Origin of the sequence: Clavibacter zhangzhiyongii (assembly GCF_014775655.1) — a bacterium.
GTDB lineage: Bacteria > Actinomycetota > Actinomycetes > Actinomycetales > Microbacteriaceae > Clavibacter > Clavibacter zhangzhiyongii.
Genome location: NZ_CP061274.1, coordinates 1,519,056 through 1,575,430 on the forward strand (window position 1 = coordinate 1,519,056; position 56,375 = coordinate 1,575,430).

General features: G+C 74.2%; 53 protein-coding genes (2 of these 53 cut by a window edge). 35 read left to right on the forward strand and 18 right to left on the reverse strand.

All coding sequences use genetic code 11. The annotated features are described in order from the left end of the window. Positions 1–335, reverse strand: partial view of an NAD(P)H-quinone oxidoreductase gene (locus H9X71_RS07250; protein WP_191148982.1) — the beginning only. Its footprint begins 643 nt before the window's first position; only the first 335 of its 978 coding nucleotides appear in the window; its start codon is at positions 333–335; the stop codon falls past the left edge of the window. A 197-nt stretch (positions 336–532) separates the two neighbouring features. Between H9X71_RS07250 and H9X71_RS07255 the strand changes: the two genes are divergently transcribed. Further along, complete coding sequence (locus H9X71_RS07255) at positions 533–1,099, forward strand: YceI family protein (protein WP_191148983.1); 567 nt, start codon at positions 533–535, stop codon at positions 1,097–1,099. Between the two features lie 118 nt (positions 1,100–1,217). Here the strand turns inward: H9X71_RS07255 and H9X71_RS07260 are convergent, their stop codons facing one another. The 3 genes from H9X71_RS07260 to H9X71_RS07270 are packed head-to-tail and all read right to left on the reverse strand — an operon-like array spanning position 1,218 to position 6,669. Next, on the reverse strand, positions 1,218–2,150 hold the full coding sequence (locus tag H9X71_RS07260; protein ID WP_191148984.1) for an alpha/beta fold hydrolase: 933 nt from the start codon (positions 2,148–2,150) through the stop codon (positions 1,218–1,220). Beyond that, positions 2,147–3,193: an FUSC family protein gene (locus H9X71_RS07265; protein ID WP_191148985.1), complete on the reverse strand. Its 1,047-nt coding sequence runs from the start codon at positions 3,191–3,193 to the stop codon at positions 2,147–2,149. The genes H9X71_RS07260 and H9X71_RS07265 overlap by 4 nt, the downstream gene beginning before the upstream one ends. A 53-nt stretch (positions 3,194–3,246) precedes the next feature. Continuing rightward, positions 3,247–6,669 carry a DNA polymerase III subunit alpha gene (locus H9X71_RS07270; protein ID WP_191148986.1) on the reverse strand — a complete coding sequence of 1,141 codons (3,423 nt, stop codon included), beginning with the start codon at positions 6,667–6,669 and terminating at the stop codon, positions 3,247–3,249. Positions 6,670–6,781: 112 nt separating this feature from the next. Here H9X71_RS07270 and H9X71_RS07275 point away from each other — a divergent pair, with 112 nt between their 5' ends. The 3 genes from H9X71_RS07275 (at position 6,782) to H9X71_RS07285 (ending at position 10,379) form a co-directional block, all read left to right on the forward strand. Continuing rightward, the gene (locus tag H9X71_RS07275) at positions 6,782–8,149 is read left to right on the forward strand and encodes a glucose-6-phosphate dehydrogenase (RefSeq protein WP_191148987.1); all 1,368 of its coding nucleotides are present in this window, start codon (positions 6,782–6,784) and stop codon (positions 8,147–8,149) included. A gap of 93 nt (positions 8,150–8,242) precedes the next feature. Further along, a complete protein-coding gene (locus tag H9X71_RS07280) occupies positions 8,243–8,992 on the forward strand; it encodes a dienelactone hydrolase family protein (RefSeq protein WP_191148988.1) in 750 nt (249 codons plus the stop codon). 106 nt (positions 8,993–9,098) lie between these two features. Continuing rightward, a complete protein-coding gene (locus H9X71_RS07285; RefSeq protein WP_191148989.1) occupies positions 9,099–10,379 on the forward strand; it encodes an LCP family protein in 1,281 nt (426 codons plus the stop codon). A 30-nt stretch (positions 10,380–10,409) separates the two neighbouring features. Here the strand turns inward: H9X71_RS07285 and pnuC are convergent, their stop codons facing one another. Both pnuC and H9X71_RS07295 read right to left on the reverse strand, forming a co-directional pair. Then, positions 10,410–11,108 (reverse strand): nicotinamide riboside transporter PnuC, encoded by a 699-nt coding sequence (gene pnuC, locus H9X71_RS07290; protein ID WP_191148990.1) that lies wholly within the window; start codon positions 11,106–11,108, stop codon positions 10,410–10,412. 138 nt (positions 11,109–11,246) lie between these two features. Then, the gene (locus H9X71_RS07295; protein WP_191148991.1) at positions 11,247–11,570 is read right to left on the reverse strand and encodes a DUF6504 family protein; all 324 of its coding nucleotides are present in this window, start codon (positions 11,568–11,570) and stop codon (positions 11,247–11,249) included. Positions 11,571–11,823: 253 nt separating this feature from the next. On the opposite strand from H9X71_RS07295, the gene H9X71_RS07300 reads away from it, so the two are divergent. Beyond that, a complete protein-coding gene (locus H9X71_RS07300; protein ID WP_191148992.1) occupies positions 11,824–12,690 on the forward strand; it encodes an aldo/keto reductase in 867 nt (288 codons plus the stop codon). Between the two features lie 106 nt (positions 12,691–12,796). Here H9X71_RS07300 and H9X71_RS07305 read toward each other — a convergent pair whose 3' ends face one another. Both H9X71_RS07305 and H9X71_RS07310 read right to left on the reverse strand, forming a co-directional pair. Beyond that, complete coding sequence (locus H9X71_RS07305; protein ID WP_244961879.1) at positions 12,797–13,894, reverse strand: App1 family protein phosphatidate phosphatase; 1,098 nt, start codon at positions 13,892–13,894, stop codon at positions 12,797–12,799. A 37-nt stretch (positions 13,895–13,931) separates the two neighbouring features. Beyond that, a complete protein-coding gene (locus tag H9X71_RS07310) occupies positions 13,932–14,663 on the reverse strand; it encodes an SOS response-associated peptidase (RefSeq protein ID WP_191148993.1) in 732 nt (243 codons plus the stop codon). A 192-nt stretch (positions 14,664–14,855) separates the two neighbouring features. Between H9X71_RS07310 and H9X71_RS07315 the strand changes: the two genes are divergently transcribed. The 8 genes from H9X71_RS07315 to H9X71_RS07350 all read left to right on the forward strand — a co-directional run bounded on the left by H9X71_RS07315 (position 14,856) and on the right by H9X71_RS07350 (position 21,819). Continuing rightward, positions 14,856–15,758, forward strand: a complete 903-nt coding sequence (locus H9X71_RS07315) for an ABC transporter ATP-binding protein (RefSeq protein ID WP_191148994.1) — start codon at positions 14,856–14,858, stop codon at positions 15,756–15,758. Next, a complete protein-coding gene (locus H9X71_RS07320; protein ID WP_191148995.1) occupies positions 15,755–16,453 on the forward strand; it encodes an ABC transporter permease in 699 nt (232 codons plus the stop codon). The genes H9X71_RS07315 and H9X71_RS07320 overlap by 4 nt, the downstream gene beginning before the upstream one ends. Next, positions 16,450–17,175, forward strand: a complete 726-nt coding sequence (locus H9X71_RS07325) for an ABC transporter permease (protein WP_191148996.1) — start codon at positions 16,450–16,452, stop codon at positions 17,173–17,175. Before H9X71_RS07320 ends, H9X71_RS07325 begins: the two co-directional genes overlap by 4 nt. Before the next feature lie 14 nt (positions 17,176–17,189). Continuing rightward, positions 17,190–18,116: an ABC transporter substrate-binding protein gene (locus tag H9X71_RS07330; RefSeq protein ID WP_191148997.1), complete on the forward strand. Its 927-nt coding sequence runs from the start codon at positions 17,190–17,192 to the stop codon at positions 18,114–18,116. 145 nt (positions 18,117–18,261) lie between these two features. After that, a complete protein-coding gene (locus H9X71_RS07335; RefSeq protein ID WP_236007250.1) occupies positions 18,262–18,711 on the forward strand; it encodes a DUF3618 domain-containing protein in 450 nt (149 codons plus the stop codon). Next, a complete protein-coding gene (locus H9X71_RS07340; protein ID WP_191149117.1) occupies positions 18,708–19,928 on the forward strand; it encodes a type III polyketide synthase in 1,221 nt (406 codons plus the stop codon). The genes H9X71_RS07335 and H9X71_RS07340 overlap by 4 nt, the downstream gene beginning before the upstream one ends. After that, on the forward strand, positions 19,928–20,632 hold the full coding sequence (locus tag H9X71_RS07345; RefSeq protein ID WP_191148999.1) for a class I SAM-dependent methyltransferase: 705 nt from the start codon (positions 19,928–19,930) through the stop codon (positions 20,630–20,632). The genes H9X71_RS07340 and H9X71_RS07345 overlap by 1 nt, the downstream gene beginning before the upstream one ends. Continuing rightward, on the forward strand, positions 20,629–21,819 hold the full coding sequence (locus tag H9X71_RS07350) for an FAD-dependent oxidoreductase (protein WP_191149000.1): 1,191 nt from the start codon (positions 20,629–20,631) through the stop codon (positions 21,817–21,819). Before H9X71_RS07345 ends, H9X71_RS07350 begins: the two co-directional genes overlap by 4 nt. On the opposite strand, the gene H9X71_RS07355 is transcribed toward H9X71_RS07350, so the two are convergent. Both H9X71_RS07355 and H9X71_RS07360 read right to left on the reverse strand, forming a co-directional pair. After that, complete coding sequence (locus H9X71_RS07355; RefSeq protein WP_191149001.1) at positions 21,812–22,666, reverse strand: UbiA family prenyltransferase; 855 nt, start codon at positions 22,664–22,666, stop codon at positions 21,812–21,814. The genes H9X71_RS07350 and H9X71_RS07355 overlap by 8 nt on opposite strands. Beyond that, positions 22,663–23,133: a GNAT family N-acetyltransferase gene (locus H9X71_RS07360; RefSeq protein WP_191149002.1), complete on the reverse strand. Its 471-nt coding sequence runs from the start codon at positions 23,131–23,133 to the stop codon at positions 22,663–22,665. Before H9X71_RS07360 ends, H9X71_RS07355 begins: the two co-directional genes overlap by 4 nt. 56 nt (positions 23,134–23,189) lie before the next feature. Between H9X71_RS07360 and H9X71_RS07365 the strand changes: the two genes are divergently transcribed. Next, positions 23,190–23,711 (forward strand): GNAT family N-acetyltransferase, encoded by a 522-nt coding sequence (locus tag H9X71_RS07365; RefSeq protein WP_191149003.1) that lies wholly within the window; start codon positions 23,190–23,192, stop codon positions 23,709–23,711. 306 nt (positions 23,712–24,017) lie between these two features. Here H9X71_RS07365 and H9X71_RS07370 read toward each other — a convergent pair whose 3' ends face one another. Beyond that, positions 24,018–24,440, reverse strand: a complete 423-nt coding sequence (locus tag H9X71_RS07370; protein WP_191149004.1) for a hypothetical protein — start codon at positions 24,438–24,440, stop codon at positions 24,018–24,020. A gap of 379 nt (positions 24,441–24,819) precedes the next feature. On the opposite strand from H9X71_RS07370, the gene H9X71_RS07375 reads away from it, so the two are divergent. Genes H9X71_RS07375 through cydC form a run of 4 tightly spaced genes read left to right on the forward strand, consistent with a single transcriptional unit; the run spans position 24,820 to position 30,707 of the window. After that, complete coding sequence (locus H9X71_RS07375; protein ID WP_191149005.1) at positions 24,820–26,232, forward strand: cytochrome ubiquinol oxidase subunit I; 1,413 nt, start codon at positions 24,820–24,822, stop codon at positions 26,230–26,232. After that, positions 26,232–27,236 carry a cytochrome d ubiquinol oxidase subunit II gene (cydB, locus tag H9X71_RS07380; protein ID WP_191149006.1) on the forward strand — a complete coding sequence of 335 codons (1,005 nt, stop codon included), beginning with the start codon at positions 26,232–26,234 and terminating at the stop codon, positions 27,234–27,236. The genes H9X71_RS07375 and cydB overlap by 1 nt, the downstream gene beginning before the upstream one ends. Positions 27,237–27,240: 4 nt before the next feature. Next, on the forward strand, positions 27,241–29,022 hold the full coding sequence (gene cydD, locus H9X71_RS07385; RefSeq protein WP_191149007.1) for a thiol reductant ABC exporter subunit CydD: 1,782 nt from the start codon (positions 27,241–27,243) through the stop codon (positions 29,020–29,022). Beyond that, complete coding sequence (gene cydC, locus H9X71_RS07390) at positions 29,019–30,707, forward strand: thiol reductant ABC exporter subunit CydC (RefSeq protein WP_191149008.1); 1,689 nt, start codon at positions 29,019–29,021, stop codon at positions 30,705–30,707. Before cydD ends, cydC begins: the two co-directional genes overlap by 4 nt. Before the next feature lie 37 nt (positions 30,708–30,744). Here the strand turns inward: cydC and H9X71_RS07395 are convergent, their stop codons facing one another. Beyond that, positions 30,745–31,563, reverse strand: a complete 819-nt coding sequence (locus H9X71_RS07395; RefSeq protein WP_191146511.1) for an aminotransferase class IV — start codon at positions 31,561–31,563, stop codon at positions 30,745–30,747. Positions 31,564–31,616: 53 nt separating this feature from the next. Between H9X71_RS07395 and H9X71_RS07400 the strand changes: the two genes are divergently transcribed. The 5 genes from H9X71_RS07400 (at position 31,617) to holA (ending at position 39,750) form a co-directional block, all read left to right on the forward strand. After that, on the forward strand, positions 31,617–33,068 hold the full coding sequence (locus H9X71_RS07400; protein WP_191146512.1) for an anthranilate synthase component I family protein: 1,452 nt from the start codon (positions 31,617–31,619) through the stop codon (positions 33,066–33,068). A 98-nt stretch (positions 33,069–33,166) separates the two neighbouring features. Next, the gene (gene leuS, locus H9X71_RS07405) at positions 33,167–35,725 is read left to right on the forward strand and encodes a leucine--tRNA ligase (protein WP_191146513.1); all 2,559 of its coding nucleotides are present in this window, start codon (positions 33,167–33,169) and stop codon (positions 35,723–35,725) included. Positions 35,726–35,870: 145 nt separating this feature from the next. After that, positions 35,871–36,854, forward strand: a complete 984-nt coding sequence (locus tag H9X71_RS07410; protein WP_244961503.1) for a ComEA family DNA-binding protein — start codon at positions 35,871–35,873, stop codon at positions 36,852–36,854. Between the two features lie 341 nt (positions 36,855–37,195). Beyond that, positions 37,196–38,656, forward strand: coding sequence for a ComEC/Rec2 family competence protein (locus H9X71_RS07415; RefSeq protein WP_244961505.1), 1,461 nt, complete (start codon positions 37,196–37,198; stop codon positions 38,654–38,656). A gap of 65 nt (positions 38,657–38,721) precedes the next feature. Then, entirely contained in the window at positions 38,722–39,750 is a 1,029-nt protein-coding gene (gene holA / locus H9X71_RS07420) for a DNA polymerase III subunit delta (protein WP_191146515.1), read from the forward strand. A gap of 97 nt (positions 39,751–39,847) precedes the next feature. Here holA and rpsT read toward each other — a convergent pair whose 3' ends face one another. Further along, on the reverse strand, positions 39,848–40,111 hold the full coding sequence (gene rpsT / locus H9X71_RS07425) for a 30S ribosomal protein S20 (protein WP_191146516.1): 264 nt from the start codon (positions 40,109–40,111) through the stop codon (positions 39,848–39,850). 135 nt (positions 40,112–40,246) lie between these two features. Then, complete coding sequence (locus tag H9X71_RS07430; RefSeq protein WP_191146517.1) at positions 40,247–40,765, reverse strand: NUDIX hydrolase; 519 nt, start codon at positions 40,763–40,765, stop codon at positions 40,247–40,249. Between the two features lie 63 nt (positions 40,766–40,828). Between H9X71_RS07430 and H9X71_RS07435 the strand changes: the two genes are divergently transcribed. The 3 genes from H9X71_RS07435 (at position 40,829) to lepA (ending at position 45,029) form a co-directional block, all read left to right on the forward strand. After that, positions 40,829–42,091: an amidohydrolase gene (locus tag H9X71_RS07435; RefSeq protein WP_191146518.1), complete on the forward strand. Its 1,263-nt coding sequence runs from the start codon at positions 40,829–40,831 to the stop codon at positions 42,089–42,091. Then, complete coding sequence (locus H9X71_RS07440) at positions 42,088–43,065, forward strand: epimerase (RefSeq protein ID WP_191146519.1); 978 nt, start codon at positions 42,088–42,090, stop codon at positions 43,063–43,065. The genes H9X71_RS07435 and H9X71_RS07440 overlap by 4 nt, the downstream gene beginning before the upstream one ends. Before the next feature lie 116 nt (positions 43,066–43,181). Further along, a complete protein-coding gene (gene lepA / locus H9X71_RS07445) occupies positions 43,182–45,029 on the forward strand; it encodes a translation elongation factor 4 (protein ID WP_191146520.1) in 1,848 nt (615 codons plus the stop codon). 65 nt (positions 45,030–45,094) lie between these two features. Here lepA and H9X71_RS07450 read toward each other — a convergent pair whose 3' ends face one another. Beyond that, positions 45,095–46,738, reverse strand: a complete 1,644-nt coding sequence (locus tag H9X71_RS07450; protein WP_191146521.1) for a hypothetical protein — start codon at positions 46,736–46,738, stop codon at positions 45,095–45,097. 264 nt (positions 46,739–47,002) lie between these two features. Here H9X71_RS07450 and H9X71_RS07455 point away from each other — a divergent pair, with 264 nt between their 5' ends. Then, positions 47,003–47,656 (forward strand): DUF1990 domain-containing protein, encoded by a 654-nt coding sequence (locus H9X71_RS07455; RefSeq protein ID WP_191146522.1) that lies wholly within the window; start codon positions 47,003–47,005, stop codon positions 47,654–47,656. 34 nt (positions 47,657–47,690) lie between these two features. Here H9X71_RS07455 and H9X71_RS07460 read toward each other — a convergent pair whose 3' ends face one another. After that, the gene (locus H9X71_RS07460; protein WP_191146523.1) at positions 47,691–48,392 is read right to left on the reverse strand and encodes an HAD family hydrolase; all 702 of its coding nucleotides are present in this window, start codon (positions 48,390–48,392) and stop codon (positions 47,691–47,693) included. 98 nt (positions 48,393–48,490) lie between these two features. Here H9X71_RS07460 and hemW point away from each other — a divergent pair, with 98 nt between their 5' ends. After that, complete coding sequence (gene hemW, locus H9X71_RS07465) at positions 48,491–49,714, forward strand: radical SAM family heme chaperone HemW (RefSeq protein WP_191146524.1); 1,224 nt, start codon at positions 48,491–48,493, stop codon at positions 49,712–49,714. 17 nt (positions 49,715–49,731) lie between these two features. Here the strand turns inward: hemW and H9X71_RS07470 are convergent, their stop codons facing one another. Both H9X71_RS07470 and H9X71_RS07475 read right to left on the reverse strand, forming a co-directional pair. Then, entirely contained in the window at positions 49,732–50,145 is a 414-nt protein-coding gene (locus H9X71_RS07470) for a VOC family protein (protein ID WP_191146525.1), read from the reverse strand. Between the two features lie 10 nt (positions 50,146–50,155). Continuing rightward, a complete protein-coding gene (locus H9X71_RS07475) occupies positions 50,156–50,551 on the reverse strand; it encodes a DUF4870 domain-containing protein (protein WP_191146526.1) in 396 nt (131 codons plus the stop codon). Positions 50,552–50,734: 183 nt separating this feature from the next. Here H9X71_RS07475 and hrcA point away from each other — a divergent pair, with 183 nt between their 5' ends. The 7 genes in view from hrcA to H9X71_RS07510 are tightly spaced (at most 60 nt apart) and all read left to right on the forward strand, a layout consistent with a single transcriptional unit that may run on beyond the window. Further along, entirely contained in the window at positions 50,735–51,757 is a 1,023-nt protein-coding gene (hrcA, locus tag H9X71_RS07480) for a heat-inducible transcriptional repressor HrcA (protein WP_191146527.1), read from the forward strand. A gap of 60 nt (positions 51,758–51,817) precedes the next feature. Then, positions 51,818–52,933 (forward strand): molecular chaperone DnaJ, encoded by a 1,116-nt coding sequence (gene dnaJ / locus H9X71_RS07485; protein WP_191146528.1) that lies wholly within the window; start codon positions 51,818–51,820, stop codon positions 52,931–52,933. A 2-nt stretch (positions 52,934–52,935) separates the two neighbouring features. Next, the gene (locus tag H9X71_RS07490; RefSeq protein ID WP_191146529.1) at positions 52,936–53,688 is read left to right on the forward strand and encodes a 16S rRNA (uracil(1498)-N(3))-methyltransferase; all 753 of its coding nucleotides are present in this window, start codon (positions 52,936–52,938) and stop codon (positions 53,686–53,688) included. Positions 53,689–53,716: 28 nt separating this feature from the next. Next, positions 53,717–54,076 (forward strand): histidine triad nucleotide-binding protein, encoded by a 360-nt coding sequence (locus H9X71_RS07495; RefSeq protein ID WP_191146530.1) that lies wholly within the window; start codon positions 53,717–53,719, stop codon positions 54,074–54,076. Then, positions 54,063–55,106: a PhoH family protein gene (locus tag H9X71_RS07500; RefSeq protein ID WP_191146531.1), complete on the forward strand. Its 1,044-nt coding sequence runs from the start codon at positions 54,063–54,065 to the stop codon at positions 55,104–55,106. The genes H9X71_RS07495 and H9X71_RS07500 overlap by 14 nt, the downstream gene beginning before the upstream one ends. Next, on the forward strand, positions 55,103–55,564 hold the full coding sequence (gene ybeY, locus H9X71_RS07505; protein WP_043669058.1) for an rRNA maturation RNase YbeY: 462 nt from the start codon (positions 55,103–55,105) through the stop codon (positions 55,562–55,564). The genes H9X71_RS07500 and ybeY overlap by 4 nt, the downstream gene beginning before the upstream one ends. A gap of 10 nt (positions 55,565–55,574) precedes the next feature. Beyond that, positions 55,575–56,375 carry the 5' portion of a hemolysin family protein gene (locus H9X71_RS07510; protein WP_191146532.1) on the forward strand. 522 nt of this gene lie beyond the right edge of the window, so 801 of the gene's 1,323 nt are visible here — the first part of the coding sequence; it begins with the start codon at positions 55,575–55,577; its stop codon lies beyond the right edge, outside the window.

Sequence of the window (56,375 nt, forward strand, 5' to 3'; positions counted from 1 at the left end):
AGCCCGTCGGGGACGGGGAGCACGTGCCGCTCGTCGACCGCGACGAGCTCGGCGTAGCCGCCGCCCGCGAGCAGGGCGCACACGCGGTCGCCGACGCTCCAGCGCGTGGCGCCCTCGCCGACCGCCGCGATCGTCCCGGAGACCTCGAGGCCGAGGTGCGTCGGCGCCCCGGCGGGCGGCGGGTACGCGCCCTCGCGCTGGCTGAGGTCGGCGCGGTTGACGCCCGCGGCGGCGACGCGGACGAGCACCTCGCCGGGCCCGACGACCGGATCCGGCAGCTCGGCGAGGGAGAGGACGTCGGGGCCGCCGGGGGCGGGGAAGGTGATCGCGCGCATCCCGCCACGGTACGCCCGCCCCCGCTGGGGATCGCATCGGAGGACCGCGGCGGGGAGCGACGGGGACCTCGGGGAGACCCGCCGCGGAAAGTACATGAACTCGCAACTGAAATCGGGAATGTCCGTGAGATCCATGCGCTTGCATACCTTCGAGGCCGTCGGCCCGCACCCCATGACCCCGCACGAGAGGCACGCACATGAGCGACACCACCACCGTCCCCGGCTACATCGCCGGCACCTGGACCATCGACAAGACCCACAGCTCGGTCGGGTTCAGCATCCGCCACATCATGATCAGCAAGGTCAAGGGCACGTTCAAGGACTTCGACGCCGAGATCGTCACGGGCGCCACCCCCGAGCAGAGCTCCGTCAAGGCCCACGCGACCATCGTCTCGATCGACACCAACGAGCCGAACCGCGACCAGCACCTCCGCACCAACGACTTCTTCGACGCCGAGAACCACCCCACCATCGACTTCGTCTCCACCGCCGTGCGCGTGGAGAAGGACGGCGACGCGAAGATCGACGGCGAGTTCACGATGCGCGGCGTCACCAAGCCCGTCACCTTCGACGTCGAGTTCGGCGGCTTCGGCCAGGACCCCTACGGCCAGACCAAGTTCGGCGCGACGGCCACCACGGTCGTCAACCGCGAGGACTTCGGCCTCACCTACAACGCGGCCCTCGAGACCGGCGGCGTGCTGCTCGGCGACAAGGTCACCATCACGCTCGACATCCAGGCGGTCCTCGCGACCCCCGCGGCCTAGCGCCCACCGGTCGGGCTCCGGCCCGGCCCCTCCGCCTCCGCGCGGATCCGACGCCCCCGTTCCCGCCCAGGGACCGAGGGCGTCGTCGTGCCCGGGCGGGCCCGCGTCAGGCCGGGCGTCAGGGCAGGCGGCCGAGCGCCCGCAGCGTCTCCGCCGGGCGCTCGACGTGCGCGAAGTGGCCGGCGTCGCGGATCACCGCGGACCGGAGCGTCGGCACCGTGCGCGCGAGCAGGTCGAGGTCGTCGCGGGAGACGAACACGTCGTGGTCGCCGCGCACGGCGACGACGGGGCAGGCGATGCGCGCCCAGAGCCCGTCGGCGTCGTAGCCGCGCGTGACCTCCGCCGCGAGCGAGAACGCGCGCGGCCGGGCCTCCGTCGCGATCGCGTCGACGATCGATCGGCGGACCCGCCAGCCGTGCGCGAAGAGCGGCAGGGCGACGGCGCGCAGCAGCCGGATCCGGCCGACGCCGCGGATGAGCGCCGTGCCCGGGCGACCGAGGCGCCGCAGGGTGCGCATCACGCCGAGCATCATCGTGAACCCCGGGATGAGGCGGAACTCCTCCACCGGATGCGCCACGCTCCGGATGACCGAGTAGGTGGTGGGGGAGACGAGCTCCACGGAGACGGCGCGAGCCGGATCGCCTGCCGCGATGTGCAGCGCGATGAAGCCGCCCATCGAGTGCCCGACGAGCCGCCAGCGCGCGTAGCCGAGGCCGTCGACGACCGCGCGCACCGCGTCGGCGATGGCGCCGACCGTGGCCTCGGCGTCCGTCGCGTCGAGCGGGGAGCCGCCCCAGCCGGGCAGGTCGATCGCGACGACGTCCGTGAACGGGACGCCCGCCTCGCGCGCGGTGCGGATCAGCGGCGTCCAGGTCGTCCACGAGCCGGCGGCGCCGTGCAGCAGGACGGTCGCCGTGTCGGATCCCCGGCGCCCGACGTGGTGGTGCCGCACCGGGCCGAGGGGCGTGGCCGTGGTCCCCGGCACGAGGCCCGAGGCGCGTGGATCCGGCTCGAGCTCGAGCGGGCTGTAGCCCGGGAGCGGACGCGTCACTCGGCCCCGCCGATGATCTCCGAGCGGATGCGGCGGATGTCCTCCAGCAGCGAGCCGATGAGGATCCAGTGCTCCTCGTTCGGCTGCAGCACCACGAGCGGCGCGGTGAGCGCCGGCTCCTCGTGCGGGACGCTCCCGCCGGCCCGGTCGTCGCCCGGGAGCGCGTGCTCCGCGAGGAGCCGCACGTCGTGGGCGGCGCGCGTCAGCTCGGTCGCGATGCCGCGGACGACCGGCTCCTCGGCGAGCGACGGGTCGTAGCGGTCGTGCACCGCGCGCGTCATGCCGACCACGCGGTTGACGAGGACCGTGAGCGTGGCGAGCAGCTCCCGGTCCGCCTCGAGCAGGGCCCGGTGCCGCCGCCGGAGCGGGTTGAGGGTGAGGCTCTCGAGGCCCTTGTCGACCTCGGCGACGGCCTTCGTGTGCCGCGGCCGGAGCGCGCGGGCCAGGGTCAGCATGCGGTCGAGCTCCTCGCGGTCGACGGGCTCGGACAGGGCGCCCGCCAGCCGGTCGAGCGCGGCCGCGCATTCGCCCGCGAGGCCGACCACGGCGCGACGGCTCGCCTCGTGCAGCACAGGCGGCGCGATCGCGAGGTTCACGACCACGCCGATGGCCGCGCCGAGGATCGTCTCCACGATGCGGTCGAACGCGTAGACGGGCGAGAGCTGGCCGATGGCGAGGACGAGCATCGCGCTGATGGGGATCTGCGTGCTCGACCCGGGCGTCAGCCGGAACACCCACCCCACGAGCACCGCGACGACGACCGCGGTCAGCACCACCCAGCTCGAGGTGCCGAGCGCGAGGCCGAGGACGAGCGCGAGCAGCACCCCGGTGATCACGCCGAGGCTGCGCTCGACGGCCTTGCCGAAGGTCTGGTTGATGCTCGGCTGCACGACGAGCAGCGCCGCGATGGTCGCGAAGATGGGCAGCTGCGCCGGCAGCAGGGCGATGCAGGTGAACCAGGCGATGATCGCCGCGACGGAGGTCTTGACCACCTGCACGAACGGGATGCGCGTGGTGGTGCGGACGGTCGTGGTGATGCGCACGTGCGGCCTCCGGCGGATCTCGGGTGCCCCCATCATCCCGCGGGCCGGCCCGCTCAGGCGACCTGGGCCGCGTCGTCCATCCCGTCGCCGCCTCCGGCGCCCTGCCGCCTCGCGTCCTGCCAGCGCGCCCACATCTCCTTGAGGTCCCACGCGTCCTCCGCCTGGATGGAGACGCCCCGCTCGCCCGTGCGCCGCGTGCGCCCGCGGATGATGAGCAGTCGCGTGCCGAAGAGCATGGGCCCGGCCTTCTGCTGCGCCTCGTCGAAGAAGGTGGAGTCGGAGCAGCCCGAGCCGTCGTCGAGGCTGATGAAGACGACGCGCTTGCCGCTGCGCATGGGCGGCGTCTGGGTGGCGATCCGGATCCCCGCGACCACCACCTCCGAGCCGCTGCGCACCTCGAGCAGCTGGCTCGCCGGGATGACCCCGAGCTCGTCGAGCATGGGCCGGTAGCTCTCGAGCACGTGCTCGGTGACCTCCATCTGCAGGATGTCGAGCTCGGCGCTCACCCGCTCGCGCCCGTCGGGGTCGGGCGAGCCGCGCGGGATGAGGTCGCGGTCGTCGACGAACAGCGGCAGCTGGCCGGCGGGATCCGCGGGCCGGGCCGCGCGCGCCGTGAGCCGCCGCACGAACGCCATCACGTCGCCGCGCGACGCCGGCCCGCGGGCCGCGAGGTCGTCGGCCGAGGTCGCGAGGGAGTCGAGCGCCCCCACGGCCGCGAGCCGCTCGAGCAGCGCGCGCGACGGCTGCGCCTTCGCGTAGAAGTCGGTGATGGAGTCGAACGGCTGGCCCGCCTCGATGCGCTGGAGCTCCGCCTCGCTCATGCCGTGCACGTCCTGGAGCGACAGCCGGATCCCCAGCTCGCCGATCCGCGTGCGCCCCGTGGTCGCCTCGCCCTCCACGCGCTCCACCCGGTAGACGCCCGTGGACCGGTTGACGTCGAGCGGCAGCACGGGCACGCCCATGCGCCGGGCCTCGGTGAGCAGCAGGCGCTTGGGGTACATGCCGGGGTCGTGCGTGAGGATCCCCGCGAGGAACTCCGCCGGGTAGTGCGTCTTCAGCCACGCGCTCTGCCAGGTGGGCAGCGCGAAGGCCGCGCCGTGGGCCTTGCAGAACCCGAACGAGCCGAAGCCCTTCAGCGCCTTCCAGATGCGCTCGACGTCGGCGTCGGAGAAGGGGCGCCGCCCGGAGCGCGGGTCGACGTGCGCGGCCGTGCGCTCCCGGAACGCGCCCTCGACGACGGTGTCCTGCCGCTCCATGTTGCGGCGCAGCTCGTCGGCCTCGGCGAGGGAGACCTGCATGCAGTCGGCGAAGATCCGGATGACCTGCTCGTGGTAGATGACGACGCCGAAGGTGGGCGCGAGGAACGGCGCGAACCGCGGGTGCAGGTAGTCGGGCCGGGTGATGCCGTGCTTGGTGTCGAGGAAGGGCGCGACCATGTTGCCCTTCATGGGGCCCGGCCGGAACAGCGAGATGTCGGCGATGAGGTCCTCGTACACGTCGGGCTGCATCTTGCCGATGAGCTCGCGCTGCCCGGGCGACTCGATCTGGAACATCCCGAGCGTGTGGGTGGTGCGGATGGCGGCGAAGGTCTCCTCGTCGTCGTGCGGGATCTCGTCGAGCTCGATCCGCCCGTCGCGGTGCACGTAGCGCGCGTCCACCGGGATGCCGCCCGCCACCGCCGAGCGCGGGCCGTGGATCCGGTGGATCTCGTCCAGCGCGTACGCCATGGTGCTCTGCATCCGGACACCCAGGATGTCGAGCTTCAGCAGCCCCATGTCGTCGATGTCGTCCTTGTCGAACTGGCTCATGGGCAGGCCCATGCCGCTCGGCTGCACGGGGCTCGTGCTCAGCAGGTCGGAGTCGCCGAGGATCACGCCGCACGGGTGCATGGAGATGTGCCGGGGGAGCCGGTCGAGCCGCTCGGTGAGGTCGACCAGCAGGTCGATGCTCGGGTCGTCGCGCACGAGGTCGGCGATGGGCTTGAGCTCGGGCTTCGTCTCGAGCACGGCGCGGAACTCGCGCGCGTTGAAGCGCCAGATGTTCTTCGCGATGAAGTCGATCTGCTGCTCGTCGAGGTCGAGCGCGAGCCCCGCGTCGCGCGCGGCGCCGCGGGCCCGGTAGGTGTTCTGCATCGACAGCAGCGTGACCCGGTTGCTCCCGTACTTCTCGAACACCCGGTGGTAGACCTCGTGCCGCCGGGCGGACTCCACGTCGATGTCGATGTCGGGCAGCGTCGAGCGCACCTTGCCGAGGAAGCGCTCGAACAGGAGGTCGTGCTCGAGCGGGTCGACGTTGGAGATGCGCAGCAGGTAGTTGACGAGGCTGCCGGCGCCGGATCCGCGCGCCTGGTTGCGCACGCCCATGTCGCGCATGAGCGAGCACACGTCGGCGACGGTGAGGAAGTAGGTGGCGAAGCCGAAGCCCGTGATGGTCTGCAGCTCCGTGCGCATGCGGGCGAGCACGCGCTGCCGCATCGCCTCGTCGACGTGCCCGAAGCGCTCGGTGACGCCCGCCTCGGCCATGCGCCAGAGCGCCTCGTCCGGGTCGCCCGTGACCCCGATGACCTGCTTCTCCGGCAGCTTCGGCTTCCGCCAGGCCAGGTCGGCGTCGGGATCCAGCCGGCAGCGGTCGGCGAGCTCCTCCGTGGCGCGCAGCAGGGCCTCGCCGGCGCGGCGGTCGAGGGAGGAGGTGCCGGCGATCTCCCGCGCGATCGCCTGCATCTCGGCCGGGGTCTTCAGCCACGCCTGCCCGTTGGGCTGCGGCCGGAACGAGCCGAGCGGCCGCAGCGTGCCCGCGGAGTCGAGCACGTCGCCCGTGAGCGCGTCGTCGGGCTCCAGGTACCGGACCGCGTTGGTGAGCACGGCGGGCACGCGGTGGGCCTCGGCGAGCTCCATCATGCGCGCGGCGTGGCGCAGACTCGCGGCCTCGCCCGGCTCCGTGTAGTGGCACACGACCTCGACGGCGATCGCGCCGGGCAGGAGCCTCGCCCACTCGGCCAGGTGCCGGGAGGCGAGCGCGTGCTCGCCCGCGGCCACCGCGCGGCCCACGTCGGAGTCGGGGCCGAGCAGCACCGTGCCGACCGGGCCGTCCTCGCCGAGGAGGAAGGCGGGCGGCCGGGTGCGCGCGATGCCGGCCTGCGCGCTCCGCGCGGTGCTCCTGGCCGTGCCGCGCCCGTGGCTCGCGCTGATGAGCCGGCTGAGGGCCGCCCAGCCCTGGCCGTGCGTTCCGCCGTGCGCGAGCACCGTGACCCGCCCCGGCTGCTCGCCCGTGAGGCCGAGCTCCGCGCCGACGACGGGGGAGACGCCCCGGGCGATCGCGCGGCGGATGTGGCGGACGGCGCCGTAGAGCCCGTCGCGGTCGGTGATGGCCGCGGCCGACGCGCCCCGCTCGGCGACCTCGTCGACGAGCGCCTCGGGCGCCGACGTGCCGAAGTGGGCGGAGAAGGCGGACGCCACGTGCAGGTGGGTGAAGCTCACGCGCGCCTCCCGCGGTGTCCCGCGCGTCCTCCCGGACGCGTCGTTCGAACGGATGTTCGACTCGCCCAGTGTAGGTCGGCGTCCGCGCGGTCGCGACCCGTAGTCTCGGAGGATGACCAGCGAACCCTCCACCCTCGTCATCCTCGGCGCCAGCGGCGACCTCACGGAACGCCTCCTCCTGCCGGGTCTCGGCAGCCTCGTGGCGAGCGATCGGGGGCGACGCATCCAGCTCATCGGCACCGGCCGGAGCGAGCGCGGCGCGGACGAGTGGCGCAAGACCGTGAAGACGGCCTTCGACTCGGTGGACGCGAAGGGGCGTCGCGCCGCGGGCATCGTCTCGTCCACGAAGTACATCCAGGCGGATCCCACCGACCTCGACGACCTGAAGCGCATCCTCGACGCGTGCGAGGGCGCGCCCGCGCTCTACTTCGCTCTGCCGCCGGCCATCTCCATCGAGGTGTGCGAGCAGCTGGAGAAGGTCGACCTGCCGGAGGGCACCACGCTCGCGCTCGAGAAGCCGTTCGGGTCGAACAGCCGCACCGCCGCGCAGCTCAACCGCCAGCTGCTGAAGCTCGTGCCGGAGGAGCGCATCCACCGCACCGATCACTTCCTCGGCCTCTCCACCGTGCTCAACCTCGTGTCGCTGCGCTTCGCCAACCGCTTCTTCGAGTCGGTGTGGAGCGCGAAGGACATCGAGAAGGTCGAGATCCTCTACGACGAGCAGCTCGCGCTCGAGGGCCGCGCGGCCTACTACGACAAGTCGGGCGCGCTGGTCGACATGATCCAGAGCCACCTGCTGCAGGTGCTCGCCGTCTTCGCGATGGAGCCGCCCGCGAGCATCGACCCGGACGACCTGCGCTCGAACATCGCGTCGGTCCTCCGCGCCACCGAGGTGTGGGACAACGACCCCATCGCGAACAGCCGCCGCGCGCGCTACACCGCGGGCTCCGTCGAGGGCACGCGCATCCCCGCGTACGCGAAGGAGGAGGGGGTGGATCCGGGCAACCAGACCGAGACCCTCGCCGAGGTCACCTTCGGCATCGCCAACGCGCGCTGGGCGGGCGTGCCGTTCCGTCTCCGCTCGGGCAAGGCGCTCAAGGAGGCGTCGAAGCGCATCGTCGTCACCTTCAAGCCCGTGGCGCACCTGCCGCGCGGGCTGCACGGCTCCGCCCGGCCCGACCGGCTCGTCATCGACCTGAAGCCCGACGGCATCTCGCTCGAGGTCACCATGGACGGCACGGGCGAGCCCTTCACCCTCACCCAGTCCACGTTCCGCGCCGAGTTCGCCCAGCCCGAGCTCACCCCGTACGGCGAGGTGCTCGACGGCATCCTCGCGGGCGATCCGCGCCTCTCCGTCCGCGGCGACGTGGCCGAGCGGTGCTGGCGCATCGTCGCCCCCGTCATGCGCGCCTGGAAGGGCGACCGCGTGCCGATGGCGGAGTACCGCGCCGGATCCGTCGGGCCGACCGCCTGGCGCTGACCCGGAGCCCGTCGCCGCCGCGCACGGGTGACGGCTGGCTGGGGGTCGTCCCCGGCCGCGGGCGGCGACCCCGTCGCGTCCTAGCGTGAGGGCATGGCCGTGACGCTCACCGAGATCCCCCTGCCCGCGGCCGGTCCCGGCGCGTCACCCGGCCTGCACGGCGTCCTCGCGGTGCCCGACGGCGAGGGCCCGTGGCCCGCGGTCGTGGTCGTGCACGAGGCCTTCGGCGTCACCGACGTCATGCGCCGCCAGGTGGTGCGCCTCGCCGAGGCCGGCTTCCTCGCGCTGATGCCCGACCTGTTCTCCGCGGGCGGCGCACGCCGGTGCCTGGCGTCCACGTTCCGCACGCTGGCCGCGGGGGAGGGCCGCGCGTTCGTCGACGTCGAGTCCGCGCGCCGTCTGCTCGTCGGTCGCGACGACTGCACCGGCCGCGTCGGCGTCATCGGCTTCTGCATGGGCGGCGGCTTCGCCCTCGCGGCGGCCTCCCGCGGCTTCGACGCGTCGAGCGTCAACTACGGGATGCTCCCCGAGGACCTCGACGGCGTGCTCGACGGCGCCTGCCCGATCGTCGCGAGCTACGGCGGCAGGGACCGCCAGCTCGCCGGATCCGCCGCGCGGCTCGAGGCGGCGCTCACGACGCACGGCATCGCGCACGACGTCCGCGAGCACCCGGACGCCGGCCACTCCTTCCTCAACGACGCCGAGACCGGCCCGCGGCTCCTCCGCCCCGTGCTGCGCGCGGCCGGCATGGGTCCCGAGCCGGCGTCGGCGGCGGATGCGTGGCGCCGCATCGACGCGTTCCTCGACGCCCACCTGCGCGACGCGGACCGTCCGGCGCTGTAGCGCACCCGGCAGCGCGCCGGGAGGACTCTCCACCGCCCTCGGCTACCCTGTGGAGGATCCGGGTGCCCGCGCCCGGCACTCCCCGCCCGGCGACGAGAGATCCACCATGCAGCACGCCCCCCAGAGGACCCGCGCCGATCGGGCCCGCGTCCGCGGCATCGCCCGCCACGGCCGGCTCCGCGCCCCGAGCGCCGGCCGCACCGTGATGAAGGCCGTCGCCATGGTCGCCGCGGTCTCCTTCGCCGCTGCCGCGTCGATCCTCACCATCGCGTTCTGGGACCTCTCCCGCACCGTGTCCGCGAACCAGGTCGACATCTCCGGCGGCCAGGCCCTCCCGCCGTCGCTCGGCGGCATCGACGGCGGCGCGAACATCCTCATCGTGGGCAGCGACAGCCGCGAGGGGCAGGGCGACGGGTACGGCGCCGCGAAGGACGTGGGCACCGCGACGCTCAACGACGTGACGATGCTCCTGCACATCAGCGAGGACAGCACCCGCGCGACGGTCGTCTCCTTCCCGCGCGACATGCTCGTGCCGATCCCCGACTGCGAGGGCCCCGACGGCACGAAGTACCCGGCGAGCGAGCGCGCGCAGCTCAACGAGTCGCTCTCCCGCGGCGGCTTCGAGTGCACGGTGCGCATGGTCGAGGGCCTCACCGGCCTCGACATCCCGTACGGCGGCGTCGTCCAGTTCAACGGCGTCGTCGAGATGTCGAACGCGGTCGGCGGCGTCGAGGTCTGCGTGGCCAACGGCATCTACGACAAGAAGACCGACCTGGCGCTGGATCCCGGCCTCCACACCCTGCAGGGCAAGGACGCGGTGCAGTTCCTCCGCACGCGCTACGGCGTGGGCGACGGCAGCGACATCTCGCGCATCGGCAACCAGCAGGTCTTCCTGAGCGCGCTCGTGCGCACGATCAAGAGCACGGACACGCTGACGAACCCGGCGAAGCTGTACGGCATCGCGCGGGCCGTGGTCGACAACATGCAGCTGTCCACGTCGCTCGCCGACCTCGACACGCTCGTCTCGGTGGCGCTCACGTTCAAGGACATCCCGCTCGACGACGTCGTGTTCCTGCAGTACCCGGGCACGGTGCTCGCCAACGGACGCGTGCAGCCGGACGCGCCGGCGGCCGCCCAGCTCGTGAGCCTGCTGGCCTCCGACGCGGACTTCTCGTTCGGCCAGCCCGCGGCGACGGACGAGGCGGGCAGCGTCCCCGGCAGCGTGCCGGGCGAGGGCACCCCGACGCCGCCCCCGGCGGAGTCGGCGGCGCCGGCGGACGGATCCACCCCCGCACCGACCCCGACGCCGACCTCCGAGGTGCTCGACCAGAGCATCACCGGGCAGACGGCGGCGCAGAGCACCTGCTCCAACGGCCAGGGCCGCTAGGCGCGCGCTCCGGCCGGGCGGCGGTCGCGGCTAGCGGTCGGCGGGCGCCTCGACCACGCGCGGATCCGGGAAGGCCGTCTCGACGGCCGGGCTCGCGGTGCCGCGGGCGCGCATCCAGACGAAGAAGCCCGTGAGCGTGAAGGCGCCGTAGAAGACGTACATGAAGGCGGAGGCGTAGTAGCCGGCGCTGACGAGCAGCGGCACGCCCACGAGGTCGACCGCCACCCAGATGAGCCAGAACTCGACCCAGCCCTTGGCCATGCCGTAGGTCGCGAGGAGCGAGCCGACGAAGATCCAGGCGTCGGCCCACACGGGCTCGTAGGAGCCGAGCGCGCGGAAGACGGGCGTGAGGAGCGCGGTGCCGCCGACGAGCGCGACCACGAGCAGCGCGCGCTGGCGGCCGGAGGCCCACCGCGGGACGACGGGCGCGCCGCCGTGCCGGGCCTGCTGCCAGCGGTGCCAGCCGTAGACGGACACGGCGATGAACATGACCTGGCGCCCGGCCTGGCCGAGGAGGTTCACGGGGTTCGGCGTGCCGAAGACGGCGCCGAGGAAGACGGTGAAGAGCAGCACGTTGCCGACGATGCCGACGGGCCACGCCCAGACCTTCCGGCGCATGCCGCCGAGGGCGCTGGCGAGGCCGAAGAGGTTGCCGACGATCTCGCGCCAGAGGATGGTCTGGTCGCCGATGCGGAGCTGCGCGTCGAACAGCCACTCGAGTGCCGCCATGCGGGGATCCCTCCGTGCGCCGCGATCCGGGTGATCGCGAGCGGGACGCCGTGCGCGGCGCCGATCTGGTGCAAGGCGCGGGTGCCCCCGGCTATTCCCCGGCGCGGCGGGGGCGACGGGCGTGCCGGGCCGGCCGGCTCAGGCGAACAGGCGCACGTCGAGCTCCTCGTCCGACGCCGTGACGAGCGACCACCGACCGCGGGCGTCGACGCTGAGGTCGAACGAGCCGTCGACCCGGCGCGCGCCGGTGGTGAGCGGCACGGCCTCCACGCGCCACATCCGCAGCTCGAGCAGGTGCCCGCTCGCGCCGCGGGGCGCGCGGCCCGTGCGCTGCCACCAGTCGACCCGCGCGATCCACCGCTCGGGCGAGCTGACCACGCCGTAGACCACGCCCCGCCAGGTGAACCGCAGCGGGGAGCCGTCGTCCGAGAGCTCGACCTCCACGTCCTCGTCGATCCGCATGTGCCGCTCCTCTCGCCCGTCGCGCCGGCCGCGCTCCCGCGTTCGAACGGATGTTCGAACGTCTGATCCGAGTGTAGGAACGGGCGCCGACATCCACGAGGGGAGCGGGCGGATCCACCTCACCCTCGACCGGAGCCTGAGGGTCCGGTCCGCATCGGGCGCATCGGGCATGGATCGACGGACCCGCGCGTTGGCACCAGGGTCCCGAGGGCGGCAGACGCCCCCTCGTCATCGACACCCGAGGAGGGTCCACATGACCGACACCACCACCGCGGCCGGCGCATCCGGCACGTTCACCATCGGCGGCGACCTGCCCGTCGTCCGGCTCGGCTACGGCACCATGCAGCTGACCGGCGAGGGCGTCTGGGGCGCCCCCGAGGATCCGGCCGAGGCCGTCCGCGTCATCCGCCGCGCCGCCGAGCTCGGCGTCACGTTCTTCGACACCGCCGACTCCTACGGCCCGTTCGTGGCCGAGGAGCTCCTCAAGGAGGCGCTCCACCCGTACGCCGACGACGTCGTCATCGCCACCAAGGGCGGGCTCACGCGCCCCGGCCCCGGCGACTGGCAGCCCGTCGGCCGCCCCGAGTACCTGCGCCAGCAGGCCGAGCTGAGCCTGCGCCACCTCGGCCTCGAGCGCATCGACCTCTACCAGCTGCACCGCATCGACCCGGCCGTCCCGCTCGAGGACCAGATCGGCGTGCTGAAGGACCTGCAGTCCGAGGGCAAGATCCGCCACATCGGCCTGTCCGAGGTCTCCGTCGACGACGTGAAGGCGGCGCGCGACATCGCGGAGATCGTCTCCGTGCAGAACCTCTTCAACCTCGCCAAGCGCGACGCCGAGCCGCTGCTCGAGTACGCCGAGGCCGAGGGCCTCGCGTTCATCCCGTGGTTCCCGCTCGCGACCGGCGAGCTCGCGAAGGACGGCGGCCCGCTCGACGCCCTCGCGAAGCAGCACGACGCGCGCGCCTCGCAGCTCGCGCTGGCGTGGCTCCTGCGCCGCTCGCCCGTCATGCTGCCGATCCCCGGCACCAAGTCGGTCGGGCACGTCGAGGACAACATCGCGGCCGCGGCCATCGAGCTCACCGACGACGAGTTCCAGGCGCTCACCGACGCCGTCTGATCCACCCGCGCGCACGAGGGCCCCGCAGGAGATCTCCTGCGGGGCCCTCGTGCGTCGTGGCGACGCCGCCGTCGTGGCGACGCCGCCGTCGTGGCGACGCGGCCCGTCAGGTGCCGATGCGCGTGCCGGAGTCGTCGGCGAGCCCGAGGTCGTCGAGCTGGGCGAGGAGGCTCGCGCCGTCGGGCGCGTAGACCCACGGGATCGAGCTGTCGAGGGCCCGCTTCTCGGCCTTCGCGCGGCCACCGGCGAGCACGGCCTCACCCGCGGAGAGCTGCCGGATGAGGACGACCTCGACGTTGTCGGGATGCCGCTCCGCGAACTCGCCGTAGAGCAGCTCGTCGTGCTGGCCGTCGTCGCCCGCGAGGATCCACCGCACCTGCGGGAACTCCTCCGCGAGCCGCTTCAGGTTGAGGCGCTTGTGCTCCATGCCGCTGCGGAACCACCGGTCGACCGTGGGACCCCAGTCGGTGAGGAGGATCGGGCCCGGCGGGTACAGGTTGCGCGACAGGAACCGCGTCAGCGTCGGCGCGACGTTCCACGCGCCCGTGGAGAGGTAGAGGACGGGCGAGCCCGCGTGCCGCAGGCGTAGGCGCTCGTAGAGGACCGCCATGCCGGGCGTCGGCGTCCGCGCGTGCTCGTCGAGCACGAAGGTGTTCCACGCCGCGAGGAAGGGGCGGGGGAGCGCGGTGACCATGACGGTGTCGTCGATGTCGCTGAGGATCCCGGTGCGCACGTCGTCGCCCACGATGAAGACGGGCGCCTCGACCGTCTCCGAGCCCTGGGCGCGGAGGCGGATCGTGTGCCAGCCGCTCGGCAGGCTCGCCTCGACGACCGTGTCGACGACGCCGCCGCGGTCGGCGCGCACGTGGTGCTCGGTGCCGTCGATCTCGACCACGACGTCCACGTCGGTGAGGGGCACGCTGGTGAAGCTGCGCCAGCCGCGGACGACCTTGTCGCCGGCCAGCGCGCGCTTGCTCTTCGGGTCGGTGAGGAGGACGCGGCACAGCACGCGCACCCAGCGGACGGATCCGTATCCCGCGTAGGGGATGACCGTCGGCTTCAGCCCGCGCTTGCGCGCGCGGCCCTCCCGGATCTCGTGGATCCGGTCCTCGATGCGCGCGGCCCGATGCAGCACGGGCGCGGCGGCGGGCGACTCGAGGAGCGTGCGGGTCGCGTTCTTCTTCTTCTTCGAGGAGGGGGCCACGCGCTCAGTCAACCAGACCCGGGCGCCCGGCCGGTCGTCACACGGGCCGCGCGAGCTCCGCGGTGTCGGGCGCGCCCTGGTCGACGCCGGGGCCGACCTCGTCCATGGCGAGCTGCTCGACGACGTCCTCCGCCTGCGCGGCGACCGCGCGGAGCAGGTCGGGCGAGCCCTCGGCGGTGGGGTCGAGCCACTCCTCGACGACGTCCGGGGAGAGCACGACCGGCATGCGCTCCGCGAGCGCCTCGACCGTGCCGGCCGCCGGCCGGGTGAGCACCGCGCAGCTGAGCACCCAGCGGGCGGGGTCGTCGGCGGCGCGCGCCGGATCCCGCCACCACTCGTAGAGGGCGGCGAGCAGCACGACGCCGTCGCCCGCGCCGACGAGGTAGGGCGTGCGCAGGCCGTCGTCGGTCTCGTGGTGCTCGTAGTAGCCCGACACCGGCACGGCCGCGCGCCGCGACACGAGCGCCTGCAGGAGCTCCGGCCGGGAGGCGAGCTGCTCGGCCGGGACCTCGGCGAGCGGCGGGCCCTGATCCGGCCCCGGCGACCCCGCCGGGACGAGGCCCCAGCGCGCGGACTCGAGCCGGCGCACGGGCACCTGGTCCTCCGTGTCGCCCTCCGCGCGGCGGGGGAGCGTGTCGACCAGCACCGCGACGCGCTGGCCCGGCGCGATGCGCCAGGACGGCGCGGGGACCGCCTCGCCGCGGTGGTCGACGTCGAGCAGGGCGACCAGGTCGTCGGCGGCGTGGGACCGGGCGAGGATGCGCGTCATGCCCTCCATCCTGGCCGAGACGCCCGACCGGGACGGACGCCAGGATGCGATCCGGGGGCTATCCGCGGAAGCATCCATTTGTTACGAAGTGGCGTCAGCGGACGGCCGGGTGCGGGGGATCGGCGCCCCCCGTGGTTCGCTGGTGTGCCTGGCAAGTGTCGATTCGTAGCGACTACGAGGAATGAGCCACCCATGATCGAGTTCCACCACGTCCGCAAGCAGTACCCGGACGGCACCCTCGCGATCGAGGACTTCAGCCTCGTCGTCCCGTCGAGGACGACGACCGTCCTCGTCGGATCCTCCGGCTGCGGCAAGACCACCCTCATGCGCATGATCAACCGGATGGTGGACCCCACGTCCGGCCGCATCGAGATCGACGGCCAGGACATCGCCGGCCAGGACGCCGTGAAGCTCCGCCGCAGCATCGGCTACGTGATGCAGAACTCCGGCCTCCTGCCGCACCGCAAGGTGGTCGACAACATCGCCACCGTGCCGCGCCTCACCGGCGTCGACAAGCGGACGGCGCGCGAGGACGCCCTCCGCCTCATGGACACCGTGGGCCTCGACCGCTCCATGGCCGACCGCTACCCGTCGCAGCTCTCCGGCGGCCAGCAGCAGCGCGTGGGCGTGGCCCGCGGCCTCGCCGTCGACCCGAACATCCTGCTGATGGACGAGCCCTTCGGCGCCGTCGACCCGCTCGTGCGCGACGACCTCCAGCAGGAGCTCATCCGCCTGCGCACCCAGCTCGACAAGACCGTCGTCTTCGTGACCCACGACATCGACGAGGCGTTCCTGCTCGGCGACCAGGTCGTGATCCTCGAGAAGGGCGGCCGCATCGCCCAGCAGGGCACGCCGCAGGAGATCCTCTCGAACCCGGCGAACGACTTCGTCCGCGACTTCGTGGGCGCCGACAAGGGCAAGCGCGCGCTGCACCTCGAGGAGACCGGCACGGGCCGCGTCCTCGTCGACCGCGACGGCCGGCTCGTCGGCGTGCTCGACGACGAGGGCCGGGCGCGCACGACCGCATCCGCATCAGACGAGGCGGGGGCCGCGCACGCCCCCGGTGCTCCGGCGCAGGGTGCGGGACCCGCGTGAACTGGGTCCTCGCGAACATCGACACGGTCCTCGAGCTGGCCGTCGCGCACGTCGCCCTCTCCGCGATCCCCGTCATCCTCGGCCTCGTGATCTCGCTGCCCCTCGGGTGGCTGGCCAACCGTTACCGCCGGGCCCGCGGCTCGCTGCTCGCCGTCGGCGGCGCGCTGTACACGATCCCGTCGATCGCCCTGCTGCTCTCCATCCCGGCGATCATCGGCACGACGATCATCGACCCCCTCAACGTCGTCGTCGCCCTCAGCGTGTACGCCGTCGCGCTCATGATCCGGATCACCGCGGACGCCCTGGCCTCGGTCCCCGAGGACGTCAAGCAGTCCGCGACCGCCATGGGCTACGCCGGCTGGGCGCGCTTCTGGCGCGTCGAGCTGCCGCTGGCCGGGCCCGTCCTGCTCGCCGGGCTCCGGGTCGTCTCGGTCAGCACGGTCAGCATGGTGACCGTCGGGTCGCTCTCCGGCATCCAGAGCCTCGGCACGATGATCCTCAGCGGATACCGGCGCCAGTTCTACACGGAGATCCTCACCGGCATCGTCGGCATCCTCGTGATCTCGCTCGTGTTCGACCTCCTGCTGGTCCTCGCGGGCCGGCTCCTCATGCCGTGGGCCCGCACGCCGTCCCTCCGCGCACGGTCGCGCTCCGCGCGCCGCGCCGCCCTCGTCACGGAGGCGAGCGCCTCGTGAACCTCTTCGCCGAGGCCTTCGGCCTCCTCTTCGACGGCTCCCGCTGGGGCGGCGGCACCGGGTACGGGACGCGCCTCCTCGAGCACCTGACCTACACCGGTCTCGCGATGGGGCTCGCCGCGCTCGTCGCCGTGCCCGCCGGGCTCTACATCGGCCACACGGGTCGCGGACGCAACGTCGCCGTCGCCTTCTCGGGCGGGCTCCGCGCCCTGCCCACGCTGGGTGTGCTGGTGCTCCTCGGCCTGCTGTTCGGCATCGGGCTCACGGGTCCGATCCTCACGTTCTCCGTCCTCGGCATCCCCCCGCTGCTCGCCGGTGTCTACGCCGGCATCCAGGCCGTCGACCGCCCCGCGATCGACGCCGCCCGCGCGGTGGGCATGACGGAGTGGCAGATCCTCGGTCGGGTCGAGATCCCGCTGGCGCTCCCGCTCATCATCAGCGGGTTCCGCGCAGCGACCCTGCAGGTCGTGAGTACCGTCACGCTGGGCGCCTTCCTGGGGCTCGGCGGCCTCGGGCGGGACATCTTCACCGGCCTCACCACACGCGACTTCCCCCTGCTCCTGGCGTCGTCGATCCTCGTCACCGCGCTCGCGCTGGTCGTGGACGCCGTCTTCGCGATCGCGCAGCGCCTCGTGATCCCGCGCGGCGTCGTCGCCGCGGCGGGACGCACCCCCGACTCCGCCCGGGCCTCGTCGAGGCCGGGCGTCAGCACCACATCCTGAAAGGAACACAGCACATGTCCCACAGCATCACCCGCCGGCTCCTCGTCGGCACCGTCGCGCTGGGCACCGCGATGGCCCTCGCCGGCTGCTCGTCCGGCGACCCCCTCGACACCTCGGGCGGATCCGGTTCGGCCGCCCCCTCCGACACCATCTCCGTCGGCTCCGCCGCGTTCGGCGAGAACGTCATCCTCGCCGAGGTGTACGCGCAGGCCCTCGAGGCCAACGACGTGAAGGTCACCCGCAACCTGCAGATCGGCGAGCGCGAGGTCTACCTCAAGGCGCTCGAGGAGGGGTCCATCGACCTCATCCCCGAGTACACGGGCAACCTGCTCGCCGCGTACGACGCCGACTCGACCGCGACCTCCAGCGACGACGTGTACTCCGCGCTGGGCTCGGCCCTGCCCGACGGCTTCGAGGTGCTCGACGAGTCGCCCGCCGAGGACAAGGACTCCTACAACGTCACCAAGGAGTACTCGGAGTCCGAGGGCGTCACGAGCCTCGCCGACCTCGAGGGCAAGACCGTCCGCGTCGGCGGCGGCGCCGTCCTGGGCGAGCGCGAGTACGGGATCCCCGGCCTCACCGACGTGTACGGCGTCGACGCGAGCCTCGTCACCATCGAGGACCAAGGCGGCCCCAACACCGTCAAGGCGCTCCTCGACGGCCAGGTCGACATCGCGAACATCTACACGACGACCCCGTCGATCCTCGACAACGGCTTCGTCACGCTCGAGGACCCCGAGAACCTCATCAAGGCGCAGAACGTCGTGCCGCTCGTGAAGACGGCGAAGATGAACGCCGACATCACGGCCGTGCTCGACACGGTGTCGGCCGCGCTGACCACCGAGGACCTCACCGAGATGAACCGCCGCAACCAGGGCGACGAGAAGGCGGAGCCCGCCGACATCGCCGCCGACTGGCTGAAGGAGAAGGCCCTCTTCTAGGAGGGGACGTCCGGGCGGCGACGCCCGGGACACCGCGAGGGGCCGACGCGCGAGCGCCGGCCCCTCGCCCCGTCGGCGCCCGTGCGGGGCACGACGGAGCAGAATGGACCCACCGCATGCCCCACCCGATGACAGGAGCCCGCGCATGGCGAAGAAGAAGTCCCCGACCGGCGAGGTGAGCGTCCTCGGCGCCGTGACGACGGTCGCCCGCGAGGTGCGCAAGCACAAGATGGTCGCCGAGTCCGCGCCGCGCGGCCAGGGCGCCAACGTCCCGCCCGCGCCCAAGCGCAGCCCCGAGGAGCTGAAGCGCGACATCCGCGCCGGCCGCGACGAGCTCGCGCGCACCGTCCGCGAGCTCGAGACCGCGCTCGACGTGCCCGCCCGCGCGTCCGAGCTGAAGGCCGGGGCCTCGACCCGGGCCCGCCGCATCCGCGACGACGTCGTCGCCCGCGTCCGCAGCACCACGGACGACGTCACGACCCGCACCCGCGCCTTCACGCGTGAGGAGCCCGGCCTCGCCGCGTCGATCGGCGCGGGCGCCGTGGCCGTCGTCCTCGCGGTCGGCGCCGCCGTCGTCTCCGGCGGCCGACGCTGATCCCCTCGATCCGCTCCATCGCCACGGCGCTGCCGCCGACGGTCCTCGCGCAGGAGGGCGTGCGCGACCTCTTCGGGAGCCAGCCCGAGCTCGGCCGCCTCGGGACGCGGCTCGTGTCCGCGGCCTTCGGGGCGTCGGGCATCCGCACGCGGCACACGGTCATCCGGGAGCTGGGCACCGCGCCCGGCATGGCCGGCGCCGACGCGCCCGCCGACCCCGCGGACGGCGAGCCCGTCTTCTACGACCGCACGACCGGCCGGATCCTCACGCCCGGCACCGGCGCGCGCAACGACACGTACATCCGGGAGGCGCCCGCCCTCCTGCTCGGCGCCGCGCGCCAGGCCGTGGAGGAGGCCGCCGGGATCGAGGCCGCCGACGTCACCCACGTCGTCACCGTCTCCTGCACCGGCTTCTACGCGCCCGGACCCGACTACGCCGTCGTGCGCGGCCTCAGGCTCGGCGCGGCGACGCAGCGCTTCCACCTCGGCTTCATGGGCTGCTACGGCGCGTTCCCCGCCCTCCGGATGGCGGCGCAGTTCTGCGCCGCCGACCCGGACGCCGTCGTCCTCGTCGTGTGCGTGGAGCTCTGCTCGCTGCACCTGCACTCGTCCGACGACGCCGACACGATCGTCGCGTCCTCCGTCTTCGGCGACGGCGCCGCGGCCGCGATCGTGACCGCACGGCCCGCGCCCGCGGGATCCACCGTGCTCGACCTCGACGCGTTCGAGACCGTCCTCACGCCCGTCGGCGAGGACGACATGGCGTGGACCATCGGCGACCAGGGCTTCGACATGGTGCTCTCGAGCTACGTGCCGAAGATCATCGACGAGCACATCACCGGCGCGCTCGAGCCGCTGTGGGCGCAGGTGCCGGCGCTCCAGGGCGTCGCGCCGGCGGACGTCGAGGACTGGGCGATCCACCCGGGCGGCCGCAGCATCCTCGACCGCGTGGAGGACCGGCTCGCGCTGGCCCCCGCGCAGCTGCAGGCCTCGCGGTCGACGCTCGCGGAGGTGGGCAACATGTCGAGCGCGACCGTGCTGTTCGTGCTCCGGCGGATCCTGCACCGCACGCCGCCCGCGGACGTGCCGGGCGTCGAGCACGGCGACCTGGCCGCTCCCGTCGCGGCCTCCGGCGCCGGCGCCGGCCGTGTGTGCGCCATGGCGTTCGGCCCCGGCCTCACCGTCGAGACGGCGCTGATGACCCGCCGCACCGCCTGATGGACCTGTCCCGCCGCGACGCGGAGCTGACCGAGCTCATGGACGACCCGGACTGCGATCCGGTCGCGCTCGAGCGGACGTACGCGCGGTTCGCGCTCGTCAACCGCGTCGTGGCGGGGTGGCGCGGGGTGTACCGGTCGAGGATCCGCCCGCTCCTGTCGGCCTCGCGGGAGACGTCGCTCGCCGACCTCGGGTCCGGCGGCGGCGACGTGCCGCTCGCGCTGGCCCGGTGGGCGCGCCGCGACGGGCTGCGGCTGCGCGTCGTGGGGCTCGACCCGGACCCCCGTGCCGCCGCATTCACGCGGAGCCTGCCGGCGGATCCCGACGTCGAGTTCCTCCGCGCGTCGAGCGCCGACCTCGTGGCCGACGGCCGCCGCTTCGACCTCGTGACGAGCAACCACGTGCTGCACCACCTCGACGAGGCCGCGATCGACGGGCTGCTCGCCGACTCCGCCGCGCTCGCGCCGCGGGCGATCCACAGCGACATCGCCCGGGGCCGCTTCGCCTACGCCGCCTACGGTCCGCTGTCCCGACTCGTGGCCGACGGGTCGTTCGTGCACGTCGACGGGCTCCGCTCGATCCGCCGCAGCTGGACGCCGGTCGAGCTGGCCCTCCGCGTCCCGGCCGGGTGGCGCGTCGAGGGGGCCGTGCCCTTCCGCGTGCTCGTGGTGCGCGACCCGGCAGCGCGCGGCGCCGTCCGATGAGCCGCCTCGACGCGCTGGTCGTGGGCGGCGGGCCCGTGGGGATCCACCTGGCGGCGCTCCTCGCGCAGGCCGGCCTCGACGTGCGCGTCTGGGAGGCGCGGGCGGAGCCGGCGCTGCTGTCCCGCGCGATCGGGATCCACGCGCCCGCGCTCGACGCGTTCGACCGGCTCGGCGTCGCCGACGAGATGGTCGCCGAGGCCGTGCTCGTGCGGCACGGCATCGCGATGTCCGGGGGCCGGCCCATCGGCCGCGTGGCGTTCGCCGGCGTCTCGGCCACGCATCCGTACGTGGCCGCGCTGCCGCAGTGGCGCACCGAGGCGATCCTCGTGCGCCGACTCGCCGCGCTCGCGCCGGACGCGCTCCGTCGCGGGGTCGCGCTCACCGGGCTGGACGTCGATCCCGTCGCGGCGGCCGACGGCGGCGTCCGCGCCACCGGGACGGACGCCGACGGCCGGCCCGTCGAGGTCCGCGCCCGCCTCGTGATCGGCGCGGACGGCACGCGCGGCGCGGTCCGGGAGCTCCTCGGCATCGCCGTCGACGAGCGCCCGCTGCCCGACCGCTTCCTCATGGGCGACGCGCCCGACACCACCGACGGCGGGGACGACGCCGTCATCACGCTGCACCCGGACGGCGTCGTCGAGTCCTTCCCGCTGCCGGGCGGCATGCGCCGCTGGGTCGTCGGGGTGCGCGCGGGGGAGCGGGGCGGGGATCCCGCGGAGACCGTCGCCGCGACCGTGCGGGCGCGCACCGGGCACGTCGTGGACCCCCGGGACCTCGGACCCGTGAGCGGCTTCGGCGTCCGACGCCGGCTCGCGAGGCGGATGTCGGCGGGGCGCGCGCTGATCATCGGCGACGCGGCCCATGAGATCAGCCCCATCGGCGGGCAGGGCATGAACCTCGGCTGGCTCGACGCGGACGCCCTCGCGCCGATCCTCGTCGACGCGGTCCGGGGTCGCGACGGCGTGCCGGATCCCGCGCGCATCGCCCGCTGGGAGCGCGACCGCCTGGCGAGCGCGCGGCGCGCGGCCGTGCAGTCGGAGATCAACACGGCGCTCGGGCGGCCGGTCCGCGGGCTGACGCGCGTCGTCCGGGACGCGGGGCTCCGCGCGGTCCTCGCGTCGCCGGCCGCGGCGGGCCTCGCGTCGGTCTACGCCATGGGACGGGACGCGGGCGCGCGCGTCAGGTGAGACGCGTCGCGTTCAGCGCGACCTGCGCGACCAGCAGCAGCGACGCCGCCATGATCAGCTGGAACAGCAGCCGACCCGGCGGGCGGGTCACGACGAGCACGGCGCCCCATGCGGCGATCGCGAGGGTCACCGCGAGGCCGCCGACGGCGAGGGGCGTCATCCCCGCACCGGGATCGGCGAGCACCGGCCCGACGGTCGCGGCCACCGCCCCGAGCGCGAGCGCCCCGAACGCGACGAGGCCCGAGGGCACGCGGCCGAGCCGGTGCGGGAGGCCGCGGACGCCCGTCCGCGCGTCGTCGTCGAGGTCGGGCAGCACGTTGGTGAAGTGGATGGAGACGCCGAGCACCGCGCCGGTCACCCACGCCCAGGGCGCCGCGGGCAGGGGATCCGCGGCGCCGAGCGCGACGACGGTCGGCAGGATCCCGAACGCGACCACGAACGGCACGACGCTCACCGCGGTGCGCTTGAGCCCGGCGTTGTAGGCCCAGCCGGATCCCACCAGCACGACGTGCGCGAGGAGGAACGGGGGCCCGAGCGCCGCCGACGCCACGAGGCACGCGGCCGCCGTGCTGAGCGCCCCCGCCCGCACCTGCGCGACCGTGACCTCGCCGCGCGCGACGGGCTTGTCGCCGCGGCCGACGCTGCGGTCGCGGCCCGCGTCGATCCAGTCGTTCGAGAGCCCGATGGAGAGCTGGCCGAGGAGCACCGCGAGGGCCACCGCGACGACGCGACCGGGACCGTACCCGAGCGCGACGGCGAGCCCGGCCGCCAGCACGGTGACGGTGGCGGTCGGCCCCGGGTGCGACGAGAGCGCGAGCAGGCGGACCAGCCGGAGCGGGCGGCTCACGCGAGCGTCAGCCCGTAGCAGTGGGAGCCCGCGGATCCGGCGTAGGCGCCGAAGCACTCGATCGCGGCCCAGCCCTCCCGGGCGTAGAACCGCATGGCGTCGGGCTGCTCGTGGCCGGTCTCGAGCACGAGGTCGACGACGCCGAGGTCGCGGGCGGCGTCCTCGAGGGCGCGGAGGACGGCCGTGGCGACGCCCGTGCCGCGCGCGGCGGGCACCACGTACATGCGCTTGAGCTCGGCCCACGGCGCCGCGCCCGGGCGCGCGGGGAGCAGGCGGACGCCGCCGCAGCCGAGGGGCGAGCCGTCGTCGCCGCGCGCGACGAGGAAGACGGCGACGTCGGCCGCCGTGGGCTTCGTGCCGGGCTCGGTGTCGCCGCCGTAGCGGAGGTCGAGCTCCGCCCGCTGGGCGGCGCGGAGGAGGACGGCGGCCTCGTCGTCCCAGGCGACCCGGTCGATGGTGCAGTGCATGGGTCGATCCTCCCGCACCGCGAGGACGACGCCGACCGCTCCGATAGCCTGCGGGCATGAGGATCCGCCCCGCCGAGCCCCGCGACGTCGACGACCTGCTGGACATCCGCAACGACGCGATCCTGCACTCCACCGCCCTCTGGACCGACGAGCCCGTCGACCGCGCCGAGCGCGAGGCCTGGTACGCGGAGACGACGGCCGCGGGGGATCCGATCCTCATCGCCGACGTCGACGGACGCGTCGCGGGCTACGGCACCTACGGCCCGTGGCGGCGCATGTCCGGCTACCGCTACTCCGTGGAGGACTCGGTCTACGTGCGCGAGGGGTTCCAGGGCCGGGGGATCGGCCGGGCCCTGGTGGAGGAGCTGATCGCCCACGCGCGCGCCGCGGGCAAGCGCGCGATGTTCGCCGACATCGAGGCGGGCAACGCCGGGTCGATCCGGCTGCACGAGCGGCTCGGCTTCCGGCGGGTGGGGCTGCTGCCGGGCATCGGGACGAAGTTCGGGCGGTCGCTCGACCTGGCGATCCTGCACCTCGCCCTCCAGGACGAGCCGGGCGGGGACGCTCCCCGCGACTGAGCCGTCGAGGGCGGAGGCGCGCGTCGGGCGGCGCGCGTCGGACGGCGGACGGTCGAAAGGCCCGGCACGGGGCGCGGGAACGCCACGGGTGCCGGGCCTCTCCGATGACCTCGCTCCTTCGGGGGACGCGGGAGATCACCGTGGTCCGGGAGCGGTCCGATCCGGGGGGGATGGACGGACCTGCTCGTCGGGTTGCGAGCGCCAGACCCAAGGGGGGGTAAGGGCCGTGCGCTCGATACGACTCTAGCCGGTCCCCCTTTATGCGGACACGAGGCGGTGCCCCCAGAACGAGGGACGCTCCGGGGATCAGTCCTGCGACTCGTCCAGCTCGCGGGCGCCGACGGCGACGACCGCGTCGCGGAGCGCGTGGAAGTGGTGCACCTCGAGGCCGTTGCGGAGGAGGTACGGCTCCACGCCGCCGCGGCCCGCGAGCGAGTGCAGCGCCTGGATGACGGGCGCGGGATCCCCGGCCGCGGCGTGCTGTGCGGCGTCTCGGACGTCGAGGCCGCCCGCGACGAGCGCGAGCGCCGCGACGAGCACGTCCTCCGCGGTCGCCGTGCGGGCGTCGTAGCGCGCGGCCGTGCCGGCCTCGACGCGCTCGGCGGCCTCGGCGACGCGCCCGGCGAGGAGGGCGCCGTCGGCCACGAGGATGCCGACGTAGACGGAGGCGGACGCGGTGGATCCGAGCGCGAGGCCGGGTGCCCGGGAGGCGGGGGCGGAGGAGGTCATGGCGGCCCTTCGGTCGGGTCGTGCGGTCCGGGTGGGGATGGGTCGTCGTCCGGGGCCCGGAGACGGGTGGGGCTCGCGCGGAGGCGGGCGCACCGGGTCGACGCCGATCCGGATGCGTGGTCCGAGCGTCGCCCGGGCGGGTGAACGACGGGTGGCCGCCGCACCGCCGGGCGGCGAACGCGACCCGACCGGGATCCCCGCGGACGCTCGCGTCAGGCGTCTACAAGTCGTAGAATGAAGGGGTCGCGATGGAGCCTCAGACCCGCACGATCCACCCTCCACAGGAAGCGCATCCGGTCGCCATGACACCGCATCCCGCCCCCGCCCCCGCCCCCGCCCCTGCCGACCGCCCGCGCTCCCGCCGTACCGGTCGCCCCGAGTGAACGACCTCCTCGACCCGCTCCTGCTCTCCCGCTGGCAGTTCGGCCTGACGACCGTCTACCACTTCCTCTTCGTGCCGCTCACGATCGGCATGGCCTTCGTCTGCGCGCTGTACCAGACGGCCTGGGTGCGCACCGGGAAGCAGCACTACCTGCGGCTCACCCGGTTCTTCGGGAGGATCTTCCTCATCAACTTCGCGATGGGCACCGTCACGGGCATCGTCCAGGAGTTCCAGTTCGGCATGAACTGGTCGGAGTACTCGCGTTTCGTGGGCGACGTCTTCGGTGCCCCGCTCGCGCTCGAGGGGCTCCTCGCGTTCTTCCTCGAGGCGTCCTTCATCGGCGTGTGGATCTTCGGCTGGGACAAGCTCCCGAAGGGGCTGCACCTCGCGTCGATCTGGGTGGTCTCGGTCGCGTCGATCCTGTCGGCTTACTTCATCCTCGCGGCCAACGCCTTCATGCAGAACCCCGTCGGCTTCCGCATCGATGAGGAGCGCGGGCGCGCCGAGCTCACCGACATATGGGCGCTGCTCACCAACAAGGTCGCCCTCGCGGCGTTCCCGCACACGATCTCCGCGAGCTTCATGTGCGCGGCCGCGGTCATCATCTCGGTCGCCGCCTGGCACCTCTCGCGCAACCAGCACCTCGACACGATGATGCCGGCCATGCGCTTCGGCATGTGGTTCATGGTCGTCTCGGGCGCGCTCACCATCCTCTCGGGCGACCAGCTCGGGCTCGCGATGGTGCAGACGCAGCCGATGAAGATGGCGGCCGCGGAGGCGCACTACGACACCTCCTCCGGCGCCGCCGCGTCGTTCTCGGTCTTCACGTGGGGTACGCCCGACGGGTCGAGCGAGCTGTTCTCCATCCGCATCCCGTACCTGCTCTCGTTCCTCTCGACGCACACGCTCGACGGCACGGTCCAGGGCATCAACGACCTGCAGGCGCAGTACGTCCAGAGCTACGGCCCCGGCGACTACACGCCGACCATCTGGGTCACCTACTGGGCGTTCCGCTGGATGATCGGCTTCGGCATGGCCGCCATCGGCGTGGCGGTCGCCGGCCTCTGGCTCACGCGCCGCGGCCGCGCCGTCCCGCGGCCGTGGATGTGGAAGGTCGCCATCTGGGCGGCCCCGCTGCCGCTGCTCGCGATGACCGTCGGCTGGATCTTCACGGAGATGGGCCGCCAGCCGTGGATCGTCTTCAGCCTGCTGCAGACCTCGTCGGCCGTCTCGCCGAACGTGACCGGCATCCAGGTGCTGCTCTCGCTCGTCGCGTTCACGGTCGTCTACGGCTCGCTCGCGGTGGTGGAGTTCCGCCTCATCCTGAAGGCGGCGCAGAGGGGGCCGGATCCGGAGACGGCGCCCGACCCCGAGACGGGCGAGGTCGTCCGGGAAGCGAGCGTCTACTGATGGACCTGCCCACCCTCTGGTTCGGCGTCATCGCCTTCCTCTTCGTCGGCTACTTCGTGCTCGACGGCTTCGACTTCGGCGTGGGCATGAGCCTGCCGTTCCTCGCGAGGGACGACACCGACCGACGCGTGCTCATCAACACCATCGGACCCGTGTGGGACCTCAACGAGACGTGGCTCATCGTCGCCGGCGCCGCCCTGTTCGCCGCGTTCCCCGAGTGGTACGCCACCATGTTCAGCGGCTTCTACCTGCTGCTGCTCGCGATCCTCATCACCCTCATCCTCCGCGGCGTCTCGTTCGAGTACCGGCACCAGGGGGCGTCCGACCGGTGGCGCCGGTCCTTCGACGTGATGATCGTGATCGGCTCGGTCGTGCCCTCCTTTCTCTGGGGCGTCGTGTTCGCGAACGTGGTGCGCGGCGTGCCCATGGACGCGAACCACGACTACACGGGTTCCACGCTCGACCTGCTGAACCCGTACGCGCTGCTCGGCGGCCTCACGACGCTGTCGCTGTTCCTCGTGAACGGGCTGCAGTTCGCGGCGCTCAAGACGGACGGCCCGATCCGCGCCCGCGCCCGCCTGCTCTCGATGCGCGTCGGGGCGGCGACCATCGTGATCGCGGCGGCCTTCCTCGTCTGGACCACGCTCGCGCACGGGTCGCCGCTGTCCGGTCTCGTCTCGGCGCTGGCGGCCGTCGCCCTCGTCGGGTCCTACATCGCGAACGTGCGGGGACGCGAGCGCTGGGCGTTCGGCCTGCTCGCGGCGACCATCGCGCTCGCGGTCGCCAGCCTCTTCACGGCGCTGCACCCGTTCGTGATGCCCGCGTCCAACATCCCCGCGAACGGGCTGACGCTCGAGAACGCGTCGTCGTCGCCGTACACGCTGACGATCATGACGTGGGCCGCGGGCTTCGCGCTGCCGCTGATCCTGGCCTACCAGGGCTGGACGTACTGGGTGTTCCGGAAGCGCATCACGCGCGCCGTCATCGCCCAGGCCGCCCACTGACGCCGTGAAGCCCCTCGATCCCCGGCTCCTGCGGCACTCCGTCCGCGCGCGGGCGATGCTCGCGGTGGGCGCCCTCGTCGGCGTCGTGCAGACCGTCGCGCTCGTCGGCTTCTGCTGGTCGCTCACGCAGCTCGTCGTGCAGGCGATCGCCGGGCGCACGGCGGCGGAGCTCGGGCCCGCGCTCGTGCTCGTCGTCGCGTCCGCGCTCGTGCGGGGCGTCGCCGGCTGGCTGCTCGACGTGGTCGGGGCGCGCGGCGCCGCGCAGGTCACCGCCGAGCTCCGCCGGCGTGCGCTCCGGGCGATCGCCGACCTCGGCCCCGCCTGGACCGCCGGCCGGAGCCGCGCGCGCCTCACCACGGTCGTCGGCCCGGGGCTCGACGCGCTCGACCCCTACTTCGCGCGGTACGTGCCGCAGCTCATCCTCACGGCGCTCGCCACGCCCGTCGTCGTGGGGGTGCTGCTGCTGGCCGATCCGCTCACGGGCGTCACCGTCATCGCGACGCTCCCCGTGATCCCCGTCTTCATGGTGCTCGTCGGCTGGGCCACGCAGGAGGTGCAGCGGCGGCAGTGGTCCACGCTCACCGAGCTCGCCTCGGGGTTCCTCGACGTGGTCGACGGGCTCTCCACGCTCCTCGTCTTCGGGCGCGCCCGGCGGCAGACCGCGCGCATCCGCCGCATCACCGAGGAGCACCGCGTCGAGACGATGCGCGTGCTCCGCATCTCGTTCCTCTCGGGCTTCGTGCTGGAGCTCGCGGCGTCGCTGTCGGTCGCGCTCGTCGCGGTGTCGGTGGGCGTGCGCCTCATCGGCGGGCAGCTCGACCTCGAGGTGGGGCTGTTCGTGCTGCTGCTCGCGCCCGAGGCGTTCCTGCCGATCCGGCAGGTGGGCGTGCAGTTCCACGCGGCGGCCGAGGGGGTGGCGGCCTCGGACGACGTGCTCGGGATCCTCGAGGAGGCGGAGGCCGCGGCGGGCCGGGACGCCGCCGCGCCCGGGTCGCGTCCGGCTGCATCACGCGCGGGGGACGCCCTCGTCGTCCGGGGCCTAAGCGTCCTGCGGGGCGACCGGCCCGTGCTCGTCGACCTGTCGGCGCGGTTCCCCCGGGGGCGCGTCACGGCGGTGACCGGGCCGAGCGGCGCGGGGAAGTCGTCGCTGCTCGGGGCGCTCCTCGGCCAGCTGCCCGCGACGGGCGCCGTCGGCTGGACGGCGGACGGCGCCCGGACGGGCGACGCCGCGGCGGACGACCCGCGGCCGCCGCTGCCGACGGAGATCGCGTGGGCCGGTCAGCGGCCGGGGCTCATGGCCGGGACCGTGCGGGAGAACGTGGCGCTCGGCGTCGCGGATCCCGACGACGCCCTCGTCCGCCGGGCCCTCGCGCTCGCGGCCGCCGACGGCATCGACCCCGACCTCCGCCTCGGCGTCGGCGGGCAGGGCCTCTCCGGCGGGCAGGCGCAGCGCGTCGCCGTCGCGCGCGCCGTGCACCGCGCCCTCGTGCTCGACTGCCCCCTCGTGCTGCTCGACGAGCCGAGCTCCGCCCTCGACGCCGCGACGGAGGCGCGCCTCGCCGAGGGGATCCGCGCGCTCGCCGACCAGGGCCGCGCCGTCGTCGTCGTGACCCACCGCGGCGCGCTCGTGCGGGCGGCGGACGCGGAGCTGCGCCTGGGCGGGGGATCCGCCGCGCCGGACGGGACCGGCGTCGGCGCATCGGCTGCGACCCCCGAGCGTGCCGCGCCCGTCGCGCCTGCGCCCGTCTCGCCCGCGCCCGCCTGGCACGCGCAGGTGGCGCCGTGAACCGCGTCGACGTCCTCCGCCTCGCGCAGCCGCCCGTCCGTCGTGCGCTGCCCGGCCTCCTCGCCGGGCTCGCCAGCGCGATCGGCGCGGTGGCGCTCCTCGCGACCTCGGCGTGGCTGATCACGCGCGCGGCCGAGCAGCCGCCCATCCTCTTCCTCGGCATGGCCATCGTCGGCGTGCGCGCCTTCGCGCTCGGCCGCGCGGGGTTCCGGTACCTCGAGCGGATCCTCAGCCACGACGCAGCATTCCGCGCCCTCGCGACGCTCCGGGCCGGCGTCTTCGAGCGGCTGCTGCCCTTCGCGCCCGCGGGCCTCCGCGACACGCGTCGCGGCGACCTCCTCTCCCGCCTCGTCGGCGACGTCGACCGGCTGCAGGACCTGCCGCTCCGCGTCGTCCAGCCGCTCGCCGTGTCGGTGCTCGTGCAGGCGGCCAGCGTCGCCGTGGTCGGGGCCGTGCTGCCGGCGGCCGGGATCGCGCTGCTGGTCGTCCTGGCGTCCGCGCTCGCCGTCGGCGTCGGCACGACCACGGCGCTCGCCGGGCGGGCCGAGACGCGGATCGCGCCGTCGAAGGCGGCGCTGCAGGACCGGGTGCTCGACGCGGTGGGCGGGCTCGACGTGCTCGCCGCGTTCGGCGCCGTGGATGCGCGCCTCGCCGACCTCGACCGGGCCGCCGACGAGCTGCGACGCGCGGAGCTGCGGAGCGCGGCCGCCGCGGGCGCCACCACGGGCGTGGTGCTCGTCGGAACGGGCGCCGTCGCGGGATGGACCGTGCTGCAGGGCGTGCCGGGGCTCGCGTCCGGCGCGCTGGATCCGGCCTGGCTCGCGCTCGCGGCGCTCGTGCCGCTCGCGCTGGTGGAGTCGGCCGTCGCCGTGCCGCTCGCGGTGCAGGCGTGGCGGCGCGTGCGCACCAGCGCCGACCGCGTGGCGGGCGCGGTGCCGGCGGAGGTGCCCGTGGAGATCCCGCGGGAGCCGGGCGGCGCGGCGACCGACGCACCGGAGGAGGCCGCGCCGGCGCGCGGCGCGACCCTCGAGGTCCGCGACCTGGTCACCCGCTGGCCGGGCGCCGCGCACGACGCCCTGGAGCCCGTGTCGCTCGTGCTGCGGCCGGGGGAGACGGTCGTGGTGCGCGGGGCGAGCGGATCCGGCAAGTCGTCGCTCGCCTCCGCCCTCGTGCGCTTCCTCGAATCGCACGGCACCTACGAGATCGACGGGGTCGACGCCCGCGCGATGGCCCCCTCGGCGGTGCGCCGGGTCGTCGGCCTCTGCGAGCAGGCGCCGCACCTGTTCGACGCGAGCATCCGGCAGAACCTCCTCTTCGCCCGCGAGGACGCGACCGACGACGACCTCCTCGGCGTGCTCGACCGGGTCGGGCTCGCGGGGTGGACGGCCGAGCGCGGCGGCCTGGACGCGCGCGTCGGCGACCGCGGCGGCCTCGTCTCGGGCGGCCAGGCGCAGCGGATCGCCCTCGCCCGCGCGCTGCTCGCCGACTTCCCGGTGCTCGTGCTCGACGAGCCCACCGCCGACGTGGACGCCGACCGCGCGGGGGCCGTGCTCCGGGACGTGCTCGCCGCCGCGCGGGATCGCGGCCGCGGGGTGCTGCTGCTGACGCACACGGACGTGCCGGCGGAGCTGGTCGACCGGACGGTGCGGATGACGCCGGAGGAGGGCGGGCGCATGGCGGGGTGACCGCCGGGGCAGCGGGTGCGCGGAGGCGCGGCGCGCGTCAGCCCGCGGGCAGCTCGCGGCGGAGCGCGTCGAGCCGTGACCGCCAGGCGCGCACCCGGCCGGGCTCGGCGGCGACCGACGGACCGCCGATCCACTCGCGCACCAGCCGGATCCCGTGCAGCGCGCTCACGGCCCAGACCTCGTGGCCGTTGAGGTCGGCGGGCCGCACGCGGTCGTGCAGCACGTCGATCCCGAGGGCCGTCGCGAGCGCGACGACGCTGCGCTCGGTGACGCTCGGGATCCGCGGCACGTCGCCCTCGACCACCGCCAGCGCGTCGCCGTGCCACCAGACGATCGCGCTGTAGGCGCCCTCGACGATCGTGCCGTCGGCGGCGAGGATCACCGCCTCGCCTGCGCCGTGCCGCGCCGCGCGGCTGCGGAGCGCGCCGAGCGCGTGCAGGTCGGGGCCCTTCACGCGGGGCATCGTGCGCGGATCCGGCCCGTCGTGGTCGCGGAGCACGACCGTCGCCGTGCGCTCCGGCGCGGGCCGCAGGAGCAGGCGGGCGACGTCGCCGTCCGGTCCGCGCAGCGCCTCGACCCGCGGGAACCAGGCGCCCGCGCGCGGCAGGGCGGCCACCGCGGCGTCGAGGAAGGCGGCGGGATCCGGGACCGCGGCGCCCTGCAGCCGCAGCGACGCGAGGAAGCGCTGCCAGTGCACGTCGAGGGCGAGGACGCGCCCCTCGTCGACGAGGAACGAGTCGGCCGCGAGGACGCGGTGGCCGACCGGACGCGCGACCTCGGCTCCTCCACCGGCGGGATCCGCGGGATCCGTCGCCCAGCCCGCGGGCGTCCACCGGAGGATCGTGTCGGAACTCATACCCTTGAGGCTAGGCGGCCGCCGGGTGCGCTCACGACCCGGGGAGGCCGCGCATGCAGCAGGGCGATCCGCGCGCGCCGCGGCCGGTCGCGGGCCGCCGCCTCGACGCCTGGCACGAGCCCGAGCACGCGTTCCTCGCGCTGCACGCCGCCGCGTCCGCCGGCGACGTCGCCTGGCTCGACGACTCGGCGGGGGAGGGCTGGAGCTACCTCGCCGCCTCCGCCGGCACCGTCGACGCGTGGCCGCACGGCCTCTTCGCGGGGCTCGCGGAGCTGCTGCCCGCGTCGCCCGGCGCGCGCCACGACACACCGCAGGACGCCCCCGGCCTGCCGGAGGGCCTCGCGTTCCGGCTCGGCGTCGTCGGCTGGATCCCGTACGACGCGTGGCCGGAGACCGTCCCGCTGCACCATGCGCCGGCCGCCGACCCCGCCGATCCCGCGGCAGCCGTCCCGCCCGCCTTCCTCCGCGTCGAGCGCCTCCTCGCCTTCGACCACGCGGCGCGGGAGGTCTGGGCGGTCGCCCGCGCGGGGGATCCGTGGCCGGGCACCGTGGAGGACGCGCTGGCGGCCGCGCGGCCCGGCGTGCCGTCGGCCGAGGACACCGCCGGGGACGCCGCCCCCGCCTGGCGCCACGACGACGACGCCTACCTCGCCCTCATCCGCTCCTGCCAGGAGTCCATCCGCCGCGGCGACGCCTACCAGCTCTGCCTCACCAACGCCGCGCACGTGCCGGGCGCCGTCGACCCGGTCCGCGTGCACCTCGCGCTCCGGGCCCTCAGCCCCACGCACCACGGCGGCTTCCTCCGCGTCGGCGGCACGGTGCTCGTCAGCGCGTCACCGGAGCGCTTCGTGGAGGTCGACGGGCACGGCACGCTGCGGACGCTCCCCATCAAGGGGACGCGGCCGCGCCACGCGGATCCCGCCGCCGACGAGCTCGCCCGCGCCGAGCTCCTCGCGAGCGACAAGGAGCGCGCCGAGAACGTCATGATCGTCGACCTCATGCGCAACGACCTCAGCCGCGTGTGCGTGCTCGGCTCGGTGCGCGTCACGAGCCTGTTCCAGGTGGAGGCGTACGCGCAGGTGCACCAGCTCGTGAGCCGCGTCGAGGGCGAGCTCGCGCCGGGCGTCTCGGCCGTCGACGCGGTGCGGGCGCTCTTCCCGGCGGGATCCATGACGGGTGCCCCGAAGTCCGCCGCGGTGGGCATCCTCCAGGCCCTCGAGCGCGGGCCCCGCGGCGTCTACGCGGGCGCGTTCGGCTGGTTCGGCGACGACGGCCGGGCCGACCTCGCCATGGTGATCCGCTCGGTGGTCGTCGCGGACGGCCGGGCGACCGTGGGCGCGGGCGGCGGCATCACGGCGCTCTCGGTGCCGGAGGAGGAGCTCGAGGAGGTGCGGGTGAAGGCGGCGCCGCTCCTTGCGGCGGTCCGCGCGGGCCGCCTGGCACCGCCGTCGGACGAGGGCGCGAGCGTCCCCCGGCCCCTCCCCAGGCCGATGCCCGGGGCCTGATCACGACCCCGCGCGCGGGTTCCGGAGCCACCCGGCGCGTTCACTAGTCTTGTCGAGGCCTCCACGGCCGCGACCCCCGCATCGAATCGAGAGCGCCCTTGGCACACGAGACCCCCGACACCCCCGGCGACACCTACGACTTCCGCGCCATCGAGGCCGAGTGGTCGGAGGTCTGGGAGCGCGAGCAGCCGTTCCGCACGCCGGACGCGAGCGACACCCGCCCCCGCAAGTACATCCTCGACATGTTCCCGTACCCCTCGGGCGACCTGCACATGGGCCACGCGGAGGCGTTCGCGCTCGGCGACGCGGTCGCGCGCTACTGGCGCCAGCAGGGCTTCAACGTCCTGCACCCCATCGGCTGGGACTCCTTCGGCCTGCCCGCGGAGAACGCCGCCATCAAGCGCGGGGTCGACCCGCGCGAGTGGACGTACGCGAACATCGACACGCAGAAGCAGTCGATGAAGCGCTACGGCCTCTCCTTCGACTGGGAGCGCGAGCTCCACACGAGCGACCCCGAGTACTACACGTGGAACCAGTGGCTGTTCCTCAAGATGCACGAGAAGGGCCTCGCGTACCGCAAGGACAGCTGGGTCAACTGGGACCCGGTGGACCAGACGGTCCTCGCCAACGAGCAGGTGCTGCCCGACGGCACGTCCGACCGGTCCGGCGCCGTGGTCGTGAAGAAGAAGCTCACGCAGTGGTACCTGCGCATCACCGACTACGCCGACCGCCTCATCGACGACCTCAACCAGCTCGAGGGCACCTGGCCGTCGAAGGTGCTGAACATGCAGCGCAACTGGATCGGCCGCTCCGTCGGCGCCGAGGTCGACTTCGCTGTCGAGGGCCGCGACGAGCCCGTCACGGTGTTCACCACGCGTCCCGACACGCTGCACGGCGCGACCTTCATGGTCGTCGCGCCCGACAGCGACCTGGCGGCCGAGCTCGTCGAGGGTGCGTCCGAGGAGGTGCGGGAGTCCTTCCGCGGCTACCTCGAGCGCACGCAGCGCCTCAACGAGATCGAGCGCTCCACGACCGACCGTCCCAAGACGGGCATCCCGCTCGGCCGCACGGCCGTCAACCCGGTCAACGGCGAGCGGATCCCCATCTGGGCCGCCGACTACGTGCTCGCCGACTACGGCACGGGCGCGGTCATGGCCGTCCCCGCGCACGACCAGCGCGACCTCGACTTCGCGCGCGCCTTCGACCTTCCGGTGCGCGTGGTGGTCGACACCACGCAGCCCGTCACGGGCGCCATCCGCATCATCCCCGAGGACGGCGAGCTGCCCGACCTCGAGGAGGTGCTGCCCGGTCGCACGGGCGTCGCGCTGCCCGGCGAGGGCCGACTCATCAACTCCGGCTCGCTCAACGGCCTCAGCAAGCAGCCCGCCGTCAAGCGCGTCATCGAGCAGCTCGAGGCGGAGGGCCGCGGCCGCGCGGCGAAGAACTACCGCCTGCGCGACTGGCTCATCTCCCGCCAGCGCTTCTGGGGCACGCCCATCCCCATCGTCTACGACGGCCAGGGGAACGAGATCCGCGTCCCGGAGGACCAGCTCCCCGTGCGCCTGCCTCACACCGAGGGCCTCGACCTCACGCCGAAGGGCAAGTCGCCCCTGGCCGCCGCCACCGCGTGGTCGAACGTGCCGAGCCCGGTCGACGGCAGCCCGGCCACGCGCGACCCCGACACCATGGACACGTTCATGGACAGCTCCTGGTACTGGCTGCGCTTCCTGTCGCCGAACGACGCCACCAAGGCGTTCGACCCGGCCGACGCCGACCGCTGGGCGCCCGTCGACCAGTACGTGGGCGGCGTCGAGCACGCGATCCTGCACCTGCTCTACTCGCGCTTCATCACCAAGGTGCTGTTCGACCTCGGGTACGTCACCTTCACCGAGCCGTTCAGCGCGCTGCTCAACCAGGGCATGGTCCTCTCCGGCGGCAGCAAGATGTCGAAGAGCAAGGGCGGCGTCGACCTCGGCTCCGAGATCGACCGCCACGGCGTCGACGCCATCCGCCTCACGATGGCGTTCGCCGGCCCGCCGGAGGACGACATCGACTGGGAGGACGTCTCCCCGTCCGGCTCCGCGAAGTTCCTGGCGCGCGCGTGGCGGCTCACGGGCGATGTCACGAGCGCGCCCGAGGTCGACTGGAAGACGGGCGACGAGGCGCTACGCCGCGTCACGCACCGCTTCCTCGCCGAGGCGCCCGGGATGCTGGAGGCGTTCAAGTTCAACGTCGTCATCGCGCGCACGATGGAGCTCGTCAACGCGATCCGCAAGACCGTCGACCAGGGTCCCGGCGGCGGCGACGCGGCCGTCCGCGAGGCCACGGAGGTCGTGGCCGTGGCGCTCAGCCTGTTCGCGCCGTACACGGCCGAGGACATGTGGAAGCGCCTCGGCCGCTCCGGCTCCGTCGCCTTCGCGGGCTGGCGCAAGGCCGACCGCAACCTCCTCGTGCAGAACACGGTCACGGCCGTCGTGCAGGTGGACGGCAAGGTGCGCGACAAGCTCGAGGTCGACGCCCGCATCGGGGCCGACGAGCTCGAGGCGCTCGCCCGCGAGACCCCCGGTGCGAAGCGCTCCACGGCCGGCCGCACCATCGACAAGGTCATCGTGCGCGCGCCGAAGATCGTGAGCATCACCACCACGCCCGCCTCCTGACGGGCACGCCGCCCGGCGGCGCGGTGAGACGAGGGCGGTCCCGCGAGGGGCCGCCCTCGCTCCATCCCAGGGCGACATCCGGCGGGCGATCCCCAGACCTCGGCCCGCAGGATCCCGCTGCGCGACCGTCGCCTACCGTGCCCGCATGCGCCCCCTCCGCCGATCCCGCCCCGACCCCGTCGACGACGAGCGGGACGCGGCGGCATGGAGCGGCGAGGGCGTCCCCGAGGATCCGGATCCGCATCCGGCGGAGGACCCGTACGCCGCGACCGGGCCCGGGGATCGGGTCCCGGACGCGGGTGCCGATGAGCACGCGCACGAGGCGGCACCCGGCGGGACGGTCGGCGCCGTGCTGCCCGGACGACGCGCACGGATCCGCCTGCGTACCGGCATCGGCGCGGCGGTCGTGCTCGTGGCCGCTGCGCTGACCATCACGATCCTCGTCACGGCGATCCAGGCGGCCGGGGCAGGTCGTCCCGCCGCGTCCTCGACGGCGCATGCCGCGGCGTCCTCGCGTGCGGACGCGGGCGACGCGGGCGACGACGACCCCGGCTCAGCCGACGCGACGGGATCCGGGTCACGTTCCGCCCCCGCGGCGCGTGACGGGGCGACGGAGACCGCCGACGGCACCGGCACCGGTGGCAATGGCAGCGGCGGTGGCAGCGCCGCGCCGCCCATCTACGTGCACGTGGTGGGCGCCGTCGTGTCGCCCGGCCTGTTCCCCCTCGCCCCCGGGAGCCGGGTGGTCGACGCCCTCGCCGCGGCACACGGCTTCGCCGAAGGTGCGGATCCCGCAGGCGTGAACCTCGCGCGGGTCCTGTCGGACGGCGAGCAGCTCGTGGTGCCGCGACAGGGGGAGGCGGCGCCGGGAGCGGGCGCCGCGGGATCCGGCGCGACGGGGTCCGCCGGGTCCGCAGGCGGCGCCGCGAGCCCGGCAGCGCCGGTCGACCTGAACACCGCGACGGCGGAGCAGCTCGAGACGCTGCCGCGCGTCGGGCCGTCGCTCGCCGCGCGCATCATCGCGTGGCGCAGCGCGCACGGCCGGTTCGCCCGCGTGGCGGACCTCGGCCGCGTCCCGGGGATCGGCGACCGGACGCTGGCCTCGCTCACGCCACTGGTGCGCGTGTGACGGCCGCGGTCAGGTGGCTCGGTGGCGGAGATCCCCGAGGTCGCGGCGCGGACCATCACCCGCATCCCGCGGTCGACCTGCGCCTCGCCCTCCCGGCGGGCATCGGCTGGGCGGTCACGGCCGCGGTCATCGGCGTCCGCGGGGCGTCCGCGGTCGGTGCGATCGTCGCGGCTGCGCTGGCCGTCGTGTCGGTCGCGGTCGCCGTCGTAGGCGTCGCTGCCGCGCGGCGGCACGGGGACGCGCGGAGCGGCAGCGGCGGCGGCAGCGTGGGCCGACGTCCGCCCGGCCGCCTGCGCCGTCGCGCGCCGCGGCGTCTCGTCCGCGCAGCCGCCGGGGTCGCCGTGTCGGCGGCCGTCGCGGCGATGCTCCTCGGCGCGGCGGCCGCCCAGGAGACGGGGCGTCACCCCGCCGAGCTGGAGGAGGCGGCGCGCACCCACGGCACGGTCGTCGCCGACGTGGTCGTGGACGAGCCGCCCGCCCCCGTCGCCCCGCACGGATCCGCGCAGCACGGAGGAGGAGGCAAAGGCAGCAGCAGCAGCTCGGCGCCCTCCGACGGCGAGCCCGCATCCGCATCGCCGGCGATCCACGCCGCGGCCCGCGTGCGCATCGTCGGCCACCTCACGGCGATCCACTCCGGCGTCGAGGTGCGGGGCCATGCGGTCGACGCCACGACCGTCCCGCCGGCGCCCGTGCCGGTGGTGGTGTTCGCCGCGCGGCCCGACCACCCGTCCGCGCTCGGCGTCGGCGCGGTCGTCCGCTTGAGCGGGGCCGTGCGGTCCGCGGATCCGGGCGACCGCGCCGCGTACCTCCTGCAGGCGCGCGGCCGGCTCGACGCCACGGCGGCCCCGCCCGGCGCGCTCGCGGTCGCCGACGGCCTCCGGCAGGGGCTCATGCGCGCCGCGGCCGAGCTCCCCGGTCCGGGCGCGAGCCTGCTGCCCGGCCTGGCCATCGGCGACGTGTCCGCCGTGTCGCCGGAGCTCGCGCAGACGATGAAGGACAGCTCGCTCACGCACCTGACCGCCGTGTCGGGCGCGAACTGCGCGGTCATCGTCGGCCTGGTGCTCGCGCTGTCCGCGGCCGCCGGGCTCCGCCGTCCGGCACGGGCCGTCGCGGCGCTGGCGGCGCTCGGCGCCTTCGTGGTCCTCGTGACGCCGCAGCCGAGCGTGCTGCGGGCCGCGGTGATGGCCGCGGTCCTCATCGTCTCGACCGCCGGGGGCCGACCCGCGCGCGGCCTGCCCGCACTCGCCGTCGCTGTGGTCGTGCTGCTGACCGCGGATCCGCGGCTGGCCCGCGACCTGGGCTTCACGCTGAGCGTGCTGGCGACGGCCGGGCTCCTCGTCCTGGCGCCGCCGCTGGCCGAGCGGCTCGCGCGCCGCATGCCCCGGCGCCTCGCGGACGCGCTGGCCATCCCCGTCGCGGCGCAGGTCGCATGCCAGCCCGTCCTGCTGGTCCTGCAGCCGGGCCTGCCCGTCCACGGCGTCCTCGCCAACGTCCTCGCGGAGCCCGCGGCCGCGCCCGCGACCGTCGCGGGCCTCGTCGCGTGCGTCCTGCTGCCGATCTGGCCCGCCGCGGGCGACCTCCTCGTCCGCCTCGCCTGGCTGCCCGCGTCGTGGATCGCGGCGGTCGCCTCCGTCATGTCCGGGCTGCCGGCCGGCCGCATCCCCTGGCCGACCGGCCTCGCCGGAGTGGTGGCCCTGGCCGTCGCGACCGCGCTCGTCGTGGCCGCCCTCGCCCGGGCGCCCGCACCCTCGCCCTCGCCCGCGAGCCGCACGCCGGCGGCCCATGTCCCACCCGACGGCTAACCTGGATCCGCCCGACGACACCCGGCACGCCCCGCCCCACGACACCGCCCTCCGGAAGGACCCGCATGGCCACCAGGACCTCCCGCGGCACCGCGACGAAGGCGTCCGCCGCCATCCCGCAGCTCGCGTGGGACGCCGTGCGGCCCGCGCCCATCGTCCTCGTGTCCGGCACCGAGTCCCTCCTGGCCGACCGGGCGATGCGTCGCCTCCGCGACATCCTCACGGCGGAGGACCCGAGCATCGAGGTCTCCGACATCGAGGCCGACTCCTACGCGCCCGGTGAGCTCATCACCCTGGCGAGCCCCTCGCTCTTCGCCGAGCCGCGCCTCATCCGCGTCGTCAACGTCGAGAAGTGCTCCGACCAGTTCCTGCTCGACGCCGTGGCCTACCTCGACTCGCCGGCCGACGACACCTACGTCGTCCTCCGGCACGCCGGGGGAGTGCGCGGGAAGAAGCTGCTCGACGCGGTGCGCGCGGGCACGGGCGGCGGCATCGAGATCGTCTGCGCGGAGCTGAAGAAGGACAGCGAGAAGCACGACTTCGCCGTGGCCGAATTCCGCGCCGCCAAGCGATCCATCACGCCGGGCGCGGTCCGGCAGCTCGTCGCCGCGTTCCAGGACGACGTGAGCGAGCTCGCGTCCGCGTGCCAGCAGCTCATCTCGGACACCGCGCACGAGATCACCGAGGTGACCGTCGAGCAGTACTACGGCGGCCGGGTCGAGATCAACGCGTTCGCCGTGGCGGACTCCGCCATCGCGGGCCGCAGCGGGGAGGCGCTCGTGCTGCTCCGGCACGCGCTCACGTCGGGAGCGGACCCCGTGCCGCTGATCGCCGCGTTCGCGATGAAGATCCGCACGATGGCCAAGGTCTCGGGCGTCTCCGGCCCGTCGGGGCAGCTCGCGTCGAAGCTCGGCATGGCGCCGTGGCAGGTCGACCGGGCCCGCCGCGACCTGCAGCTCTGGGACGACGCCGGGCTCGGCCGCGCCGTCGAGGCCCTCGCGGAGGCGGACGCGCAGGTCAAGGGCGGCGGGCGGGATCCCGTCTACTCGCTCGAGCGGATGGTGCGCACGGTCGCCTCCCGCGGTCGCGACTGACCAGGACGCGCACGCGCTCGCGCATCCGCCGGAACGCGCCGCATACGACGACGGGCCCCGCGCATCGCGCGGGGCCCGTCGATCTCACCAGGGGAGATCAGCCGATCTTGGCGACCTGCTTGGCGATCGCGCCCTTGCGGTTCGCGGCCTGGTTCTTGTGGATGACGCCCTTGCTGGCGGCCTTGTCCAGCTTCTTGCCGGCGAGGTTCACGGCCTTGACGGCCGCGTCCTTGTCGCCCGCGGTGATGGCGGACTTGACGGAGCGGATGGCCGTCTTCAGCTCGCTCTTGACGGCCTTGTTGCGCTCCTGGGCCTTCTTGTTCGTGCCGATGCGCTTGATCTGCGACTTGATGTTTGCCACGTGTTATGTCTTCCGTTCGAGTTGTCGTCGTATGAGTTGCCGCTCAGCGAGAGAGGGCGCCTGCGGCGATACCGCGTGATCGGGGAGGATCACACGCAAGCCAACAGGCGACGATACCAGGTCCGGGCCCGGGAATCAGGCCGCCGGACCCCGCGCGTCGCGCTCCGCGGGGACCGCATCGTCGCCGGGACGCACGAAGCGCGTCTCCGGCTCGTCGTCGAGGGCGTCCCGGATCCGCTGCAGGAGCTCGGCGGACATGGCCGGCAGCGCGTCCAGCGGCCACCACGCGACCTCGAGCGACTCGTCGTCGTTGACGCGCGCCTCGCCCGAGACGTACCGGCAGCGGAAGGTGAGGTCGAGGTAGCTCGCGCGGTCGCCGTTCGGGTAGGTGATCTCGGCGGTGGTGCCGACCGCGACCAGCCGCTCGACCTCCACGGTCACGCCGGTCTCCTCCTCGGCCTCGCGCCAGGCGCCCACGGCGGGCTCCTCGCCGGGCTCGAGGATCCCCGAGACGGGCGCCCAGGCCCCCGTGTCGCCGCGGCGCACGAGGAGGACGCGCGGGCCGTCGAGGATCACCGCGGTCACGCCCGAGAGCCACAGGGGAGCGGTGCCGATCCGCTCGCGGAGGGAGACGATGAAGTCGGGGATGCCCATGCCGCGAGCCTAACGAGCCGGGCCGCGCCCGCGGCCGCCCATCCGCCGTCCTAGGCTCGGAGCATGGTCCCCTCCGCAGATCCCGCCTCCTCCGTCCGCGCCTCCGCCTCCTCCGTCACCGCCGTCGTCGGCGGCCACGTCGTCCCCGTCGACGGCGCCCCGATCCCCGGCGGGACCGTCCTCCTCCGCGACGGCCTCGTCGCCGCGGTCGGGCAGGGTGCCGACGTCGAGGTCCCCGAGGGCGCGACCGTCATCGACGCGACCGGCCGCTGGGTCCTCCCCGGCTTCGTCGAGGCGCACGGCCACGTCGGCATCCACGAGGAGGCCAACGGCCCCGCGGGCAACGACACCAACGAGATGACCGACCCCGACATGTCCTCGGTGCGCGCGATCGACGCCATCGACATCGACGACGAGGGCTTCCGCGACGCGCTCAAGGGCGGCGTCACGACCATCGTCGTGAAGCCCGGCTCCGGCAACCCGATCGGCGGCCAGTCCGTCGCGATCAAGTCATGGGGCGGCCGCACCATCGACGAGCAGCTCGTCAGCGACTCCGTCAGCGTCAAGAGCGCGCTCGGCGAGAACCCCAAGCGCGTCTACGGCGCCAAGGACCGCACGCCGTCCACGCGCCTCGGCGTCGCCATGGTGATCCGCCGCGCGTTCCGCGACGCCGAGGACTACCGCGCCGCCCGCGACCACGCCGCGCAGGAGGGCAAGCCCTTCTCCCGCGACCTCGGCAAGGAGACGCTCGTCCGCGTCCTCGACGGCAAGCTCGCCTGGGACCAGCACACGCACCGCCACGACGACATCGCGACCGCGATCCGCCTCGCCGACGAGTTCGGCTACCGCCTGGTGGTGAACCACGGCACGGAGGGCGACAAGATCGCGGACGTGCTCGCCGAGCGCGGGATCCCCGTCATCTTCGGGCCGATGATCACCTCGCGCTCCAAGGTGGAGCTGCGCGACCGCGCCGTCGCGAACCTCGCGGCGCTGCACCGCGCGGGCGTCCTCGTGGCGATCACGACCGACGCGCCCGTGGTGCCCATCGACTTCCTGGTGCACCAGGCGTCCTTCGCGGTGAAGGACGGCCTGCCGGCCGACGTCGCGCTGCGCGCCATCACCGCGAACCCCGCCGCGATCCTCCGGCTCGACCACCGCGTGGGCGCGCTCACCCCGGGCCTCGACGCCGACGTCGTGATCTGGTCCGGCGACCCGCTCGACGTGCAGTCGCGCGCCGAGCACGTGATCATCGGCGGCGACACCGTCTACACCTGGGCCGACGGCCGGGGCACCACGGTCGAGCGCCGCACGCGCTTCGGCGCATGAGCGGCGCATCGGGCTCGGACGCCCCGCGCACCGCGGTCGTCGCCGGCGCGTCCGGCTTCATCGGTCAGGTGCTCGTCCGCGAGCTCGCCGAGGAGGGCTACCGGGTCCGCACCGTCGGGCGCTCGGGTGCCGACGCGCGCTGGGGCGACGCCGAGGGGATCCGCCGCCTCCTCGACGGCGCCGACCTCCTCGTGAACCTCGCGGGCAAGAGCGTCAACTGCCGCTACGGCGTCGCGAACCGTCGGGAGATCCTGCGCTCGCGCGTGGAGACGACGGCCGAGCTCGGCCGGGCGATCCAGGACAGCGCGCGTCCCGTGCCCATCTGGATCAACGCGTCCACCGCGACCGTGTACCGGCACGCGACCGACCGGCCGCAGACCGAGTCGACGGGCGAGCTCGGCGAGGACTTCTCGCCCTCGGTCGGCCGCGCCTGGGAGCGGGCGCTGTTCGCGCCCGACCTGCCGTCCACCCGCCGCGTGGCGCTCCGCATCGCGATCGTGCTCGGCCGTGACGGGGCGCTGCAGCCGCTGCTCGGCCTCGCCCGCTTCGGCCTCGGCGGGCCGCAGCTGGACGGGCGCTTCCCGGGTCGTCCGTCGCGGATCCGCGCGGGCGCGCACCACGTGTTCCAGCCGACGCACGGCCGCCAGGTCTTCAGCTGGCTGCACATCGACGACCTCGTGGGCATCATCCGCTTCGTCCGCGACACGCCCTCGCTCGAGGGGCCCGTGAACGCGTCGAGCCCGGAGCCCGTCACGAACCGCCGTCTGATGAAGGTGCTCCGCCACGCGGTCCGCATGCCGGTCGGCCTGGCCGCGAACCGGTGGATGCTCGAGGTCGGCATGTGGCTGTTCCGCACCGAGCCGGAGCTCGTGCTCAAGAGCCGGTGGGTGGTTCCCGAGACGCTGGAGCGCGCGGGCTACCGCTTCCGCTGGCCGGAGCTCGAGGCGGCGGTCGCGGACATCGTCCGGCGCTGAGCCCGATCCCGGGCCCGGCCACCGCGCGCGAGGCGGCCGGGCGCGGATGGCCCGGCCGACGCCGCGTGGGATGATCGTGGTTCCCGCCCCACCGCACCGACCCCTCGAAGGAACGCGTGAGCCCCCTAGCAACGAAGGCCCTGCGGCCCGCCGCGACCGACCCCGCGTCCATCCGCAACTTCTGCATCATCGCCCACATCGACCACGGCAAGTCCACGCTGGCCGACCGCATGCTGCAGCTCACGGGCGTCGTCGAGTCGCGCGCCATGCGCGCCCAGTACCTCGACCGCATGGACATCGAGCGCGAGCGCGGCATCACCATCAAGAGCCAGGCCGTCCGCATGCCGTGGGAGCTCGAGGGCCGCACGTACGCGCTCAACATGATCGACACCCCCGGCCACGTCGACTTCTCCTACGAGGTCTCCCGCTCGCTCGCCGCGTGCGAGGGCGCGATCCTCCTCGTGGACGCCGCGCAGGGCATCGAGGCGCAGACGCTCGCGAACCTCTACCTCGCGCTCGAGAACGACCTCACGATCATCCCGGTGCTCAACAAGATCGACCTGCCGGCCGCCGACCCCGACAAGTACGCGGCCGAGCTCGCGTCCCTCATCGGCGGCGACCCGGCCGACGTGCTGCGCGTCTCCGGCAAGACCGGCGCCGGCGTCGAGGAGCTGCTCGACCGCGTCTCCCGCACCATCCCCGCGCCCGTCGGCGACCCCGACGGCGCCGCCCGCGCGATGATCTTCGACTCCGTCTACGACGCCTACCGCGGCGTGGTCACCTACGTCCGCATGATCGACGGCAAGCTCAGCCCGCGCGAGAAGATCGCGATGATGTCGACGCGCGCCACCCACGAGATCCTCGAGATCGGCGTCAGCTCGCCCGAGCCCACGCCCTCCGACGGCCTGGGCGTCGGCGAGGTCGGCTACCTCATCACGGGCGTGAAGGACGTGCGCCAGTCGAAGGTCGGCGACACCGTCACGACCGCCGCGCGCCCCGCGACCGAGGCGCTGCCCGGCTACACCGAGCCGCTGCCCATGGTCTTCTCCGGCCTGTACCCGATCGACGGATCCGACTACCCGGACCTCCGCGACGCCCTCGACAAGCTCAAGCTCTCCGACGCCGCCCTCGTCTACGAGCCCGAGACGTCCGTCGCGCTGGGCTTCGGCTTCCGCTGCGGGTTCCTCGGCCTCCTGCACCTCGAGATCATCACCGAGCGCCTGTCGCGCGAGTTCGGCCTCGACCTCATCACCACGGCGCCCTCCGTGATCTACGAGGTCACCAGCGAGGACAAGCGCACGGTCACCGTCACCAACCCGAGCGAGTTCCCGGGCGGCAAGATCGTGAGCGTCTCCGAGCCCGTCGTGAAGGCGGCCATCCTCGCGCCCAAGGACTACGTCGGCACGATCATGGAGCTGTGCCAGTCGCGGCGCGGGATCCTGCTCGGCATGGAGTACCTCGGCGAGGACCGGGTGGAGATCCGCTACACGATGCCGCTCGGCGAGATCGTGTTCGACTTCTTCGACAACCTCAAGAGCAAGACGGCCGGCTACGCGTCGCTCGACTACGAGCCCGCGGGCTCGCAGGAGTCCGACCTCGTGAAGGTCGACATCCTGCTGCAGGGCGAGCAGGTCGACGCGTTCAGCGCCATCGTGCACCGCGACAAGGCGTACGCGTACGGCGTGCTGATGACGGGCCGGCTCCGTGAGCTCATCCCGCGCCAGCAGTTCGAGGTGCCGATCCAGGCCGCCATCGGCGCGCGCATCATCGCCCGCGAGTCCATCCGCGCGATGCGCAAGGACGTGCTCGCCAAGTGCTACGGCGGCGACATCACCCGCAAGCGCAGGCTCCTCGAGAAGCAGAAGGAGGGCAAGAAGCGCATGAAGATGGTCGGCCGCGTCGAGGTCCCCCAGGAGGCGTTCATCGCCGCGCTCTCGGGCGACACGGAGAAGAAGGCCAAGTAGCCGCTCGGCCCTCACGCACGACGCGCCCCCTGCCTCTCGAGGCAGGGGGCGCGTCGCATGTCGGCTCAGCGGGCGAGGGCGTTCCGGCGTCGGCGGACGGCGGGGACGATGAGCAGCGCGAGCCCGGCTGCCAGGAGCGACCCCGTCAGCGCGATCAGCGGCACCGGGTCGGCACCCGTCATCGGCAGCCCCGTGCGGTGCGAGACGGCGACGGCGGTCCCGCCGGTGACCGAGAACGCGACGGCGGGGGAGGCCGCCGAGCGGATGTACCGCTCGCTGCGCTCGAGCGGGAGCAGGTGCGAGCCCACCGCGGTCACGGAGTAGCGGCCCGAGGGCAGGCCGGCGTCGATGGACCATCGACCGTCCGCGCGCACGTCGGCCGTCAGCTGGCGCGGCGATCCGCTGCCCGCGACCGTCACCAGGACGCGCGAGCCGGCGGTGCCGGTCCCCGTGAGGTGCACCCGGCCGGACACCTGCGCGTCCGCCGTCGGCGACGTGATGACCGGAGCGGCCGGCGCCACGGTGAAGGTCGGCCGCGCCTCCGCGGCACCGGCGGCCTGCTCGGCCTTCATGAACCAGATGCCGATCGGCAGGCGCTCGGTCGTGCTCCAGCGGCCGTCCGCGCCGACCCGGGTGGAGAAGACGAGGGACTCCCCGGCGTCGCTCGGGTAGTCGCGGTCGCCCTCGGGGAAGACGTAGACCCACAGGTCCGTGTCCGGCTCGCCCGTGCCGGAGAACGTCGTCTCGCCCTCGACCTGGCTGTCGCCCTCGCGGGGGGAGAGGAGGACCGGGCGGACGGCGTCGGCGGCGCGGGTCACCGTGACGGCGACGGGGGCGGTGGGGGCCGACTCGATGGAGCGCGCGTCGCGCTCGTACGGCAGCGGGTGCGAGGCGACGGCCGTCACCGCGTAGGAGCCCGCGGCGACGCGGACCTCGGTGGACCAGGTGCCGTCCGCGCGCACGGGGGTCGTGACGGTGGTCGGCTCGTCGCCTCCCGCGATCGTGAGCACGGTCCGCGATCCCGCGGCCCCGGTCCCGGCGAGGCGCAGGCGGCCCTCGACGCGGGCGTCGGGCGTCGGCGTGGTGATGCGCGGAGACGCCGGGGTGATCGTGAAGGCCACGTTCCCCTCCGACGCCGTCAGCTCCTCGCCGAGCTCCTGGTCCGCCTTGTACGCCCAGTAGCCGACGGGCAGGGTCTCGGTGGTGCTCCAGCGGCCGTCGGCGCCGACCGCCGCGGAGTAGTTGAGGAAGTCGGCGGCGTCGCTCCCGCCGCCGCGGAGGCCCGCGGCGAAGACCGAGATGCGGATGGTCGCCCCGGCGACGCCCGTGCCGGAGAACGTCGTCGTGCCCTCGACCTGGGCGTCGCCCTCGGCGGGGGTCAGCAGCACGGGACCCGGCAGGGCGGCGGCCTCGCGGGCCGGCTCCGCGGCGGCGGGGGCAGGGGCGGACGGGGGAGCGGGAGCCGTCGTCGGGCTCGCGGTCGGCTCCGTGACGGGAGCGGCAGCGGGGGCGGCGTCAGCCGGAGCCGAGTCCGCCGACGCGGCCGTCGGCGCGGGAGCGGGCATCCCCGAGACGGCGACGGGGGCCGGTGCCCCCGTCACGTCGGTCGCGGCGTGCGCCGGCAGGCCGGTCGCGAGCAGGGCGGCGGACAGGGCCGTGGCGGTGACGGCGGTGAGAAGGGGGCGGATGGGACGGACGCGCGTGCGCATGGCTTCCTCGGAGTCGAAGGCGGAGTACCGACGGAGCGCGGGCGACCTGCCTGGTCGGTCCGTGCGTCGGATCGGCTTCACCGTATCGGCGCGGGCGACCGCGAGAATCGCTTTCTGATCACGGATTCATCACGCGAGGAGATCTCATCCGCACGGCATCTCGCGGGGATGACGAAGCGGATCCGGACGGGGGATGACACGGCGGCACCGCGCGTGCTAGGCGCCCGCGGTCCGCTCGCAGGCCCACGCCGTAGTCTTGACGTCATGCGCCGCAGCACCTACACCGCGACCGCCGTCACGTACGGCTCCGTCGGCGGCACCCAGGCCGTCGACCTCATGACGTACCCGCCCGAGGGCTACCGCCCCGCCGAGGCGAGCGCCCGGCTCGGCAGCGGCGACGAGCGCTTCGAGCAGGCCGTCGCCCTCCTCATGACGTGGGGCGTGCAGCGCGGCAGCGGCATCGAGGTCACGCGCATCGAGCAGGAGGTGCCGGACGACCCCGGGTACACCGGCCTGACGTTCGACGAGGACGGCGTGCCGCAGGCGCCCGTCGACCGCCCGCGCGAGGCGCTCTACGGCGACGACGGCACCGCGTGGATCACGTCGGGCACCTCGGCCGTGCTCCGCATGCCGTTCGGGCCGTTCCACCCCGAGGCACCCGTGCGCGTCGTGTACACGGTGCATGAGCCCGACCGCGTCGGCTTCGCCTACGGCACCGTGCACGGGCACCCGCTGAGCGGCGAGGAGGCGTTCCTCGTCTCCCGCGAGGCCGACGGCAGCGTGTGGCTGACGCTCCGCGTCTTCTCGCGACCCGCGTCCTGGCCGCTGCGGCTGGCGAGCCCGGTCCTGCGCATCGTCCAGGGCGTCTTCATGCGCCGCTACCTCAAGGCGCTGCACCCGGCGGTCGCCTCCGCCTGATCCCCGCGCGCCGCCGCACGCGGTCCCTGCGCGGTCAGCCCGCGGCGAGCCCGTCGAGGTACGCCATGACCTCGTCGTGGCCGACCGCGAGGTCCGGCACCACGACCGCCGCGTGCGCCTCCGGGGCCCGCAGCTGCTCGACCTCGTAGGCGCCCGTCGCCACCGCCACGAACGGGAAGCCCGCGGCCTCTGCGGCCACGCCGTCCGCGGGGGTGTCGCCGATGATCACGACGGTCGCGCCCGCGAGCGCGGCGGCGGCCCGCCGGGTGAGGTCGCTGCGGACGCGCGCCTCGTGCCCGAAGAACGACGCATCCCAGTCGAACAGGTCGACGTCGAGGCCCGCGCCGTCGAGCTTGTAGCGGGCGCGCAGCGGCGAGTTGCCGGTGAGGAGCGCGTTCACCCAGCCGCGCGCGGCCACGTCGGCGACGAGCCGGGGCACGCCGACGGGCACCTCGCGGCGCCCGGCGCCGTAGTGCTCGACGCGCGACATCCCCTCGAGCTGCTCCCGCACCGCCGCGTGCAGCGACGCCGGCAGCCCGTAGAGGTCGAGCGTCTCCCAGATGATCTGGCCGTCCGTCTTGCCGTGCGCGTGCACCGTGCGGTCCTCGAGCGCCTCGCCCGCGGCGAGCTCGATCGCGCGGTGGTACATGCCGCCGGCGCGCGGGCCGTTGAGCAGGAGCGTGCCGTCGACGTCCCAGAGGACGTGCAGGGGCCGGGGCGAGGGGGCGTCGGTCATGCCCCCATCCTGCCGGAGCCGCCCGTGCGGGCCGCACCGACCGACCCGCACCGCCCCCGCCGGACGGGAGCGCCTCCCGGCCGGGGGATGATGGACGGATGCCGTCCGCCCTGCCCCTCGCCGATCCCGCCCCCGCCGACGGGCTGCTGCCGGCCTCCGCGTCCGACGGCGCCGGGTCCCGCGCGTTCGGCGTCTACCTGCACGTCCCGTTCTGCCGCGTGCGCTGCGGCTACTGCGACTTCAACACCTACACGGCGCCCGAGCTGCGCGGCGTGCGGCAGTCCGACTACGCGTCCCAGGCCGTGCAGGAGGTGCGCTTCGCCGGATCCGCGCTGCAGGACTCGGGAGTGCCCGCGCGCCCCGCGTCCACCGTCTTCCTCGGCGGCGGCACGCCCACGCTCCTGCCGGTCGAGGACCTCGTCCGGATGCTCGACGCGGTGCGCGACACGTGGGGCATCGCCGACGGCGCCGAGGTCACGACCGAGGCGAACCCCGACAGCGTCGACGACGCCTACCTCGCCGCCCTCGCCGCGGGCGGCTTCACGCGCGTGTCCTTCGGCATGCAGTCCGCCGTCCCGCGCGTGCTCGCGACCCTCGAGCGCACGCACGACCCCGCGCGCATCGCGCCCGTCGTCCGGGGTGCCCGGGCCGCCGGCCTCGAGGTGAGCCTCGACCTCATCTACGGCACGCCGGGGGAGACCATCGACGACTGGCGCGCCTCGCTGGAGCAGGCGATCGCGCAGGAGCCCGACCACCTCTCCGCCTACGCGCTCATCGTCGAGCCCGGCACGAAGCTCGCGCGGCAGATCCGCCGCGGCGAGGTGCCCGAGCCCGACGAGGACCTCCAGGCCGACATGTACGAGCTCGCCGACCGGATGCTCGGCGAGGCCGGCTACGAGTGGTACGAGGTGAGCAACTGGGCGCGCGGCGGTCGCCGCAGCCGCCACAACCTCGCCTACTGGCAGGGCCACGACTGGTGGGGCGTCGGACCGGGCGCGCACAGCCACGTCGGCGGCGTGCGCTGGTGGAACGTCAAGCACCCGGCCGCGTACGCCGACCGCGTGCTCGCCGGGGCGTCCCCGGGCGCGGGCCGCGAGACGCTCGACGACGCGACGCGCGAGGTGGAGCGCGTGCTGCTCGGCGCGCGCATCCGCGACGGGCTCGCGATCCCGACGCTCACCGCGGAGGGCCGCCGACAGGTGGCGGGGCTCATCGCGGACGGGCTCGTGGATCCGCGCGCCGCGCTCGCGGGCACGCTCGTCCTGACCCTGCAGGGGCGCCTGCTCGCCGACGCGGTCGTGCGGCGGCTGCTCGAGGACTGAACGCCGCCCGCGGGACGTCAGAGGACGACGGCGCCCACGTCGTCGCCGGCCTCGCGCTCGAGGTCGCTGCGCTCGACGCAGAACTCGTTGCCCTCGGGATCCGCGAGCACGACCCAGCCGCTGCCGTCGGCGTCGCGCCGGTCGGCCACGAGCGCCGCGCCGAGCGCGAGCACGCGCTCGACCTCCTCGTCGCGCGTCCGGTCGTCGGGCGCGAGGTCGAGGTGGACGCGGTTCTTCGCGGCCTTCGGGGCGTCGGAGCGCTGCAGGATGATGCCGAGCCCCGAGACCGGGTCGCCCAGCCACGCGGCGTCGTCGCCGGGCCGGTTCGGCTCGTCGGGGTCCTCCTCGAAGCCGGTGACGCCCGCCCAGAAGAGGGACAGCGCGTGCGGGTCGCGGCAGTCGATGGCGACGTGCCGGATCCTCGCGCTCATGGTCGACCGCCTACTTGATCCACCGGATGTTGAGCGGGTAGCGGTACGGCCGGCCGCTCTGCACGCGCGCGCCGCCGATGATCGCGAACACGATGTTGACGACGACCACGGCGAAGATCACGAGGCCGAGGAGCAGGTTGAGCAGGATCCCGAGGAACGGGATGACGATGAAGACGGCCTGCAGCACGTTGAGGATGACGAGCGCACCGGCGACGTTGATCGTCCAGTTCGTCGCCTCCTTGCCCTCCTGGTCGGTGAAGCGGCCGCGCTCGCGGAACACGAGCCAGACGATGAACGACGGGACGATGAGGATCGCGAGGAAGTGCGTCAGCGACGCCCACAGGCGGTCCTCGCTCGGCGTCAGCGGGGCCGGGGCGCCGTAGGGGTGGGAGTCGGGTGCGGACATCGCGGTGCCTCTCGGTGCGCGGCCGTCGCCGGGTGCCGGCGGACCGCGGTGGATCGTGGGTGGGCCGGGCGTCGCCGGGCCGTCCCACGCTACCGCCGTCGACGCGCGACCGGCAATGCCGACCGGGCCCGGACGCGCGGTACGATTGGCAGTCAGCGACGGTGAGTGCCAGGAGGGAGCGCCATGGTCTCGGAACGCGGACTCGACGTCCTCCGGGTGATCGTGCAGGACTACGTGTCCAGCCGCGAGCCCGTGGGGTCCAAGTCCATCGTCGAGCGCCACGCGTTCGGCGTCTCGGCGGCCACCATCCGCAACGACATGGCCCTCCTCGAGGAGGAGGAGCTGATCGCGGCGCCGCACACCTCGTCGGGCCGCGTGCCCACGGACAAGGGCTACCGCCTCTTCGTCGACCAGCTGGCCGACGTCCGCCCCCTCACCTCGGCGCAGCGCCAGGCCATCCACGTGTTCCTCGGGGAGTCCGTCGACCTCGACGACGTGCTCGCCCGCACCGTGCGCCTCCTCGCGCAGCTCACCAACCAGGTCGCGCTCGTGCAGTACCCGTCGCTCGCGACGAGCCACGTGAAGCACGTCGAGCTCGTGCCGCTGTCGACCACGCGCGTCCTCACGGTGCTCATCACCGACACGGGTCGCGTGGAGCAGCGCGTCGTCGAGCTGGCGGGGGATCCGGACGACGCGTTCCTCGCCCGCATGCGCACGCGCATCAACCAGGTCGTCGGCGGCCTCGGGCTCGCGGAGGCGGCGACGCGGCTCGAGACGCTGTCCGACGAGGTCGAGCCCGACCAGCGCCAGGCCGCCTCCGCCCTCGCCGGCACGCTCGTCGAGCAGGTGCTGGCGAACCGGCAGGAGCGGCTGCTGCTCGCCGGATCCGCGAACCTCGCCCGCACCGAGCGCGACTTCCCCGGCAGCATCTCGCCCGTCCTCGAGGCCATCGAGGAGCAGGTGGTGCTGCTGCGGCTGCTCGGCGAGATGGAGGCCGATCAGCACGGCGTCTCGGTGAGCATCGGCCGGGAGAACGCCCCGTTCGGCCTCGGCGAGACGAGCGTGCTCACCAGCGGCTACAGCTCGTCCGGCGGCGTGCTCGCGCGCCTCGGCGTGCTGGGGCCGACCCGCATGGACTACTCCACCAACATGGCGTCGGTGCGCGCGGTCGCGCGCTACCTCTCGCGCCTGCTCGAGGAGCGGTGACGGCCCCGCGCCGGCGCACCGCCCCTGTTCCCCACGACCATCACCACCGAAGGGCCCGACGTGGCTGACCACTACGAAGTACTCGGCGTGAGCCGCGAGGCGACGCCAGAGGAGATCAAGAAGGCGTACCGCAAGCAGGCGCGCCAGCTCCACCCGGACGTCAACGACGCCCCCGACGCGGCCGAGCGCTTCAAGCTCGTGACGCACGCGTACGACGTGCTCTCCGACCCGCAGCAGCGCCAGCAGTACGACCTCGGCCCGCAGGCCGGGTTCGGCGGCCAGGGCGGGCAGGGGTTCGGCGGCTTCGGCGACATCTTCGAGACGTTCTTCGGCGGCCAGCAGGGCGGCGGCGGGCGCGGTCCGCGCTCGCGCCAGGAGCGCGGCCAGGACGCGCTGCTCCGCGTCGAGGTCGAGCTCGAGGAGGTCATCTTCGGGGTGCACCGCGACCTCGAGATCGACACGGCCGTCGTGTGCGACACGTGCCACGGATCCTGCGCGCAGCCCGGCACGAGCGCCGTCACGTGCGACATCTGCCGCGGCTCCGGCAGCATCCAGCGCCAGGTGCGCTCGCTCCTCGGCAACGTCATGACGTCGAGCCCCTGCGGCACCTGCCGCGGCTACGGCACCGTCATCCCGCACCCGTGCCCCACGTGCGCCGGCCAGGGCCGCGTGCGCGCGCGCCGCACGGTGCCGGTCGACATCCCGGCCGGCGTCGACACGGGGCTCCGCCTCCAGATGCCGGGCTCCGGCGAGGTCGGCCCCGCGGGCGGCCCGAACGGCGACCTCTACCTCGAGATCAAGGTGGCGCACCACGACGTCTTCAGCCGCAACGGCGACGACCTGCTCGCGACCGTCGAGGTGAGCATGGTCGACGCGATCCTCGGCAGCGACGCGCACATCGAGGCGCTCGACGGCGACGTCGACCTCGAGCTCCGCCCCGGCATCCAGAGCGCCGAGATCATCACGGTGCGCGGGCGCGGCGTCACGAAGCTCCGGGGCTCCGGCCGCGGCGACCTGAAGATCGGCATCCAGGTGGTCACCCCGCAGAAGCTCGACCACAGGGAGCGCGACCTCATCCAGCAGTTCGCGAAGCGCAACAAGGCGCCGGCCCCGCACCTCGCGCACTTCCAGCAGGGCCTGTTCCAGAAGCTCCGCGACCGCTTCCTCAACGTCTGACCGTGGCGCACTTCTACCTCGCCGACGACATGGGCGCGAGCGGCCTCGCGGTCGACCGCGTCATCGTGCTCACCGGGCAGGAGGCGCGGCACGCCGTGACCGTGAGCCGCGTGCGCGCGGGGGAGGCGCTCCTCGTCGGCGACGGGCGCGGCACCGTCGCGTCGTGCACCGTGACGTCGGCGGACGCCCAGCGCCTGGAGCTCCGCGTCGGATCGGTCGAGGCGCACCCGGAGCCGTCGCCGCGCGTGGTCCTCGTGCAGGCGCTCGCCAAGGGCGACCGCGACGAGCTGGCCGTGCAGGCCGCGACCGAGCTGGGCGTCGACGCCGTGATCCCGTGGCAGGCACAGCGCTCCGTCTCCCGCTGGGAGGGCGCCAAGGTCGCCAAGGGGCGGGAGCGGTGGCGCGCGATCGTGCGCGAGGCCGTCAAGCAGTCCATCCGGCCGCGCGTGCCCGAGGTGGAGGAGCTCGCCACCACCGAGGACCTCGTGCGCCTCGCCGCCACCGCGCGCGTGCTCGTGCTCGACCCGACCGCCGAGGCTCGGCTGTCGCGGCTCGACCTGACCGTGCCGGGCGACGGGTCGGCGACGGACGTGCTGCTCGTCGTCGGGCCCGAGGGCGGCATCAGCCCGGCCGAGGTCGAGGCGCTCCGGGACGCCGGCGCCGTGCCCGTGGCGCTCGGCTCCGGGATCCTCCGCACGTCCACCGCCGGGCCCGCGGGGCTGGCGCTCGTCAACGCCGCCCTCGGACGCTGGTGACGTCGCGGGTCCCGCGTAGGCTGGGCGCATGAGCGACACCCGAGAGCCCACCGTCTTCGAGCGCATCGTCGCCCGTGAGATCCCGGCCCAGATCGTCGCGGAGACCGACCGCGTCATCGCCTTCGAGGACATCGCCCCCAAGGCGCCCGTGCACGTGCTCGTGGTGCCCAAGACGGCCGCGCATCGCGACGTCGTCGAGCTCGCCGCGGCCGACCCGGACCTCCTCGCGGAGGTCGTCGAGGTCGCCTCGCGCATCGGCGCCGAGCGCGCGGGCGGTCAGTTCCGCCTCGTGTTCAACACGGGCGCGGACGCCGGCCAGACGGTCTTCCACGTGCACGCGCACGTGCTCGCCGGCTTCGGCGGCCAGGAGGACCATGTCGGGCTCTGACCCGCGGGGAGCGGCCGACGCGGACCGCGTGGAGCAGACCGCGACCGTCGACGGCGTGCTCATGGTCCGGCTGCTCGGACCCCAGGACCGGCTGCTCCGGCAGATCGAGCGCGAGCACCCGGACGTCGACGTCCGGGTCCGCGGCAACGAGATCACGCTCGTCGGGACCCGGGCCGGCGTCGCCGCCGCGCGCCGGCTCATCGACGAGGTCGTGACGATGGTGGAGGACGGACAGCACGTGGAGCCCCAGGAGATCGAGACGAGCGCCCGGCGGCTCGGCGAGGACGACGCGCGGACCCTGTCCGACGTGCTGAGCGAGGCCATCGTGCAGTCGCGCGGCCGCACCGTCCGCCCGAAGACGCAGGGCCAGAAGCAGTACGTGCAGGCGATCGACGAGAACACGATCGTGTTCGGCATCGGCCCCGCCGGCACGGGCAAGACCTACCTCGCCATGGCCAAGGCCGTGCAGGCGCTGCAGCGCAAGGAGGTCGAGCGGATCATCCTCACGCGCCCGGCCGTCGAGGCGGGGGAGCGGCTCGGCTACCTGCCCGGCTCCCTCACCGACAAGATCGACCCGTACCTCCGGCCGCTGTTCGACGCGCTCAACGAGATGATGGATCCCGAGCTCGTGCCGAAGCTCATGGCCTCCAACACCATCGAGGTCGCGCCGCTCGCCTACATGCGCGGCCGCACGCTGAACAACGCGTTCGTCGTGCTCGACGAGGCGCAGAACACCACGCCCGAGCAGATGAAGATGTTCCTCACCCGCCTCGGCTTCGGCTCGAAGATGGTGGTCACGGGCGACATCACGCAGGTCGACCTGCCCACGGGCTCGAGCGGCCTGCAGCTCGTGACGCGCGTGCTGGACGGCATGGACGACATCCACTTCTCCCGCCTCACGAGCGACGACGTCGTGCGGCACACCCTGGTCGGCCGCATCGTGGACGCGTACACGCGCTACGACGCGGAGCGCCAGGCCGCCGACCACCTCCGCGCCGAGCGCCGCACCGCCCCTGGGAGCACCCGATGAGCATCGAGATCAACAACGAGTCCGCGATCGAGGTGGACGAGCCGCTCATCCAGCGCCTCGCCACCTACGCGCTCGACACCCTGCACGTGCACCCCGACGCCGAGCTCGCCATCGTGATGGTCGACGAGGGCGCGATGGAGCAGCTGCACGTGCAGTGGATGGACGAGCCGGGCCCCACCGACGTGCTCAGCTTCCCGATGGACGAGCTGCGGCCCGGCACCGAGGACCGTCCGACGCCGGCCGGGCTCCTCGGCGACATCGTGGTGTGCCCGCAGGTCGCGGCCGAGCAGGCCGTGACGGCCGGGCACTCGACCATGGAGGAGATCCTGCTGCTCACGGCGCACGGCATCCTCCACCTGCTCGGGTTCGACCACGCGGAGCCCGACGAGGAGCGCGAGATGTTCGGGCTCCAGCGCGACATCCTGATCGGGTTCGCCATGAGCGAGCGCGGTCGCTGACCCGCCGCCGATGCTCGCCCTCCTCGTCCCCGCCTTCCTCCTGGTCGTGCTCGGCGGCCTGTTCGCCGCCGCGGAGTCCGCCATCTCGTCGCTGTCCCGCGCGGACATCCAGGAGCTGGCGCTCACGTCGCGCGCCCGCCGGTCGATGCTCGCCATCTCCACCGACACCGGCGCCTACGTCAACTCGCTGAGCTTCGTCCGCATCGTGGCGGAGACGAGCGCCGCCGTCCTGGTGACGCTCGCGCTCGTGGACGCGTTCGACGAGTGGTGGATCACGCTCCTGGTCGCCGCCGCGATCATGACGGGCGTGTCCTTCGTCCTCGTCGGCGCCAGCCCGCGGTCCGTCGGCCGGGTGCACGCGCGCCCGCTGCTCGCGTGGACGGCGCTGCTCGTGCGCGGGATCCGCGTCTCCATCGGCCCCGTCGCCGACGCCCTCGTCGCCCTCGGCAACCGGGTCACGCCCGGCCGCCCGAAGACCGTCGCCACGTTCACCAGCGAGGAGCAGCTGCTCAGCATGGTCGACGAGGCCACCGAGCTCGAGGTGCTCGAGGAGGACGACCGCGAGCTCATCCACTCCATCTTCGAGTTCAACGACACCGTGGTGCGCGAGGTGATGATCCCGCGCACCGACATGGTCGTGGTCGAGCAGACCGCGCACGTCGGCAGCGCGCTCGGGCTCTTCCTCTCCCGCGGCATCTCGCGCGCGCCCGTCACGGGCCGCGACTCCGACGAGATCGAGGGCGTGCTGTACCTCCGCGACCTCGCGCGCATGGTCTACGAGCGGCCCGAGGAGGCGGAGCGCACGACGGTG

Bases quoted from the DNA above. Each gene is read 5' to 3' on its own strand.
- H9X71_RS07495 (WP_191146530.1), top strand. From the start codon at position 53,717: ATGAGCGACACCCGAGAGCCCACCGTCTTCGAGCGCATCGTCGCCCGT.
- H9X71_RS07435 (WP_191146518.1), top strand. From the start codon at position 40,829: ATGGTCCCCTCCGCAGATCCCGCCTCCTCCGTCCGCGCCTCCGCCTCC.
- pnuC (WP_191148990.1), bottom strand. From the start codon at position 11,108: ATGGCGGCACTCGAGTGGCTGTTCGACGCGCAGCTCCGCATCGGCGAC.
- H9X71_RS07310 (WP_191148993.1), bottom strand. From the start codon at position 14,663: ATGACGCGCATCCTCGCCCGGTCCCACGCCGCCGACGACCTGGTCGCC.
- H9X71_RS07295 (WP_191148991.1), bottom strand. From the start codon at position 11,570: ATGCGGATCGACGAGGACGTGGAGGTCGAGCTCTCGGACGACGGCTCC.
- ybeY (WP_043669058.1), top strand. From the start codon at position 55,103: ATGAGCATCGAGATCAACAACGAGTCCGCGATCGAGGTGGACGAGCCG.
- H9X71_RS07255 (WP_191148983.1), top strand. From the start codon at position 533: ATGAGCGACACCACCACCGTCCCCGGCTACATCGCCGGCACCTGGACC.
- H9X71_RS07315 (WP_191148994.1), top strand. From the start codon at position 14,856: ATGATCGAGTTCCACCACGTCCGCAAGCAGTACCCGGACGGCACCCTC.
- H9X71_RS07470 (WP_191146525.1), bottom strand. From the start codon at position 50,145: ATGAGCGCGAGGATCCGGCACGTCGCCATCGACTGCCGCGACCCGCAC.
- H9X71_RS07365 (WP_191149003.1), top strand. From the start codon at position 23,190: ATGAGGATCCGCCCCGCCGAGCCCCGCGACGTCGACGACCTGCTGGAC.
- holA (WP_191146515.1), top strand. From the start codon at position 38,722: ATGGCCACCAGGACCTCCCGCGGCACCGCGACGAAGGCGTCCGCCGCC.
- H9X71_RS07345 (WP_191148999.1), top strand. From the start codon at position 19,928: ATGGACCTGTCCCGCCGCGACGCGGAGCTGACCGAGCTCATGGACGAC.
- H9X71_RS07300 (WP_191148992.1), top strand. From the start codon at position 11,824: ATGACCGACACCACCACCGCGGCCGGCGCATCCGGCACGTTCACCATC.
- H9X71_RS07455 (WP_191146522.1), top strand. From the start codon at position 47,003: ATGCGCCGCAGCACCTACACCGCGACCGCCGTCACGTACGGCTCCGTC.
- H9X71_RS07370 (WP_191149004.1), bottom strand. From the start codon at position 24,440: ATGACCTCCTCCGCCCCCGCCTCCCGGGCACCCGGCCTCGCGCTCGGA.
- H9X71_RS07430 (WP_191146517.1), bottom strand. From the start codon at position 40,765: ATGGGCATCCCCGACTTCATCGTCTCCCTCCGCGAGCGGATCGGCACC.
- H9X71_RS07350 (WP_191149000.1), top strand. From the start codon at position 20,629: ATGAGCCGCCTCGACGCGCTGGTCGTGGGCGGCGGGCCCGTGGGGATC.
- H9X71_RS07500 (WP_191146531.1), top strand. From the start codon at position 54,063: ATGTCGGGCTCTGACCCGCGGGGAGCGGCCGACGCGGACCGCGTGGAG.
- hemW (WP_191146524.1), top strand. From the start codon at position 48,491: ATGCCGTCCGCCCTGCCCCTCGCCGATCCCGCCCCCGCCGACGGGCTG.
- H9X71_RS07335 (WP_236007250.1), top strand. From the start codon at position 18,262: ATGGCGAAGAAGAAGTCCCCGACCGGCGAGGTGAGCGTCCTCGGCGCC.
- H9X71_RS07475 (WP_191146526.1), bottom strand. From the start codon at position 50,551: ATGTCCGCACCCGACTCCCACCCCTACGGCGCCCCGGCCCCGCTGACG.
- H9X71_RS07275 (WP_191148987.1), top strand. From the start codon at position 6,782: ATGACCAGCGAACCCTCCACCCTCGTCATCCTCGGCGCCAGCGGCGAC.
- H9X71_RS07285 (WP_191148989.1), top strand. From the start codon at position 9,099: ATGCAGCACGCCCCCCAGAGGACCCGCGCCGATCGGGCCCGCGTCCGC.
- H9X71_RS07440 (WP_191146519.1), top strand. From the start codon at position 42,088: ATGAGCGGCGCATCGGGCTCGGACGCCCCGCGCACCGCGGTCGTCGCC.
- H9X71_RS07330 (WP_191148997.1), top strand. From the start codon at position 17,190: ATGTCCCACAGCATCACCCGCCGGCTCCTCGTCGGCACCGTCGCGCTG.
- H9X71_RS07395 (WP_191146511.1), bottom strand. From the start codon at position 31,563: ATGAGTTCCGACACGATCCTCCGGTGGACGCCCGCGGGCTGGGCGACG.
- cydB (WP_191149006.1), top strand. From the start codon at position 26,232: ATGGACCTGCCCACCCTCTGGTTCGGCGTCATCGCCTTCCTCTTCGTC.
- hrcA (WP_191146527.1), top strand. From the start codon at position 50,735: ATGGTCTCGGAACGCGGACTCGACGTCCTCCGGGTGATCGTGCAGGAC.
- H9X71_RS07460 (WP_191146523.1), bottom strand. From the start codon at position 48,392: ATGACCGACGCCCCCTCGCCCCGGCCCCTGCACGTCCTCTGGGACGTC.
- H9X71_RS07360 (WP_191149002.1), bottom strand. From the start codon at position 23,133: ATGCACTGCACCATCGACCGGGTCGCCTGGGACGACGAGGCCGCCGTC.
- H9X71_RS07280 (WP_191148988.1), top strand. From the start codon at position 8,243: ATGGCCGTGACGCTCACCGAGATCCCCCTGCCCGCGGCCGGTCCCGGC.
- H9X71_RS07400 (WP_191146512.1), top strand. From the start codon at position 31,617: ATGCAGCAGGGCGATCCGCGCGCGCCGCGGCCGGTCGCGGGCCGCCGC.
- H9X71_RS07410 (WP_244961503.1), top strand. From the start codon at position 35,871: ATGCGCCCCCTCCGCCGATCCCGCCCCGACCCCGTCGACGACGAGCGG.
- H9X71_RS07450 (WP_191146521.1), bottom strand. From the start codon at position 46,738: ATGCGCACGCGCGTCCGTCCCATCCGCCCCCTTCTCACCGCCGTCACC.